This window comes from Candidatus Enterococcus huntleyi, assembly GCF_009933175.1.
GTDB classification, from domain to species: domain Bacteria; phylum Bacillota; class Bacilli; order Lactobacillales; family Enterococcaceae; genus Enterococcus_K; species Enterococcus_K huntleyi.
Genome location: NZ_MAEJ01000001.1, coordinates 288,358 through 346,028 on the forward strand (window position 1 = coordinate 288,358; position 57,671 = coordinate 346,028).

At 38.2% G+C, this 57,671-nt stretch carries 47 protein-coding genes and 2 tRNA genes (2 of these 49 only partly in view); 42 read left to right on the forward strand and 7 right to left on the reverse strand.

Features of this window, described 5'->3' with window-relative positions:
• The 15 genes from BAU15_RS01195 to BAU15_RS01265 all read left to right on the forward strand — a co-directional run.
• On the forward strand, positions 1 to 967 hold the 3' portion of the coding sequence (locus tag BAU15_RS01195) for a glycoside hydrolase family 1 protein (RefSeq protein WP_161840925.1). 455 nt of this gene lie to the left of the window's left edge; only the last 967 of its 1,422 coding nucleotides appear in the window; the start codon falls outside the window, past its left edge; the stop codon is at positions 965 to 967.
• A gap of 199 nt (positions 968 to 1,166) precedes the next feature.
• Positions 1,167 to 3,605, forward strand: coding sequence for a GH39 family glycosyl hydrolase (locus BAU15_RS01200; RefSeq protein ID WP_161840926.1), 2,439 nt, complete (start codon positions 1,167 to 1,169; stop codon positions 3,603 to 3,605).
• A 341-nt stretch (positions 3,606 to 3,946) separates the two neighbouring features.
• Positions 3,947 to 4,588, forward strand: a complete 642-nt coding sequence (locus BAU15_RS01205) for a histidine phosphatase family protein (protein WP_161840927.1) — start codon at positions 3,947 to 3,949, stop codon at positions 4,586 to 4,588.
• A gap of 55 nt (positions 4,589 to 4,643) precedes the next feature.
• Positions 4,644 to 6,035, forward strand: coding sequence for a PTS transporter subunit EIIC (locus BAU15_RS01210; protein WP_161840928.1), 1,392 nt, complete (start codon positions 4,644 to 4,646; stop codon positions 6,033 to 6,035).
• Between the two features lie 14 nt (positions 6,036 to 6,049).
• Positions 6,050 to 7,540: a glycoside hydrolase family 43 protein gene (locus tag BAU15_RS01215; protein WP_161840929.1), complete on the forward strand. Its 1,491-nt coding sequence runs from the start codon at positions 6,050 to 6,052 to the stop codon at positions 7,538 to 7,540.
• Positions 7,541 to 7,614: 74 nt separating this feature from the next.
• Complete coding sequence (locus tag BAU15_RS01220) at positions 7,615 to 10,164, forward strand: glycoside hydrolase family 2 (RefSeq protein ID WP_161840930.1); 2,550 nt, start codon at positions 7,615 to 7,617, stop codon at positions 10,162 to 10,164.
• 150 nt (positions 10,165 to 10,314) lie between these two features.
• Positions 10,315 to 11,409, forward strand: a complete 1,095-nt coding sequence (locus tag BAU15_RS01225) for a Gfo/Idh/MocA family protein (protein WP_161840931.1) — start codon at positions 10,315 to 10,317, stop codon at positions 11,407 to 11,409.
• Between the two features lie 83 nt (positions 11,410 to 11,492).
• Positions 11,493 to 12,548, forward strand: a complete 1,056-nt coding sequence (locus BAU15_RS01230) for a Gfo/Idh/MocA family protein (RefSeq protein WP_161840932.1) — start codon at positions 11,493 to 11,495, stop codon at positions 12,546 to 12,548.
• Between the two features lie 157 nt (positions 12,549 to 12,705).
• Positions 12,706 to 13,620, forward strand: a complete 915-nt coding sequence (locus BAU15_RS01235; RefSeq protein WP_161840933.1) for a sugar phosphate isomerase/epimerase family protein — start codon at positions 12,706 to 12,708, stop codon at positions 13,618 to 13,620.
• Between the two features lie 11 nt (positions 13,621 to 13,631).
• On the forward strand, positions 13,632 to 14,588 hold the full coding sequence (locus BAU15_RS01240; RefSeq protein WP_161840934.1) for an ROK family glucokinase: 957 nt from the start codon (positions 13,632 to 13,634) through the stop codon (positions 14,586 to 14,588).
• On the forward strand, positions 14,581 to 15,063 hold the full coding sequence (locus tag BAU15_RS01245) for a PTS sugar transporter subunit IIA (RefSeq protein ID WP_161840935.1): 483 nt from the start codon (positions 14,581 to 14,583) through the stop codon (positions 15,061 to 15,063). The genes BAU15_RS01240 and BAU15_RS01245 overlap by 8 nt, the downstream gene beginning before the upstream one ends.
• A gap of 15 nt (positions 15,064 to 15,078) precedes the next feature.
• Positions 15,079 to 16,089, forward strand: coding sequence for a sugar phosphate isomerase/epimerase family protein (locus BAU15_RS01250; protein WP_161840936.1), 1,011 nt, complete (start codon positions 15,079 to 15,081; stop codon positions 16,087 to 16,089).
• Between the two features lies 1 nt (position 16,090).
• Positions 16,091 to 16,480, forward strand: a complete 390-nt coding sequence (locus tag BAU15_RS01255; RefSeq protein WP_161840937.1) for a C-glycoside deglycosidase beta subunit domain-containing protein — start codon at positions 16,091 to 16,093, stop codon at positions 16,478 to 16,480.
• A 146-nt stretch (positions 16,481 to 16,626) separates the two neighbouring features.
• The gene (locus BAU15_RS01260; protein ID WP_161840938.1) at positions 16,627 to 17,499 is read left to right on the forward strand and encodes a sugar phosphate isomerase/epimerase family protein; all 873 of its coding nucleotides are present in this window, start codon (positions 16,627 to 16,629) and stop codon (positions 17,497 to 17,499) included.
• Positions 17,500 to 17,508: 9 nt separating this feature from the next.
• The gene (locus BAU15_RS01265) at positions 17,509 to 17,916 is read left to right on the forward strand and encodes a C-glycoside deglycosidase beta subunit domain-containing protein (RefSeq protein WP_161840939.1); all 408 of its coding nucleotides are present in this window, start codon (positions 17,509 to 17,511) and stop codon (positions 17,914 to 17,916) included.
• Between the two features lie 878 nt (positions 17,917 to 18,794).
• On the opposite strand, the gene BAU15_RS01270 is transcribed toward BAU15_RS01265, so the two are convergent.
• Positions 18,795 to 19,610, reverse strand: coding sequence for an AraC family transcriptional regulator (locus tag BAU15_RS01270; protein WP_161840940.1), 816 nt, complete (start codon positions 19,608 to 19,610; stop codon positions 18,795 to 18,797).
• A 116-nt stretch (positions 19,611 to 19,726) separates the two neighbouring features.
• On the opposite strand from BAU15_RS01270, the gene BAU15_RS01275 reads away from it, so the two are divergent.
• Complete coding sequence (locus BAU15_RS01275) at positions 19,727 to 21,277, forward strand: DUF5597 domain-containing protein (protein ID WP_161840941.1); 1,551 nt, start codon at positions 19,727 to 19,729, stop codon at positions 21,275 to 21,277.
• 90 nt (positions 21,278 to 21,367) lie between these two features.
• On the opposite strand, the gene BAU15_RS01280 is transcribed toward BAU15_RS01275, so the two are convergent.
• On the reverse strand, positions 21,368 to 22,024 hold the full coding sequence (locus BAU15_RS01280) for an HD domain-containing protein (RefSeq protein ID WP_161840942.1): 657 nt from the start codon (positions 22,022 to 22,024) through the stop codon (positions 21,368 to 21,370).
• Positions 22,025 to 22,068: 44 nt separating this feature from the next.
• On the reverse strand, positions 22,069 to 22,953 hold the full coding sequence (locus BAU15_RS01285) for an AraC family transcriptional regulator (protein WP_161840943.1): 885 nt from the start codon (positions 22,951 to 22,953) through the stop codon (positions 22,069 to 22,071).
• Positions 22,954 to 23,171: 218 nt separating this feature from the next.
• Between BAU15_RS01285 and BAU15_RS01290 the strand changes: the two genes are divergently transcribed.
• Both BAU15_RS01290 and BAU15_RS01295 read left to right on the forward strand, forming a co-directional pair.
• Positions 23,172 to 24,434: a dicarboxylate/amino acid:cation symporter gene (locus tag BAU15_RS01290; RefSeq protein WP_161840944.1), complete on the forward strand. Its 1,263-nt coding sequence runs from the start codon at positions 23,172 to 23,174 to the stop codon at positions 24,432 to 24,434.
• Positions 24,435 to 26,657: a beta-L-arabinofuranosidase domain-containing protein gene (locus tag BAU15_RS01295; protein ID WP_161840945.1), complete on the forward strand. Its 2,223-nt coding sequence runs from the start codon at positions 24,435 to 24,437 to the stop codon at positions 26,655 to 26,657.
• Positions 26,658 to 26,709: 52 nt separating this feature from the next.
• Here BAU15_RS01295 and BAU15_RS15550 read toward each other — a convergent pair whose 3' ends face one another.
• Entirely contained in the window at positions 26,710 to 26,862 is a 153-nt protein-coding gene (locus BAU15_RS15550; protein WP_202622685.1) for a hypothetical protein, read from the reverse strand.
• A 361-nt stretch (positions 26,863 to 27,223) separates the two neighbouring features.
• Between BAU15_RS15550 and BAU15_RS01300 the strand changes: the two genes are divergently transcribed.
• The 14 genes from BAU15_RS01300 (at position 27,224) to BAU15_RS01365 (ending at position 42,477) form a co-directional block, all read left to right on the forward strand.
• The gene (locus BAU15_RS01300) at positions 27,224 to 27,631 is read left to right on the forward strand and encodes a GNAT family N-acetyltransferase (RefSeq protein WP_161840946.1); all 408 of its coding nucleotides are present in this window, start codon (positions 27,224 to 27,226) and stop codon (positions 27,629 to 27,631) included.
• A gap of 58 nt (positions 27,632 to 27,689) precedes the next feature.
• Positions 27,690 to 28,628 carry an aminoglycoside phosphotransferase family protein gene (locus BAU15_RS01305; RefSeq protein ID WP_161840947.1) on the forward strand — a complete coding sequence of 313 codons (939 nt, stop codon included), beginning with the start codon at positions 27,690 to 27,692 and terminating at the stop codon, positions 28,626 to 28,628.
• Positions 28,629 to 28,802: 174 nt separating this feature from the next.
• Complete coding sequence (locus BAU15_RS01310) at positions 28,803 to 29,000, forward strand: hypothetical protein (protein ID WP_161840948.1); 198 nt, start codon at positions 28,803 to 28,805, stop codon at positions 28,998 to 29,000.
• 145 nt (positions 29,001 to 29,145) lie between these two features.
• Positions 29,146 to 29,679 (forward strand): helix-turn-helix domain-containing protein, encoded by a 534-nt coding sequence (locus BAU15_RS01315; protein ID WP_161840949.1) that lies wholly within the window; start codon positions 29,146 to 29,148, stop codon positions 29,677 to 29,679.
• 313 nt (positions 29,680 to 29,992) lie between these two features.
• The gene (locus BAU15_RS01320) at positions 29,993 to 30,580 is read left to right on the forward strand and encodes a thymidine kinase (protein WP_161840950.1); all 588 of its coding nucleotides are present in this window, start codon (positions 29,993 to 29,995) and stop codon (positions 30,578 to 30,580) included.
• Positions 30,581 to 30,583: 3 nt separating this feature from the next.
• On the forward strand, positions 30,584 to 31,657 hold the full coding sequence (gene prfA / locus BAU15_RS01325) for a peptide chain release factor 1 (protein WP_161840951.1): 1,074 nt from the start codon (positions 30,584 to 30,586) through the stop codon (positions 31,655 to 31,657).
• Positions 31,650 to 32,489 carry a peptide chain release factor N(5)-glutamine methyltransferase gene (prmC, locus tag BAU15_RS01330; RefSeq protein ID WP_161840952.1) on the forward strand — a complete coding sequence of 280 codons (840 nt, stop codon included), beginning with the start codon at positions 31,650 to 31,652 and terminating at the stop codon, positions 32,487 to 32,489. Before prfA ends, prmC begins: the two co-directional genes overlap by 8 nt.
• 286 nt (positions 32,490 to 32,775) lie before the next feature.
• Entirely contained in the window at positions 32,776 to 33,798 is a 1,023-nt protein-coding gene (locus tag BAU15_RS01335) for an L-threonylcarbamoyladenylate synthase (protein ID WP_161840953.1), read from the forward strand.
• An 87-nt stretch (positions 33,799 to 33,885) separates the two neighbouring features.
• Positions 33,886 to 35,124, forward strand: a complete 1,239-nt coding sequence (glyA, locus tag BAU15_RS01340; protein ID WP_161840954.1) for a serine hydroxymethyltransferase — start codon at positions 33,886 to 33,888, stop codon at positions 35,122 to 35,124.
• 136 nt (positions 35,125 to 35,260) lie between these two features.
• Positions 35,261 to 35,890, forward strand: a complete 630-nt coding sequence (gene upp, locus BAU15_RS01345) for a uracil phosphoribosyltransferase (RefSeq protein ID WP_161840955.1) — start codon at positions 35,261 to 35,263, stop codon at positions 35,888 to 35,890.
• A gap of 163 nt (positions 35,891 to 36,053) precedes the next feature.
• Entirely contained in the window at positions 36,054 to 36,563 is a 510-nt protein-coding gene (locus BAU15_RS01350) for an NUDIX hydrolase (protein WP_161840956.1), read from the forward strand.
• 468 nt (positions 36,564 to 37,031) lie between these two features.
• The gene (locus tag BAU15_RS01355) at positions 37,032 to 38,492 is read left to right on the forward strand and encodes a PTS transporter subunit EIIC (RefSeq protein ID WP_161840957.1); all 1,461 of its coding nucleotides are present in this window, start codon (positions 37,032 to 37,034) and stop codon (positions 38,490 to 38,492) included.
• Between the two features lie 28 nt (positions 38,493 to 38,520).
• A complete protein-coding gene (locus tag BAU15_RS01360; RefSeq protein WP_202622686.1) occupies positions 38,521 to 39,936 on the forward strand; it encodes a family 1 glycosylhydrolase in 1,416 nt (471 codons plus the stop codon).
• A gap of 138 nt (positions 39,937 to 40,074) precedes the next feature.
• On the forward strand, positions 40,075 to 42,477 hold the full coding sequence (locus BAU15_RS01365) for a helix-turn-helix domain-containing protein (protein ID WP_161840958.1): 2,403 nt from the start codon (positions 40,075 to 40,077) through the stop codon (positions 42,475 to 42,477).
• 256 nt (positions 42,478 to 42,733) lie between these two features.
• On the opposite strand, the gene BAU15_RS01370 is transcribed toward BAU15_RS01365, so the two are convergent.
• Positions 42,734 to 42,806, reverse strand: a tRNA-Thr gene (locus BAU15_RS01370).
• Positions 42,807 to 43,001: 195 nt separating this feature from the next.
• Between BAU15_RS01370 and BAU15_RS01375 the strand changes: the two genes are divergently transcribed.
• The 5 genes from BAU15_RS01375 to BAU15_RS01395 all read left to right on the forward strand — a co-directional run bounded on the left by BAU15_RS01375 (position 43,002) and on the right by BAU15_RS01395 (position 46,106).
• Positions 43,002 to 43,328 (forward strand): DUF6442 family protein, encoded by a 327-nt coding sequence (locus BAU15_RS01375; protein WP_161840959.1) that lies wholly within the window; start codon positions 43,002 to 43,004, stop codon positions 43,326 to 43,328.
• A gap of 4 nt (positions 43,329 to 43,332) precedes the next feature.
• The gene (locus tag BAU15_RS01380) at positions 43,333 to 43,551 is read left to right on the forward strand and encodes a helix-turn-helix transcriptional regulator (protein ID WP_161840960.1); all 219 of its coding nucleotides are present in this window, start codon (positions 43,333 to 43,335) and stop codon (positions 43,549 to 43,551) included.
• Positions 43,552 to 43,679: 128 nt separating this feature from the next.
• Positions 43,680 to 43,916, forward strand: a complete 237-nt coding sequence (locus BAU15_RS01385) for a hypothetical protein (RefSeq protein ID WP_161840961.1) — start codon at positions 43,680 to 43,682, stop codon at positions 43,914 to 43,916.
• A 416-nt stretch (positions 43,917 to 44,332) separates the two neighbouring features.
• Complete coding sequence (locus tag BAU15_RS01390; RefSeq protein ID WP_161840962.1) at positions 44,333 to 45,856, forward strand: flavocytochrome c; 1,524 nt, start codon at positions 44,333 to 44,335, stop codon at positions 45,854 to 45,856.
• 160 nt (positions 45,857 to 46,016) lie between these two features.
• A tRNA-Ser gene (locus tag BAU15_RS01395) sits at positions 46,017 to 46,106 on the forward strand.
• Positions 46,107 to 46,269: 163 nt separating this feature from the next.
• Here the strand turns inward: BAU15_RS01395 and BAU15_RS01400 are convergent.
• Positions 46,270 to 47,253: an AraC family transcriptional regulator gene (locus BAU15_RS01400; RefSeq protein ID WP_161840963.1), complete on the reverse strand. Its 984-nt coding sequence runs from the start codon at positions 47,251 to 47,253 to the stop codon at positions 46,270 to 46,272.
• A gap of 109 nt (positions 47,254 to 47,362) precedes the next feature.
• Between BAU15_RS01400 and BAU15_RS01405 the strand changes: the two genes are divergently transcribed.
• From BAU15_RS01405 to BAU15_RS01425, 5 genes are all read left to right on the forward strand, one after another.
• Positions 47,363 to 49,759 carry a glycoside hydrolase family 2 TIM barrel-domain containing protein gene (locus tag BAU15_RS01405; RefSeq protein WP_161840964.1) on the forward strand — a complete coding sequence of 799 codons (2,397 nt, stop codon included), beginning with the start codon at positions 47,363 to 47,365 and terminating at the stop codon, positions 49,757 to 49,759.
• A gap of 220 nt (positions 49,760 to 49,979) precedes the next feature.
• Positions 49,980 to 51,134, forward strand: coding sequence for an MFS transporter (locus tag BAU15_RS01410; RefSeq protein ID WP_237580102.1), 1,155 nt, complete (start codon positions 49,980 to 49,982; stop codon positions 51,132 to 51,134).
• A 198-nt stretch (positions 51,135 to 51,332) separates the two neighbouring features.
• The gene (locus tag BAU15_RS01415) at positions 51,333 to 52,880 is read left to right on the forward strand and encodes a glycoside hydrolase family 43 protein (protein ID WP_161840966.1); all 1,548 of its coding nucleotides are present in this window, start codon (positions 51,333 to 51,335) and stop codon (positions 52,878 to 52,880) included.
• 279 nt (positions 52,881 to 53,159) lie between these two features.
• The gene (locus tag BAU15_RS01420; protein WP_161840967.1) at positions 53,160 to 55,964 is read left to right on the forward strand and encodes an alpha-L-rhamnosidase; all 2,805 of its coding nucleotides are present in this window, start codon (positions 53,160 to 53,162) and stop codon (positions 55,962 to 55,964) included.
• Between the two features lie 350 nt (positions 55,965 to 56,314).
• Complete coding sequence (locus BAU15_RS01425) at positions 56,315 to 57,196, forward strand: YitT family protein (RefSeq protein ID WP_161840968.1); 882 nt, start codon at positions 56,315 to 56,317, stop codon at positions 57,194 to 57,196.
• A gap of 209 nt (positions 57,197 to 57,405) precedes the next feature.
• Here the strand turns inward: BAU15_RS01425 and BAU15_RS01430 are convergent, their stop codons facing one another.
• Positions 57,406 to 57,671, reverse strand: the 3' portion of a protein-coding gene (locus BAU15_RS01430) for a YeiH family protein (RefSeq protein WP_161840969.1). The gene runs 763 nt beyond the window's last position; the window shows 266 of its 1,029 coding nt (coding positions 764–1,029); the start codon falls outside the window, past its right edge — the gene reads right to left on this strand; the stop codon is at positions 57,406 to 57,408.

The following is a 57,671-nucleotide window of genomic DNA, read 5'->3' on the forward strand; positions in this document are numbered from 1 at the left end:
TTGTGAAACAATCTTTGAGCGTTATCAGGACAAAGTAAAGTACTGGATTACCTTTAATGAGATTAACTGTACATTGGTTAATTTTGGTATCCGCACAGCAGTCGGTCTTAATGCAAGTATTCCTTCAGAAATAAATAATGATCATACTCGATATCAAGCACTACATCATCAGTTTTTGGCAAGTGCCAAAGCGGTATTACTAGCGCGTGCTAAGTATCCGGATTTTCAGATAGGCTGTATGATTGCAAGCATGATTGGCTATCCGTTAACCAGTCATCCTAAAGATGTCTTTGCAACAGTTCAATACGAACAAATGAAAAATATGTTTTGTAGTGATGTGATGATTCGCGGAGCGTATCCGAGTTATTCCAATAGATATTTTAAAGAGCATGGGATAACTATTCAAAAAGAAGCAGGTGATGAGCAGATTCTCTTGGCTGGCTGTGTTGATTTTTACTCGTGTAGCTATTATCAGACGCTATGTATCAGTGGTCAAGAGGAGGGCGTAAATTTAGGAGAAGGCAAAGCTGCTGGTAATTTAATTTCTGGGTTTGGTGTTAAAAATCCTCACCTGAAGGAAAGCGAGTGGGGCTGGCAAATTGATAGTACTGGATTGAGGTATCTTTTGAATACAGTCTATGATCGCTACCAACTACCTATCATGATTGTCGAAAATGGCTTGGGTGCTAAAGATGAGTTAATTGATGGGAAAATTGAAGACAACTACCGCATAGCCTACTTATCTGAACATGTAGAAGCTTTATTAGAAGCTATCGAAGATGGTGTAGAGGTGATAGGCTATATGCCATGGAGTGCGATTGACTTAGTTGGTCTGTCGACAGGAAGTATGGAAAAACGTTATGGCTTTATTTATGTCGATGTTGACAATTATGGAAAGGGCACATTTAAACGCTACCCTAAAGCTTCATTTTACTGGTATCAGGAATTGATTAAGAAGTATTCATAAAATAATCAGCTCGTCTTATAGTAGAGAATGAGAGACTCTTTCACAAAGGGTGCTCATTCTCTTTTTGTCGAGAATTTCCAAAACCAATCTTTGTGAATATGCTATACTTGAGAAAATAACGGATAGATGAGCTGGCTAGTTGTATCTAACTATTTTTTGAAAACGGTTAACTTAAATAAGGTGAGGGGACAGTGATCGTATGCAGTTAATTAATCCTTGGGAAAATATTAAAATAGAGAAAATTAAAAGTGATGAACTGTATTTTTTTGACAATAATATTCACATTATCTTTGTGTTAATTGGCGATGTTTCTTTGAGCCATGATCAACAGTACTTGGTCTTGCAAAAAGATGATTTCTTGATTATTCCTAAAGCACAAAAATATCTACTGACTGTCAAAAATGCCGAAGCTTTCCACATCACGTTGACTTATGAAGTGGCCATGAATGTTAAGGAAACTGATGTCGAATATATCTTTCAAGGAAACTCAGTAGAGCAGACAAATACTAGTGATTATGAAGTTGTTAAGTTTATCAATCGATTGTTACAACTTTACGTGTTCAAATCTTTTAATCAAAATGCGTTTGTTTTTCAAAATTATTTTGGATTGCTGGGGATACTAGAAAATTATTATCGGAAAAAGCTTGTCTTGGATCGGAAAAAAAGTGCAATCAAGAAGATGGAAGAGTTAAAGTTTTATATTGATAATAACTTTGATAAAGAGATTAAGCTTTCTGAGATTGCCAATAATTTATTTTTATCTGAACAGTATTTGTCTCGCTTGTTTTCTAAAGAGATGGGGATTTCGATTAGTGACTATACGGTCCAAAAAAGATTAGAGAAGGTTCGCAATGACCTTTTGAATACAGAGAAATCAGTGATTGATATTGCTTATAGTGCGGGCTTTTCAAATATCAATTCATTCAATCGGATTTTTAAGAAGTATCAAGGGATTACACCTTCTGATTATCGAAAAGAGGTTAAGAAAGATGTTGTTGTACTGACTAATCCTGAGAAGATTGATGAATTAGAGTTAACTGAATTGCAAGAACTGTTGTCTAAGAAAAATGAAGAAGAACATGAAGTGAATGAGGTCACAGTTTTTACAGAAGAAGAGCACCCTAGTTATGATCCAGAATTATTAATTAATTTAGGCTATGCGGAGGATTTGCTTGATTTTAAATTGGCTGAGCAGATTAAGCATAGTAAAGAGCAGATTAATTTCAAATATGGTCGAATATGGGGCGTGTTAAGTCCTAATTTAGTGGGAAATTACCAAGAAGAAATAGATTTTAGTAAAACTGATTTTATTATTGATACGATTATTCAAAGTGGTCTGATTCCATTTTTAGAGATTGGGTTTAAAGGGAAAACGGTCTATAGCGACTACAATAATTTAATTGACAACCGGCCGTTCAGCGAAGAAATTATTCAGTTAGACAGCTATCTTCAAGCGATTCAGAAATTTTTGAAGCATTATATTTCGCGTTACGGCTATCAAACAGTTGCTAAGTGGCAGTTGGAATTGTGGAAGCCGCAACCGATTGTTTTAAAAACGATTGGGGCGCTTCATCTAGGAGAGATTGAGGTGAATGGGCGTCATTTGAAATTGTATGAAGATAAAAATTACTTCTACTATTTTTCTAAAGTGAGCGAAAAAGTTAAGGAAATCATCCCAGAAATGCTCGTTGGTGGTTGTGGTATTAGTGTCGACATCAAAAATGACAGTGTCAGTGGATTTATACAAGCTTGGCAACAGGCAGCTGTTCAGCCAGATTTTTTTAGTGTTGGGGTTTTCCCAATGGATGAAATTAAAAGTGATTTTGCAGAAGATAAGCGCAGTAATCCTATCTCACCCGATATCTATTTTATGTCCAGACATGTTAAGTCAATCAAGCGGGCGCTGAATCAGCAGAACATGGACATTCCTCTTTATATTACAGAATTCAATGTGACTATTTTGAATCGTGATTTGATCAATGATACAGCCTACAAAGGGAATTATGTAATCAAAAATGTCGTCGAAGTAATCCCTCATTGTCAATTAGTGGGGTATTGGCTGTATTCTGATGCGGCGGTTGTTAGTCATGATACTAAAGGGCAAGAAGTGTTTGGTGGGTCTGGGCTAGTTACGCGAAGTGGCATCCCGAAAGTTGGTTTTTATGCCCTCGCCTTTCTGAGTAAAATGGCAGGTAGAACGATCCATTATAGTGAGGAATTATTAGTGACGATGCCAGATCCATACACGATTAATATTTTGGCTATTAATTATGCCCATCTGAATTCGGCCTACTATTATAATTCGCAGGGGTCCTTTAGAAAAGAAAATATTTATGCGATATTTAATAATAAATTTCCGCGAAATGTCCGTTTGACCCTTCAGTTGCCTGAATATTTCAATGGTGTGATGGCTCGGATTAAGACGCAGGATATCGCGCCTGATCGTGGGAGTCACTTGGAAGAAATTATTAAATTAAATTCAGATACTTTTCTGAATCAAGAGGAAATCAGTTATCTTTCTAGACAATGTGCCCCTCAAATGAGAATTGAAAACGAAAAAGTTACGAATCAATTAGTGATTAATTTCGAGATTGAGACGCATGCGATTGTCTTTAAAACAATTAGTTTGCTTAAATAATTCCGTCGTAAATAATTCCGCAAACAATTTTGGCTGATTTGTTCGCTTATTTATTTAAATCGTCAAAAATAATTTCAGTCCTGTGAACTCGCCTGAATGAGTTAAAAAGTTTCAAATAGTGCAAAAGAACAGATAAGTATCACACTTATCTGCTCTTTTTTTTACATATAAATGAAATTGTCATGATTAGACTAGTGATTTTCAGCATAACTGAGAAGTTGTTTAGTAAGAAAGTTGCTATGATTTGTTTGTAATCGTTTTCTATTATTTTTTTAACAAACAGATAGCGCTGGCCAGCATGAACTATTTGTAGAACTTTTTACGCAAATGGAGGGAATTAAGTGAAACTTTTTTTAGTGAGACATGGGGAAACCTACCTAAATAAATATGGGAAAATGCAGGGCTGGGCGGATACTCCGCTGACTGAGAAGGGCCGTGAAAATGCCAAATTATGTGGTCAACATTTTGCCACAAAAGGAATTACAGCGCTAGTGACAAGCGACCTGGGTCGAACAATCGAAACGAGCCGAATTATTAATAGTTTCTTAGATTTAGCAGATGAACCACTGCTTATGCCTGAATTTCGTGAAACATTTTTTGGTTCTTTTGAAGGGGCTACAAATGAAAATGTTTGGCCAAAAATTGCTGAGCATAGTGGCTTTAGTACAGTGAAGGATTTCTATAAACAAATGGCGATTGATGAAGTGATGAATGCTTTTCATGACAGCGATCCAACGAAGGATGCTGAAGATTATCAGACGTTTATCAAACGAATCAAGAGCGGTTTAGAAAAAATTGCCAGTCAATTTGGGGATGAGGATCGAGTAGTTTTAGTTACTCATGGCAATACGATCCGTAATATCGCGTATTTAATTGATCCAACGATTAATCTTGGCGAAGAGCTAGTCAATTTAGGAATCACCACACTCGAAATAAATGGAACAGAGAAAAAAATTATTTCATACAATGTTGCTGCCGTTTAAGTCACATGATGTCACAAGTTATTTCGAATATTTAAAAAATAGGAGGAATTTTTAGATGAAATATCAAAAAATGATTGACAGTATTCTTGAATCGATTGGTGGAAAAGATAATATCGTTAGTGCAACGCATTGTTTTACACGCTTAAGATTAGAATTTAAAGATAGTTCCCTAGTGGATGATGGGAAAGTTCGTGGGATTTCTGGTGTAACAGGAATCAATAGACGCGGGAAAGAATATCAGATTATTATTGGAACCGAAGTTGGAAATGTCTATGATGAATTTATTCAAGTGACTAGCTTAGCAAGTCAGCCGACTGTTCAGGTGGACGAAGGGGACCAAAAAGAAAGTGTGTTTGACAAGATTACGGGTGTGATTATTGGAACATTCATTCCATTGATTGGTTTAATTGCTGCCTGTGGAATTTTAAAAGGATTATTGACTATTCTTACGCAATTTGACCTTATAACAACAGAATCAGGAACCTATACCGTCCTTTATTCGACTGCTAACGTAATCTATTATTTCTTCCCAGTATTTGTCGGATTTACAGCAGGGAAAAAATTTGGTGCGACGCCGTACCTTTCTGCATTAGTCGGCGCAGTTTTAGTCTATCCGATGATGGTGGAAGCAGTTGGTGCAGAGGGAGCTGCAACATTTATCGGGATTCCATTAAGCTTTATTAATTATTCTAGTACTGTTTTACCAGCAATTTTTGCTGCTTGGTTGGTAGCAGTCTTAGAAAAATTCTTCAAGAAAACTATTCCCCATGTCTTGCAAATGGTTTTTGTACCGTTTTGTGTCTTGATTATTGCGGTACCAGTCGTTGTATTAGGTGCGGGTCCTTTAATTACCTCAGTGTCTGACGGAATATCAATTGCACTTGATTGGATTTATGGCGTTAGTCCAGTCTTGACAGGAATTATCTTTGGTGGATTGTGGCAGCTAATTGTCTTGTTTGGACTTGCTTGGGGGATTACTCCGATATTAATTAATTACTTGGTTCAATATGGCTATGACCCAATCTATGGTATGTTTGCTCCAGCTTCAATGGGACAGGCGGGCGCTGTATTAGCAGTGGCTCTTAGAAGTAAGAATAAAGAAGTTAAATCTCTAGGATTTTCTACTGGTTTGACAGGGCTATTAGGTGTAACAGAGCCAGCTATGTACGGGATTAATATTCCAGCTAAAAAACCATTTATCTTCGCTTCTATTGGAAGTGCATTTGCTGGAGGAATTGCTGGGCTAATGGGTGTTAAAGTTTATGCACCAGGATTGTCTGGCGTCTTTAATGTCTTTGGTTACTTTGGTTCAGATGATGTTCAATCAAATGTTTTCTGGGGCGTTGCTTGTTTATTCATCGGATTTATTGCTTCGTTCCTATTAACTTATTTCTTCTGTAATTGGGATGATGATAAATTTGCTAATAAAATTGCCGGCAATCAATAGGAGTGAGTGATCTGATGAACGTTCAAAATCCAATAATCAGAGGAACGTATCCGGATCCTAGTATTTGTCGTAGAGGAAGAGACTATTTTTTAGTCAATTCCTCTTTTGACTATTTTCCAGGATTACCCCTCTTTCATAGTAAAAATCTAGTTGAGTGGCAACAGATTGGGAATTGCCTTACGCGAGATGAGCAGCTTGATTTGAAAGATGTCAAAAGCTCTTTAGGAATTTTTGCACCAACCATTCGCTATATCAATGAGCGCTTTTATATTATTTTTACAAATACGAATAGTGGTCAAAATCTATTAATTCAGACGGCAGATCCTTTCGGGGATTGGTCAAATCCATTACCGTTAGAATGGGGTGGAATTGATCCGTCTCTATTTGCTGACACCGATGGGAAAATCTATGTCCAAGGAACTGCCGAACGATGGGGCGAGGAGAAAGGAATTTATCAAGCCGAAATCGATTTGGCTACAGGGAAGCTACTTTCTCCGAGAACCTTAATTTCTAAAGGGACGGGACACAAATCACCTGAAGGTCCTCATCTCTATCGGAAAGATGATTGGTACTATTTGATGATGGCTGAAGGTGGGACTGAATTTGGTCACATGGAAACTATTTTTAGAAGCCGCTGTGTCAACGGTCCTTTCGAATCGTTTGAAGGCAATCCCTTTCTGACTAACCGCAGTACAGGGAGTAAATTACAATGTGTTGGGCATGCTGATTTAGTGGATAGTCCAACAGGTGATTGGTTTGCTGTGTGCTTGGCTACAAGAATTAAAGGAAGCCATAACTATTATCACTTTCTAGGACGTGAAACGAATATTGCGCCGATTGAGTGGACAGAAGAAGGCTGGCCGATTGTCAGAGGGCTGGAATTATTGCCTGATTTCCCTTTATTTGAAGGCTATACGCGAGCACCAGAAAGTCAAACAACCTACGATTTTAGTACGATGACGACATTTTCAGATGAGTGGCTACATATAAGTAACCCGCTTGCTTCAAATTACCAATTCTGTGAAGCTGGGCTACAGCTTCGAGGTGGTTGTAGTTTAAGCGAGATTGGCCAGCCAACTTTTGTTGGGCTACGCCAAGATGAGTTTACTTATTCGTTTACGGCAGAGATTGAATCCATGAAAGATACGACTGCTGAAATCGGGGTATCCGTCTATATGTCTCATGCGTATCATGTGGATTTCTTTATTCAAGGTGAGGCAATCTGGGTTAGAAAGAAGATTGGTTCTTTAGAAAGTCTCGAACAAGTGGGCACAATCAATCAGTCACTGACCTGTCTCAAAGTTAGTTGCGATGGTCAAAGGTATCAGTTTGTTCATGTATCAGATGAAAAAGAGTCTGTACTTGCAGAAATAGAAACAATCTTTCTCTCAACCGAAATTTCGGGGACATTCAACGGAGTGATTATCGGTCTGTATACATGGAATAAAACGGTTGAATCAACTAATTATATTAATAAGGTTCAGGTAAAGAAAATTTGTGAATAATCGAGAAAAAGGCACTTGGGCTATCACATATAGGATAGCTCAAGCCTTTTTACTAAGCTTGAGGAGTGAAGACGATGAAAGAAAAAAATCCATATATCTTTCCTTTTCTATGGATAAAAGGTGAAAATCAAGAGCGGGTGCTTAAGGAAATCGAAAAAATTCAGGAAGCTGGAATCGATGAGTTTGTAGTCGAATCGCGGACGCATCCGCACTTTTTAAAAGACGCTTGGTGGCAGGATTTTCGTTTTATTTTGGAAACCGCTAAACGTAAGGGAATGCGGGTCTGGTTACTAGATGATGCTCATTTTCCGACCGGGTATGCCAATGGCGCGGTGGCTAAACATCCGGAATTACAGAAGAAATATTTGAATTATAATGCGTTGGATGTCTTCAGTGAAGGTTATCTGTCCACCATAAATTTAAACCTATTAAAAAAACCGCGCAGAAAATGGTATGACACGAAGAAACCTAAATCATATGATGAGGCAATCGAAAAAAATAGAATTCTAGCAATCACGGCTTTTCCTTTAGTGGAAGGGGCGATGCTCAGCAATCAACCAATTAATTTGCTGGACTATGCGCAAGCGGAGTATCTGAACTTCCAGTTTCCTAAAGGAAATTGGCGAGTGTTTGTTGTCTACGAAACGACAGAAAATGGTGGACAAAAAGATTATATAAATATGTTGGATAAAGCTTCTGTCCGATTATTGATTGAGACGGTTTATCAGCCTCATTTTGATCATTTTCCGGAGTATTTTGGTGAAACATTTAGAGGATTCTTTTCTGATGAACCAGGCTTTGGTAATGCGACCGGATTTGCCAAAGATGAGATTATTGGTCAAAAGGATATGGCTTTACCCTGGAGTACTGCTCTTTCAGAACAGATGCAAGAGACTGGTGAGAAAGCTCAATACTTGCCATTATTATGGGCGGATACCATGGAAGGATTTGAAAAAGTTGTCAGATTAAAATACATGAATCATATTACGCAGTTGTATAGTCAAAACTTTAGTCAGCAGCTAGGCGAATGGTGTCGAAACAAACAAGTTTTGTATATTGGTCACATCATCGAAGACAATAATATGCATGCGCGACTTGGTACAGGAGCGGGTCATTATTTCCGAGCGATGCAAGGGCAGGATATGGCCGGAATTGATGTCATTAGTGGACAAGTAACAATTGGCGGAGACGAGACCTTCCGCACGAATAGCTCAAAAAATGATGGCGTCTTTTATCAATATTGTCTACCTAAACTAGCAGATTCGGCAGCCTTACTAGATGGTGAAAAAGACGGTCGCGCGTTTTGTGAATTGTATGGTGCCTATGGTTGGCAGCTAAGTATTCGTAACATGAAATGGATTTTAGATTCCTTATTAGTCCGCGGAATTAATCATTTTGTTCCTCATGCTTTTTCGATCGATGATTTTCCTGATTTAGATTCTCCCCCTCATTTTTACGCCCAAGGCAATAATCCCCAATACCCACTATTCAAAAAATTAATGCATTATGCGCACCGCATGAGCCATTTATTAAATGGCGGCAGATTAAACACTCGGATTGGTATTCTCTATCACGGTGAATTTGAGTGGTTAGGCAGCTATCAAAAAATGCAGGAAGTATCGAAAGAATTTTCTCAAAATCAAATTGATTTTCTTTATATTTCAACTGACTGGTTAGAACAAGCTAAAATCAGTCCTGAAGGCTTTGAAATTAATGGGCAGTTATTTGAGAACTTAGTGATTCCAGCAACTGATTACATTCCCGAGGCGCTTGCTACATTCATTAAAAAAGTCACACCAGAGCAAGTGATATTTGTCGATCGTTTCCCTAATGGCGTAGTGGGCAATCAAGTTGAGGCTGTTGATTTGATTCCAGCAACTTGTTGTTCGTTGGTTGATTTAACGCAACAATTAGCTACTTATCGGATGATTGCCGGGGATCAGCGGAAAATTGCTGTGCGCCACTATCAAAAAGACCAGCAGGAAATCCTGGTCTTCCATAATGAATCTCTGAACGAATCATTCAGTATTAAGCCGCAATTACCTATGGACAAAAAGGTTTATCGTTATGATGGGTTGACTGATCAGTATACAAACATCGATTTAGATGAGGCGATGACCGTAGAGCCATATGAGTTACTCGTTTTGGTTATTAGTGAAGTAGAACTGCCTAGTCATAGCAAAATAGATTCAGTCGAACCAGAGAGCGTTGCCTTTAATATGGATTGGCAAATCGCTTTGCTTGATAAAGAGACGCCGGTGGCTAAGTATATTAATAAGGACGGTCTATTTGCTCCGGTGTCAGAAAAATACCCATATTTTAGTGGGACTATTATCTATACAAATCAATTTGAAGCACGTCAAGGGCAAAAAATCAGCTTATCGATGACCCGGGTTTTTGATGGCTGCGAAGTCTATTTGAACAATCGGTGGGTGGATACTTTAATCGCTCCACCTTATGAACTTGATCTTAGTGAACAAGTGATTGATGGAACTAATTCATTAAAAATAGTCGTGTCGACCACGGCAGATCGTGGCCTGCAAGATCAACCGCTTTTATTAGGCATGTTTGAACCGATGGAACCGACAGGTATTGTAGGGGAAGTTACTTTATCACAAAAATAAAACACAAAAAAGTGTGGTTATTTCAAGTTGAGGTAACTACTCTTTTTTTATTTTGTCATAAATATGTGATTGTTATTTGCTTATTTGTGTGAGTTGAAAAGATGAAAACCCTTTAAACTAAGAATGTAAAAACAATTAGGAGGAACGAAGATGAGTAAATTAAGATTTGGTTTTATCGGCTGTGGAGGAATTGCAACAAGCAAACATTTTCCAGCATTAGCTAAGTTAGCAGATAAAGTAGAAATGGTTGCATTCTGTGACATCGTTGAAGAACGTGCGATTGATGCAGCAAAAGAATATGGCGTGGCAGATGCATTTGTAACGACAGATTATAAAAAAGTGACAGAACGTGATGATATTGATGTCATTCATGTCTTAACACCAAACATTTCCCATTCTTATATTACGGTTGATGCATTGGAAGCAGGCAAACATGTCATGTGTGAAAAACCAATGGCGATCAATTATGAAGAAGCGAAAAAAATGTTAGATGCGGCTGAACGGACTGGCAAAAAATTAACAATTGGTTACCAAAACCGTTTCCGTGCAGATTCATTAGCTACCTACGATGCATGTAGCAAAGGGGAGTTAGGCGACATTTACTTTGCGAAGGCTCATGCGATTCGTCGGAAAGGCGTTCCAACATGGGGTGTCTTCCCAGATAAAGAAAAACAAGGCGGCGGCCCGTTAATTGATATCGGTACCCACGCGTTAGATTTAACATTATGGTTCATGGATAACTACAAACCTAAAATGGTTTTAGGCTCAACTTACCAAAAATTGAAGGATAATCCAATGGGCAATATGTTTGGTCCTTGGGATCCAGATAGTTTTGAAACAGAAGATTCAGCTTTTGGTTTAATTAAAATGGAAAATGGCGCAACGATCTTTTTAGAAGCAGCTTGGGCGTTAAATATGGTTAATCCAAAAGAAGCACAAGTTACTTTATGTGGAACTGATGCAGGTGCCGAAATGTTTGGGAAAGCTTTCTTAGATCAAGGATATGTTGTCTTTAACCAAGCAGCACACAATCAATTAGAACAAACAGAACCTTCTGATGCTGGTGGAGTCTTCGGTTTTGAAGGAGCTTCTCTAGAACAAAAAGATGCAGAAGCGATTCAATGGGTGGATGCTATCTTGAATGATACAGAACCTTTAGTGAAACCAGAACAAGCAATTGTTGTAACACAAATTCTAGAAGCAATCTATAAATCAGCAGAAACGGGCTTGCCAGTGGAACTGTAAACACCAAAAAAAGGCTGGTCGCAAAGGAGTAATGATGACCAGCCTTAATTGGGTGAATCAGCTTATATGTAGGAGGAAAACAGATGTTAAAATTTGGAATTATCGGGTTTGGTTTTATGGGACAAACCCATGCAGATACCATCGAAAAACTTGATTATACAGAGCTTGTAGCTGTTTGTGATACGAATGCGATGCAATTTAAGCAAGCACCAGAGGGCGTGGCGACATTCCTTAAGGCTGAAGATTTATTAGCAACAGATATTAATACGGTGATTATTTCTGTTCCGAATCATCTTCATTTAGAGATGGTTAAAAAAGTAGCTGAAGCAGGTAAAGATATCATCTGCGAAAAACCAGCAGCTATGAACGCGGCTGAATTTGATGAAATGATGAAAATCACACAAGCAGCAAATGTTCGTTTTACAATCCATCACCAACGTCGCTGGGACAAAGATTTCAGAATTGTCAAAGAAGTCTATGACAGTCAAACGTTAGGGAACATCTTTACGATTAAAAATAGTCTGTACGGATTCAATGGAAATATGCATGACTGGCATATTTATCCTGAGTTTGGTGGCGGCATGCTGTATGACTGGGGTGTGCATTTACTAGATCAGATGCTTGTTATGATGGGCGATAGTCAATTGAAATCAGTCTATGCAACGGTGCGCAATGTAATCAATAAAAATGTGGATGATTACTTTAATATTCAATTGTATTTTGATAACGGAATTACCGGACAGGTTGAATTGGGTACGTATATGCTGAGTGAGAAGAAGGATTGGTTTGAGCGTCATTGGTTCTTAGGCGGCGACAAAGGCAGCGCCAATATTGATGGCTTTAATCCTAGTGGTTCGATTACTCGTACAACTGAATTATTGCAGAGTGTTGGTGGCAAAACAACCATGACTCCAGCTGGCCCAACTCGTTCATTTGGCCCACCACCAGCAGGTCGAATTGTTTCTGAAGCATTACCAGAAGTCGACGTTAATCATGAGATGTTTTTTGAAAATTATCATCGCTTCGTTAAAGGGGAAGAAGAATTGGCTGTTAAACCAAATCAAATTTACCAATTAATGAAGTTAGTAGATGCGATTCGTGAATCAGCTGAAACGCACCAAGTAGTGACGTTAGATTAACCCAACGAAATAGATGGAACAAAGAGCTGAGAGGGTGTCACAATAACGACTGCTGCGAAAGCTGAAAATATCAGAGTGGTGCTTCGTGCATTGTGGCCCCAATCGTTAAGTACTAATAATAAAACTTACTGTTACTGAATAATAGGAGTGTGAAATCATGAAATTAGGAATTGTCAGTGCTATTTTTGATCAAAGTAACTTTGAAGAGATGATCGATATCGTTGCAGAAAATGGCTTGGATTGTGTCGAAGTGGCTTGCTGGCCACAAGGCAAAGCAGAACGTCGTTATGCCGGAGTTTCTCATATCGATACAAAGAATTTAACCGCTGAAAAAGCCCAAGAAATCTTAGCTTATTGTAAAGAGCGCAAGGTTGAAATTTCAGCATTGGCTTACTACCCAAATCCGTTAGATGAGAATTTAGAAAAGCGCCAAGAAGCGATTGACCATTTGTACAGCTTGATTGATGCCTCAACTATGCTAGGCGTTAATCTGGTAACGACTTTCGTTGGCAGAATGCCAAGTAAAAGTGTTTCTGAGAACTTAGAAGAGATTGCTAAAGTCTGGCCACCGATTGTTAAATATGCGGAAGAAAAAGGCGTTAAGATTGGTATCGAAAATTGTCCAATGCTGTTTACTGAAGATGAATGGCCTGGCGGACAAAACTTGATGACAAGTCCAAGTAATTGGCGCAAGATTTTTGACGTCATTGATAGCGATAATTTTGGCTTGAACTATGATCCATCTCATTTCGTTTGGCAACAAATTGATTACATCAAACCGCTATATGAGTTTAAGGACAAAATTTTCCACGTTCATTATAAAGATATCAAGGTGTATCAAGATAAATTAGCTGATGTAGGCGTTATGGCGACACCGCTAGAATATATGAGTCCTAAATTACCAGGACTTGGCGATGTTGATTGGGGCAAATATGTTTCTGCCTTAACAGATATTGGTTATGAAGGCTTTACTTGTATTGAAGTTGAGGACAAGGCTTTTGAAAAAACGTATGACGATGTCAAAAAATCAGTGACATTGAGTACCAAATATTTACGAAACTATGTAATTTAAAGGAGTTCCTGATGAAAAAATATCTCTTAGGAATTGATCTTGGTGGAACCACCATTAAATTTGGTTTGATTTTACCTACTGGTGAGATTGTTCATCAGTGGAGCATTCCCACAAATACCGAACAAGCGGGTAGCAATATCACCACAGAGATGATTGCCAGTATTCAACAAGTTCTTCAACAGAAACAGATTGGGTTAGACGAAATAATCGGCGCAGGAATGGGTTGCCCAGGCACGGTTGATCGTACAGAAGGTAGTATTCGCAATGCCTTTAACTTAGGTTGGACAACGCCGCAATTGGTGAGAGCTCAGTTTCAAGAAAATCTAGGCTTAGAGCTAGTGATTGAAAATGATGCGAATGTGGCTGCTCTTGGTGAAAAATGGCAAGGCTCAGGCGAAGATGCTGCGAATCTTGTTTTTATGACTTTAGGAACAGGTGTTGGCGGTGGCGTGATTGTCAATAATCAGATTGTGGAAGGTGTCGGTGGTGCAGGTGGCGAGATTGGCCATTTCCCAGTCATCTGTTCCCACGAATTTAGCTGTACCTGCGGGAATAGCAACTGTTTAGAGACGTTAGCTAGTGCCACAGGTATCGTTAATTTAGCCAAAAAGTATCGAAAAGAAACAGAGACAAGTTTAAACCATTTTGAAGAGTTAAGTAGCGCGCAAGTATTTCAAGAGGCGCAAGCAGGAGATAAGGTAGCTTTACAAGTCGTCGATGAGATTTCAGCCTATCTCGGAACCGCTTGCAGCGTGATGGCGAATCTCTTGAACCCTTCAGTCATCGTAATTGGTGGTGGGGTGTCATCAGCAAAAGAATTTCTGCTAGACAAAATAGCGCATCATTTTGAACAAGGCGTCTTTCCAACCGTCAAGGAAACGACTCAATTGAAATTGGCGACCTTAGGCAATGATGCGGGAATTCTAGGCGCTGCATACTTGGTGAAAGAAGGGGAAAATAATGTTTGATTTTTTTAAGAAAAAACCAGTTGAAAATGATCACAATATTTATGCACCAGCAACCGGCGTATTTATGCCAATCGCAGAAGTCCCGGATGATGTGTTTTCTCAGAAGATGATGGGCGATGGTTTTGCTGTCGTACCAGATGAAGGAACAATTTTCAGCCCAGTCAGTGGCACGGTTGCCAGTATTTTCCCAACAAAGCATGCCATTGGGATTAAAACGGACGACGAACGTGATGTGATTGTGCACATGGGAATTGAAACAGTTGATTTAGGCGGTTCACCGTTTGAGTTATATGTAAAAGTAGGCAACAAAGTTAACTCAAAAACAAAATTAGCGAAGATGGATTTAGCAGAAATCGCCAAAGAGGAGCGCGACAATCATGTTATCGTCGTCTTTCCTGAGTTACCAGCGGATAAACTAGAGCTTTCTTCAAACGAACAAGTTTCTTATGGCAACAGAGTAGGCACTTTATTATAGATAGGAGCGAAAAAAATGAGTATTAAAACTGCTGTAAGTTTATACAGCTTACAAGATGAATATATGAACAAACGAATGACGCTTAAAGAAATTTTTGAGTTTTTAGACGAAATGAATGTGGAAGGGTTCGAAATTTTACCCGACCAAATGTTACACAATACTCCTCATCCGACATTAGAAACATTACAGGATTGGGATAATATCATGGCAGACACAAAAGCTAAACCAGTCTGTGCTGATGTCTTTTTAAACACAAATCTATACAATAATCGTGAGTTGACGCAAAGAGAATGCGTTGATTTATTGATCGATGAAATTAAATTAGCGCATCGTTTAGGCTTCAAATTAATTCGTTTAGTTTCAATGGTACCAAGCTTTGTCATTGAACCTTTATTACCGTATGCGGAAAAATATGATGTGACCATTGCTTTAGAAATCCATGCTGGAATGAGTTTTACTGAACCTGAAACGAAAGCTTTCATCGAAGAAATGAAACGCGTAAATTCACCTTATTGTGGATTAGTTATTGATACGGGTATTTTCTGTGATCGCATTCCTAGAGTCTTTAATGAATTCAACAAACAAGTCTTAGGTGTGACACCTGAAGTGATTGATTACTTCAATGCATTCTTTGACAAAGGCCTAGATGGGACACACGCATTTGATGAAAAACACCAAATGCAACCAGAATTAGCAGCGATGTCTAAACCAAGTGACATGCCTTACATTATGTTGGCAGATGGTTATGAAAATACACCTCTTTCTGTCTTAGATGATGTGATGCCATTTATCAAACATTTCCATTTCAAATTATGGGAAATGACAGATACGGGCGAAGAGTATTCAATCGATTACCGAAAAATTTTGACTTATCTTCATGAGAAAAACTACGATGGCTATGTAGCTACTGAGTATGAAGGAAATCGCTGGATTTTACCAGGACATCCGATGGAAGAAAAAGAGCAAGTAGCAGCGCATCACAAAATGATGAGAACAGTGATTGATGAATTGGAAGGTGGAAAATAGTATGTTTGATAATAATGTATTTATTAAAAATTCTTTTAAAAAGACAGTCGTAGACAATAAAGCGACTGGCTTTGAATTACAAACCCACATCACTTACTATCGAGCAATTCCTTTATCAATGGTTAATGATGTGCGCGTGACAGTTGATGATCAAGCAATGCCTCGTGAAAATATTTTATGTAGTGTTGACCAAGTTGACTGGTTTACTTTAGATGAAATGCCGACTGTTACCACTTACAAATGGGAATATGGCGAGCCTTTATACATTCGTGTTGCTACAGAAACAGAGTTAGCGGCGGGTGAACACGAGGTAGAACTAGCTATCGTGACTAGAACAGCCTACATTCCAGTCCCAATCGAAGGGGTTAGAAAACGAACAGTTACGGTATAAATAAAAAAGCTGAAACACGTGATCGAATAACAAGTAGATTACGAGAATTCAAAAAATGAAATAACAACAAAGGGTCTTAATGCCGGTTACAGTCCGGCGTAGGGCTCTTTTTGTTTAAAAATAAATAATAAACGGAGGATTAAAAGATGAATGAATTAAAACGTGGAGTCACAGCCTACAGCTACAACAAAGTCTTTGGTATTTCGATGGATATGGATGACATTTTCAAAAATATTAATGATACCGGAGCGACAGGAATTGAAATTTTGGCAAATTCTCATATTCCAAAATATCCTTTGGTGACAGAGGAATGGATTAATTTGTGGCATGAAAAGTTAGCGGAATATCAGCTAGAGCCAGCAGAATATGGTCACTGGGTTGATTCACGATTGTATAAAGGCCGCGAACTGTCAACGAAGGAGAGCATTGATATGCTCGAAAGAGATTTTAAGTTGGCTAATCAATTAGGTTTTAAAGTCTTGCGAACAAAGTTAGGCGTTATCGATGACACTCTGACACCAGTCAAAAATTGGCGTGAATTCATTAAAGGAGCCCTCGATTTAGCTGAACGATATGATGTCCGGATGTGTCCAGAAATTCATAGTCCGACGATTTTGAACTCTAAAATGATTGATGATTATGTCAATTTTATTGAGCAAGAAAAGACGAAACATTTTGGCTTGAATATCGATTTTAGTATTTTCCAAACAGGCGATAATTCACTTGTTGGCTTTGGGGAAAATGATTTTGTCGGACCGCCAGCAGAACATAGTAAAGTAGAAGAACTTATTCCATTACTAGACTACGTGCTTGTCTGCCATGCTAAGTTTCTCAAGATGGATCAAAACTTTAATGAAGTAGTTATTCCTTATCCAGAGATTATCGAAATGCTTATAAAACATCAGTGGTCAGGTTATTTAATCAGTGAATACGAAGGCCCTAAAGCGGATGACGTGAATCATGTTTGTGAACAAATCAAACGGCACCAATTAATGCTCAAAGAATTAATCGGAAAGTGAGGAATAGAAATGTTAGAAAAAGAATGTATTCAATCAAAAGGGTTTAAAAATACGCGTGTAGCCAATCAAATCAGTGGCTTTCAATTTGATATTCGGCTCATGTATTATCGAGGCTTATGGCTTTCTCAAATACGACCAATTACCGTCAAGGTCGATGGCGAACTGATTGCGCCAGAAATGATCAAGTGGGAGATTGAAGGAGTTATCTATACAGAAGCTGAGATGGCAGAGATTGGCGATGTTCAGTGGAATGTTTTAAGTCCAGCTACTATTCATATTACGAAAGAAAATGGCTTATCCAGTGGCTATCATACAATCGAAGTTTCTCATCGTTTTAGTTCTTCTTATATGCCACCAGCAATGGACGAAGTCTTAAGTTTCGGGGACCACATGAGAGAATTATTGTTGGTAGAGTAATATTGTGGTGCATTGCCAGTTCCTCTTACCAAGTTCCGCAGTAGAGGAATGGTATAGTAGTGCAATCTGAATGAACTGGAACAGTTCATCAACTTTATGAACGCCCTCTGTTTTACCGAAGATAAGAATATTCAAAAATTTAAAGTATGATTGAAATCTACAAGATCATGCAAACGAGACATTCGATTTGTAAGAATATATAACACATCTAAGGTATATTTGAATTCGGAAATCTGGATTATCTACTGAAAAAACTAAAAATATTGTTTCTGAGATTATTTTATAATTTTAGAGGAAACGTGTTTTTTACAGAATAATAAATATAAAAATTCCCCGGAAAGTTAAGTATACTTAATTTTTCGGGGGATATTTTCTATTAAATATCAAAATTTTTCACTGGATGATCTGCTGAAAAAAAATTAAAAACATCTTTTAAAAAATTTCTTGTGATTTTTGAGAGAAACGTGGTTTTTGTATTTTTTGAGGAAAAATAAATTGAAAGTCCGAAATTATACCTAAAAAAATTAAGTATACCAAATTTCTGGGATATTCTTCCTATCGAGCGTCAAAATTCTTCAAAAGTTGAAGAGGTCAAAAGATTAAGTATACTTAATCTTTTCTCCGTTAGAATCAAAAAAAGCAAGTATACTTACTATTTTTTGGAGATCTTTTTAGTAGATATTGAACTTCTTCAAAAGTTAAATAGGCCCAACAGTAAGTATACTTAACTTTTCATTATTTGGAGGACGCTCACTTGCTAGAGGTAGTAACTATCAACTTGATTGAAAGATTAAATAAAATAACAGGTAGAGGAATACATTAATAGGTAATATCGCTGGTTGGAGAATTGGAATTTTCTAGTGCTGGATGCTTATTTATTATTGAATTTTCCGAAAACGCTCAGGTGAGGTTCCGGTATTTTTTTTGAAAACTTTACAAAAGTAGCTGGTATCTTCAAAACCACATTCTTTAGCTATTTGGTAGACACGTTTGTCCGGATATTGAAGCAGCTCAACTCGTGCTTGGGCAATGCGGGTATTCGTCAAGAAATGGTTGATTGTTTGCTGTGTATTATTTTTGAAAACGACGCAGATATACTCTTTTGTCTTGTCGCAATAGGTGGCAATATCATCCAAGTTAATGGGGCGATGATAATTTTGCTCGATATATAGAATAATCTGATCGACAAGTGAGTGAGTTCCACCATACTCTTCACTACCAATAGGGATGATTGATTTGCTTAAATTTAAAAGGAGTTCATAACAGAGTGTCGAAATCTTAGTAACGGAACGATTTTTAGACTGATAGCAAGTGCTCATTTGTCGAATGAGTTTAGGAAAAGTTCGCGTATCAGAAAAATGATAGGCTCCTGGACTGGATTGATTTAATGACCGTAATAATTCTGAGCAAAGAGTTCCTTTAAAACCGACAAAGCTGACTACCCATGGTTCCACGGTTGCTCGATATTCATGGCGGATTCCGGGATAGATTAAAAAGCCTTCCCCTTTTTTAATGATCATCTTTTCAGAACCAATAATAACTTCGCCGATTCCTTTTTCACAGAAGAACCATTGAAAAAGGTCGAGATCATCACTACGTTGGACTTTTTCTTGTGGATGAGCGTAGCCTAAATTCAGGACATATAGTGGAAGTGTTTTAGCGATAACCTCTAATTCATTTAAGCGATGAATCATTAATTGTATCCTCCTAATTGAGATTAATATAATCATATATATATAAATATATTATGATGGAAGTGGGATGTCAATCTAACCTATACTAGTAGTATACGATGAAGGAGGAATTATCAATGAACAATCAGAAAAGTAGGCCTGAGATTCGAACTAGCCAGGGAATTCAAACACTGTATGTGAAAGGAAAGCCGTTCTTTGCCTTTGCGGGAGAAGTTCATAACTCTAGTGCCAGTGATTTAGTGTATATGGAAAATGTCGTTTGGCCTGCACTAAGAGAATTGAATATGAACTCTGTGATTGTGCCAGTCTATTGGGAGCTGATTGAAGCACAAGAAGGCATTTTTGATTTCAGTAGTGTAAAAGGGTTGATTGAACAAGCGAGAAAAGAGCAGAAACACCTTATTTTACTTTGGTTTGGTTTGTGGAAAAATGCCGAAAGTATGTACGTTCCTGCGTGGATGAAGCAAGACTCAGAGAAATATTTCCGAGTGGAAACAGCTTCAGGAGAAAAATTAAACTCCATCTCTCCTTTATGTCAAGAAGCAGTAGCAAAAGATGCCTTGGCGTTTAAAGAATTGCTCAAGGCCATTCGCGAATTTGATGAAGAAGAGTCTACCGTGATTATGGTTCAAGTGGAAAATGAAATCGGTTTATTAGGGACGGATCGGGATTATGGCAAGCAAGCAACACACGAAATTGAGCAGCTGGTTCCAGCTGATTTAGCGAATGCCTTAGAGGTCAGTGGAACTTGGCAGGAAGTATTTGCACAGCAAGCCAATGAATCATTTATGGCGTATCATTATGCGAAAGCAGTGGAACAAATTGCTTCAGCAGGAGCCAAAGAGTATCCGTTACCGTTGTATACAAATGCTTGGTTGAAGCAATATCCGTGGTACCCAGGCTCTTATCCGAGTGGTGGGCCGGTTAAAGAGGTTCATCCTATATGGAAAGCGATAGCGCCAAGTCTGTTCACCCTTGCTCCAGATATTTATGTCCCGTATGTCCCAAAAGTTTTGGATGAGTATGCCTACGAAGGAAATCCACTGATTATTCCTGAGGTTCGAAAAGATGCAGTGACGGCATCCTATTGTTTATATGCATTTACAAAACACAATGCTATTTGCTATTCACCTTTTGGTATCGAAGAATTTGGTATGCCGCCAGAAAGTATCCAAGCACCGCCGATGGAAGTGATGCGTGCGTTAAATATTGATCCAACTGCTTTTGATATTGCTGGTAGCAAAGAATATCTAGCGAAGACTTATGAAGTGATCGGCAATATGGTTCCTCTCTTAATGGAATATCGTGAGAAAGGGAAAATATATAGCTACGTTAAAAAAGACGAGACTGATTATGGGGCATTTTTCAATTTATCGGACTATGATTTGCAGGTATCTTATGCACCAAGAATGGAAAGAACGCCGGTTGCTTCAGGAGCTGTCATCGAATTAGAACCAAATAAATTCTTAGTTGTCGGCATGATGAGCCAACTGACATTCAAAGCTAAGCCAGGTGAGCGCGTGAAAGTTGAAATGCTTAAGTACGAGGAAGGCTCTTTTTCTGAGGGCGAATGGGTTCCTGGGCGTGTCTTAAATGGAGACGAGAAGATGGTCGTAGAGCTTGGTGACATGATTAGCTGTGCCCTACTTGAACTATACAAATATTGATCAGAGAAACGAACCAGAAGTAAGGAAAGTAAAGAATCTGAAAAACCCTTATCTACTAGAAAATTCTAGTTAGATAGGGATTTTTCGTTGTTATATGGCTGCCCAAACCTCGCCATTAAAGCGTACGGTCGCGCACAAGTGAAGCTTATCTGCAAATGAATCAATCGCTCGAAAGACTTTCTTGGTAAAGTAGAATTCCTCTAACTCTTGACGATTAATCGAGGGAGTACAGATAAAATCAATCGTTAAATCTTTTTGTTTTAGCGTGGTTGTGATGTCTTTGATATGGCACATTTGACGCATGCCAGAAACTTTCCGACCGGCTTTGGCGACGCGCGTGTATTTGATATCCAATTTGTCACTCAAAATTAAGACTAAGGCTAGTAAATTGTCAGTCTCAAATCCGTCACTATGTATGCGAATGGCTTCAAGCACTTCTTCTTTATGTAGCAAAATGAGCGCATTTCTTTCGAAGTATTCGGCTGCGAACTCAGCGCTTCGTTGAGCATGGCCTTCTTTTCCTTGAGCGGCACCGACATCATGTAGAATTGCGGCAATTTTGGCTTCTTCGATTAATATTTTTGAGCAATTCATGGCTGTCAGTAAAGATTCTACCATCTCAGCGACATTTGAAACGTGTTGGAAATCATGGTGTGCCCAACCTTCATCTAACTCTTCAAAGGTAGCGACTGCTTTATAGGCTGCTAGAATTTCAGGGTCTGTGGCAATTTGTGTGAATCGGTTCATGGTGACCTCCTTAGTTATCTTTAATTAATCAGACGAATAAGTCTTTATTTGTTTGCATGATCTCGAAATAGAGAAGGAGTCATCCCTAGGCTCTTTTTGAATATCTTACTAAAATAAGCAGTATCATGGTAACCAACCTCTTCTGAAATTTTTTGTATAGAAAGGCTAGTGTCTTTTAATAAACGTTTTGCTTCTTCTAGTCGAAAATAGGTATGAATTTGAGAAGGTGTCCGTTGATAATTGTCTTTCATGATTTTAATAATATACGATTTATGGTAAGCAAATATAGTAGCCAGATGGTCTAATGAAAAGTCTTGTTTGGCATTTGATGCAAGATATGCATAAATTTGTGATGCCAGATTTTCTGTGACGGACTGTGTGCTTTTGTTAGAGATGACCGACAAGATAGATAAAAATAATTGCTGAGATTCTAAAAAATCAACTTTTGCTTCTAAAAATTTCTTTTCTCGTTTAAAATTATTGATTTTTACTTCAACTAAACTATTCATCGAGTGGAGGAAAAGTTCCAATGAATGATCTTCTAAATGACCTGTTTTAGAAACAAAAAGAGAAAAGTCATCTCTTCGATAATACTTTTTACGATTCATCCTTCGCTGATTTTGTTGTTTCATGGTTGTGCCGACATTATATTCACCGAGAGTTGAAAAATGGAGCCAATTAAAGTAAGTATCCTCAGTACAAGGCTTAAAACTGCGATGAAGGTGATCGGGTGTCAGAATCAGATAATCACCTTTATTTAACGTGTATCGTTCTTCATCCTCCTGCAAAAAGAGGCTACCTTTTTCGACAATAATTAAATCAAATGTCTGATCCATTCTACGTCGTTCATGAATATCTCCTGCCCGAAAAACAGAAGACCCGGCGACTATCATATGTGGCATAGGTGGACAAATAAATTCGATATACAAACAAAACACCTCCTTAATATCATTATATAGAAAACATATAGAAATACTGACAAATCAACAAATATAAAATGTAAGCGTTAACTAAAGTATGCGCTAATACGAATATAATACAATTATTTTGTCGTTTATTCTACTCTTTTTTTCCATTTTTATAGCTAACTGCATTTTAGGTGTATACGTTAACATAAAGTCAATAAGAAAGAAAGGAAGAATACATCATGAAAAAAATTTTAAACACGTATCGCTTTTCTATTATCCTCTTGTCTGGGGTGTTGGTGGGGGCAGTACTCGGTTTCACTTTAGGACCAGATGCAGCCCAATTAAAGCCCATCGCTGACATATTTTTGAATTTGGTTTTTTGTTTAATTGTTCCGATTGTCTTTTTCTCGATTGCTAGTTCGATCGCGAATATGGAAAATGTTGGCAAGTTAAGGAAAATCCTACTTATTTTTCTAGCCGTTATTCTTATATCAGGATTAATCACTTCTCTACTTGCCTTGGGAACAGTAAAACTTTTCCCAACAACAGATGGAACACCAGTAAATGTCCCAGGAGGGAATGAACCGCTTGAAGCTAGTCTGAACTTGGTTAATATGCTTACCGTCTCAGATTTCTCAATGCTTCTCTCGAAGGATAATATGCTACCGTTGATTATTTTTTCAATTATGTTTGGGATTTCTATTAGTCTACTTGGTGAGAGAGGAACTGTCGTCAAGAAATTTGTGGGTTCTATTACAGATGTCTTTTCTAAGATGGTTGATATGGTGATGAAGCTTGCACCAGTTGGGATTGCTTGTTATTTTGCTTCAATGATTGGCCAATTAGGAGGGCAGGTCGTGGCTTCAATCGCCCGCTTGGCAGTTATTTATGTCTTGTTCTGCATTGTTTTCTTTGTTCTAACTTCAACGCTCTATTCTTATTGGGGTGGAGGTAAAGAAGGCGTCAAGGTGTTTTGGCGTAACATTGCTTTACCAATGACGACTGCGATGGGTACTTGTTCAAGTACCGCCTGTATCCCAGTCAACTTAGTAGCCGCAAAACAAATGGGGATTCCATCTGAAATTTCAGATTTAGTAATTCCCTTAGGTGGAAGTACTCATAAGAATGGCGTAGTTAGTGTTCAAATTATGAAAATCGCTTTCCTACTCGCTATCTATAATCGAAACTTCGGTTTACAAGAGATGGGCTTAGCAATTGTTGTCGCTATTATCAGCGGTGTGATTGTTGGAACTATTCCGAGTGGTGGTTTTATTGGCGAACTATTTATTTGTACCGCCTTTGGTTTTCCGACAGATGCAGTGCCGTTGATTGTTATTATGGGCACGCTAACTGATCCGTTTTGTACGATGATTAATGTGACTAGTGATCCAGCTATTTCAATGGTGATTGCTCGATTAGTGGAAGGAAAAGATTGGTTAAAAAATAGTCTGCTGAAAAAAGAAGCTGGCGAAACAAAGGAATTGGTAAAGGAGATTGATTAGTTGAATACAAATGTTGAACAACTTCAAGAGGATTTGAAAAATGACTTACAAGATATTTATTTGGGAAACTTGGGTACGGTTGATACGAATCTTATTCTTCCTAAAGAAGGGAAAAGAGGCAGCCAATTCAGCTGGCATTCAAATGAGATTCTTTTTATTAGTCACGAAGGTGAAGTTACGCAACCTACCTATGGCGTAGGAAATCGGGAAGTTATTTTGACTGTAACTGCGACAAACGGGACTCAAAAGCAAACAAAAGAATATGTCGTGACTGTCTTGGAAGAAGTGCCTACAACAGAGATCGTGGAAGTCTATGATTTAGAGAAAACCATTAATCGCGCATTGAAAGGGCAGCTACCTAGTGTTTGTGTTGTTAAATTGAATGATGGAACATTCTCAACGGAACCTGTGACTTGGGCGAATACCATCGATTGGTCGAAGGATAGACAAGTTATTCAAGGACAAGTTGGAATGAGCGATTTCACTGTCCAATGTACCGTTCTATTGGAAGAAGCCTATTTGGAACAGCCGACTAAGAAAAGATATTCATTAGCAGCAAGGTTGACAGGAGATTCGATTTTTAAAGAAGCTTCCGATAGAATGTTAGTCCATCTGGCACAGGTAGACTGTAATCAATTGCTATTTAGCTTTAGAGAAACGGCGCAACTTTCAGTTGAAGGTGCGACTCAAATGACTGGTTGGGATGCACCAGAGTGTAATTTACGAGGACATACAACAGGCCACTATTTGTCAGCATTCTCGTTAGCGTCATTTGTAACTGGGAAAGAGATTTATCAAGAGAAAGTGAATTATCTCATCTCAGAATTAGGGAAATGTCAGACGGCTTTAACAAACTTAGGAATGAATGAAGGTTTCTTGAGTGCCTATGATGAGAAGCAATTTGATTTGTTAGAGGTGTATACAAAGTATCCTGAAATTTGGGCTCCCTATTATACATTGGATAAATTATTGAATGGTTTGCTAGATGGTTATGAATTTACTAATAATCAGCAAGGGTTAGAAATAGCCAAAAAAATTGGCGATTGGACCTATAATCGCCTAAGCAAATTAACAGATAAACAACTGAAAAAAATGTGGTCAATCTACATTGCTGGAGAATTTGGTGGAATGATTTCTGCCTTGATTAGACTCTATCATTTCACGCAAGATAACCACTATTTAAATACGGCTTTGCTATTCGAAAATGATAAATTATATGTACCAATGGCTGCTAATTACGATACATTAAATGGCGTTCATGCCAATCAACATATTCCTCAGATTATAGGGGCCTTGGATATTTACGAAGAGACTGGCGAAGCAACTTATCATGAAATAGCTCAGAACTTCTGGGAAATTGTCGTACGTCATCATACTTACGCGAATGGCGGACTTGGTGAAACAGAAATGTTTAAAAAAGCTGACCAAACTGCCCAGTTTTTAACACACAAAACAGCTGAAAGCTGCGCTAGCTACAATATGCTCAAATTGAGTAAAAAATTGTACGACTTAGATCCTCAGAATTTTTACTTTGATTATTATGAAAATGCTCTACATAATCATTTATTGGCAGCGGCCAGTCATGATTGTGATGGCGGTACAACGTACTTTTTACCGTTAGCTCCAGCGGGCGAGAAACATTTTGACACGCATGAAAATACTTGCTGTCATGGTTCAGGATTAGAAACACTATTGCGATTCCAGAAAGATATCTACAGTTTTGATAGTGAGTGTTGCTATGTTAATCTCTACTATCCAAGTGAGGTCGATTGGTCTGAGAAAAAAGTGACTATTCGTCAAGAGAATGAGAATAATAAAATCAAACTCTTTGTTGATGGACAAGGGCAATTCCCGATAGAATTCCGAGTGCCTTCTTGGATGAATCTTATGGAGGTTCAAGTGGATGAACAAGTAGTCACATCGACTATTGAAGATGGCTATCTTCATGTGCAATCGGATTGGAACGATAGTTCGATAACCATCACTTATGAGAATAAAACACAAGTGAAGGAAACGAGTGACAATCCAGCAATCTTTGCGCTCTTCTATGGAAGAGAAATGTTAACCGTTTGTTCAGATCAACCTAATTATCTGTCATTTTCGAAGGGAATTCTTGCAGAAGGTATTCGGGATGAGGAAGGTTACTATCTTGGTGACCAGCAGATGAAACCTATTAATCAGATTAATCATGAAACGTATCATGGGTATTTTAAAATAGAATAACAATTAGCGCCGTAGTCAAAAGAAACTAGACTACGGCGCTAATTATTGTTTCCTAATATCCCATCACCATAAAATAAACAACATAGGCCCAGCTGAAAATCCCGTGGATAATGGCCCATAGAATACTGTGCCATTTGACATAGGAAATAATCATGGCTAGTGCGCAGCCGAAGCTAATGCCTGTTTTGATTGAATCTTTTTTCATGTTCTCACTCCTTACTCAAATTTAATGGACAAACGAATGGTTAAAAAAATGATTTCTTCATCTAATTATAATAGAAAGGATTATTTCTGAAATCGGTCATGAGACCGAATATCGCAAGACGGGAAATGCATTTAGGAGAAATAGTTAATCGGGCTTGGCGATAGGAATTGTTGAATAGAATTGACGTGGGAATCGATTTAAAATTGATTATTGAGTAAAAAGCGAGACGTAGATTGTTTGTAAGCCCTTTTCGTTATATAATTGAAGGAAATAGAAAAGTCAGCACAAAGTGAGGTTAAACCTATGGTGAAGTTGAGAATTGTCCGTTAAAACGCAGATTAATTTAACGGAGGAAGAATAAATGATTACGTATAAACTAGAACAAAACATAGACAGAGAACAGGTAATGGCTTTATATGATAGCGTGGGCTGGATTGCTTATACACAAGAACCGGAAAGACTCTCTTTAGCGATTGAACAGTCGCTGACGGTGATTTCTGCTTGGCAGGGCAATCAATTGATTGGCTTAATTCGAGCAGTTGGCGATGGCCAAACGATTTTATACATCCAAGATTTATTGGTGATGCCAGAATTTCAGAATCAGAAAATTGGCACAGCTTTAATGAACCAACTATTAGCGATGTACCCGGATGTCCGACAAAAGGTCTTGTTAACCAATGATGCACCAGATGTTCGTCATTTCTATGAAAAAGCTGGATTTGTTTCTTGTGATTCAGGGGATACTGTTGCGTTCTTTCGCGCTTATTAGTAGGCAAAATTGAAAATTGGGAAAGTGCTTGAGAAGTAATTGATGAGGAGGTGTGTAGATGGATGAGCTAGAAAAAATTCCTAATTATTCTGGGTGGCTGTCGGTCGTACCGATTGAAAAAGGTTGGTCGAGCGATAAAAAATTTCGAATTCAGACAGAAGAGGGCGAGTATCTTTTGCGACAATTTGAAAAAGACCAGCTAGAGAAAAAACGGAAAGAGTTCGAGGTGCTACAGCTAGTGGCGCAACTGGATTTGAATACGCCGGCACCGATTTGTTGTGAGGAAATTCCGAATTCGAGTAGGGCTTATCTGCTACATACCTATGTAGAAGGAAATGATTTGTCTGAGTATTTGCCGCAAGCTTCGTTGTCTGAACAATACCTGCTAGGTCAAGAGGCGGGTCAGGCTTTGACAAAAATCCATCAGGTGCCGATTCCTTCAGTATTATCAACGACTGATTCTACGACTGTTTTTAGGGAACTGTATACAAAAAAGAAACGACAACTACAAGCATATGTGGATTCAGCATTTGAATTGGCGGGACAAGACGGGATGATTACTTATGTTCAACAACAGTTGGAGCGAGTACCAAACCGTCCGGCTTGTCTTCTACATGGCGATTTTCATGTGGGGAATTTTGTTTATCAAGAGAATCAGCCACTAGGGATTATTGATTTTGATCGCTGGGATATCGGCGATGCTTATGAGGAATTCTATAAAATTCAGTTGTTCTCTAGAGAAGTTTCACCGGCGTTTGCACGTGGTCAGATGGATGGTTATTTTTCTAATCAAGTGCCGCAAGCGTTTTGGGAAGCGCAAAAGTTATATACGATGCATGCGGCTCTATATTCAATTATTTGGGCGCTTCCTTATGGAGAAAAAGATGTAACAGGAATGATAGATCGTTTCCAGCAAATGAGCGAAGATTATACTCAAGGGACACAGCTTATTCCAAAATGGTACCAAGAGCTGGATGCTCAGCTCATTGTAGATTAGAAAATTAAATAACGCATAGTTGTCGAAAATGTTGATTGATTGTATGACGGAAATTAATCTAAGCATAGAGAAACTAGCCCGATTAAATCTACTTGAATAAAGGTGAATTTGTTCTAGAGTGAAAAGTTGCAAGAGGAGAATCACAAATCAAAGAAAGTGAAGGAGTGAATCGCCATGGCTGAATATGAAAAAGATTATGTGTTGCGGCAGACAAAGTTGATGGTCAAAGGACTGGGTGCATTCTTAGATAAGGATTCTGTTGATGAGATTTTATCACTGGATCAAGAAGATAGTGATAAGGATCTTGAACGGAAGCAGCAGTCTGACGAACAAAAAATGAAGGCTAACGAAAAAAAGCAGAGTAAAGAATAATTGGATTTAGGTATTGAGAAATGGCTTGAGAACAGGGGTGCAACAAGGCTGCAACAGAGATGTGCGCAAATGCAACGAGACAGATATTGTCAAATTGGTATTGGTATCTTAATCTTATAGCAAATAACCGTATGAGGTGAAGGATATGTTTAGTGAAAAGTTGAGAGATTTACGTATGAAAAAAGGCATCTCACAGGAAGAATTATCGGAGGTCTTGGATGTTTCCAGACAGTCCATTTCGAGATATGAAAATGGCACGGCCCAACCTGATTTGGATAAATTGGTTTTGTTGGCAAAATATTTTGAAGTCTCGACTGACTATCTATTAGTGGGGAGCCCAGAAGAAGAGCAGGCTCCTTCAAGTGATGCAATGGGTACTGATAAAATAACGATTATGAGTCCAGTGAATGGCAATGTTGCTTCTTATCATAAGTTTTTTCTGATCCCTGTATTTGGTAAGAAAGAGTTTCATCCGGAAGTTATTTTGTGCGGTGTTGATGGTCGTAATTTCTGGGGAGAGAGTTCGGCTAATTTAGCTTGGTATAGGACGCGTGAAGATGCAGAAACAGAGTTGAAAGAAATAATGGACGCTATGGCACGCGGGCAATCTAATTACGAATTGAAATACTTTGTGCCAATTAAATCAAGAGGTCTCTTCGATTATGAGATAGACGAGTAAATGAACCAACAAACAGCTGAACTGATGAACAATGTGAATATTCAGCTGATTGATAGTCCATCAGACAAATGTATCAGTAGTTCAGTTGAGTAAATTAATAGAAAAATTGAACGATAGAAACAGGCTGTTTTTCACGCATAAAAGGTGAGAAATGGCTTGTTTCTTGTTGCTTATGTAAGTCTGTTTGTCCTAGTTTTAAGAGTGGGCTTTTACCGCACGATACTGTAAAATACTCAGACGAGAATTTCGTACTATAAAAATAGTCAGAAATCTAGTATAATGTCAAAGAGTAAAACGAAGGGTGACAGGTGAAATGGCGCAATTATTTTTTAAATATGGAGCAATGAATAGTGGTAAAACAATCGAGATTTTAAAGGTTGCTCATAATTATGAGGAGCAGAATAAGCCTGTTGTACTGATGACCAGTGGGTTGGATACACGAGAAGGCGTGGGCATGGTTTCTAGTCGGATTGGTTTGAAGCGAGAAGCGACACCGATTTTCCCAGAAACAAATGTTTACGAAATCATGGAACAAATGCCAGTTAAACCGTACTGCATACTCGTAGATGAGTCGCAATTTTTATTGAAAAAGCATGTGATTGAATTTGCCCGCGTGGTGGATGAGTTGAAGATTCCCGTGATGGCGTTTGGTTTGAAGAATGATTTTCGAAATGAGCTATTTGAAGGCTCGAAGTATCTGTTATTGTATGCAGATAAAATTGAAGAGTTAAAAACAATCTGTTGGTTCTGTCACAAAAAGGCGACGATGAACCTGCATTATATTGATGGAAAGCCCGTTTATGAGGGTGACCAGGTACAAATTGGCGGAAATGAAGCGTATTATCCAGTGTGTCGCCATCATTATTTCCATCCAGAAATGAATGAAGAGGGAGAAAAATAAATTATGTATGATCAGTTACAGTCAATAGAGGATCGTTATGAAGAGCTTGGGGAATTGTTGAGTGACCCGGAAGTGATTTCAGATACGAAGCGTTTCTTAGAGTTGTCTAAAGAAGAGGCGAATACGAGAGAAACCGTTGAAGTCTACCGTCGTTATAAAACGGTTGTTGAAGGAATTAGCGATACCGAAGAATTACTGGGTGAGAGCTTAGATTCTGATATGGCGGAGATGGCTAAGGAAGAATTATCTGACTTGAAGAAGGAAAAAGAAGCAATCGAAGAGCGCATCAAAATCTTGCTTTTACCGAAAGATCCGAATGATGATAAAAACATTATCATGGAAATTCGTGGCGCAGCGGGTGGCGATGAAGCGGCCTTATTTGCAGGCGACTTGTTTAATATGTATCAAAAATATGCGGAGTCTCAAGGCTGGCGCGTGGAAGTTTTGGAAGCGAATGTTACTGGAATTGGTGGGTACAAAGAGGTCATCATGATGATTACCGGTAATAATGTCTACTCAAAATTAAAATATGAGAGTGGCGCGCATCGCGTACAGCGTGTGCCTTCAACAGAGTCTCAAGGACGGATCCATACCTCAACTTCAACGGTTGTCGTGATGCCAGAAGCGGAAGAAGTTGAGATTGAGATTGCCGACAAAGATATTCGGACAGATATTTATCATGCATCAGGCGCGGGTGGACAGCACGTCAATAAAACGGCTTCGGCTGTTCGTTTGACTCACTTGCCAACTGGAATTGCGGTGGCGATGCAGGATGAACGTTCACAGATTAAGAACCGTGAAAAGGCGATGAAAATTTTACGAGCACGTGTTTATGATCAAATCTCTCAAGAAGCTCAGAGTGAGTATGATGCGAGTCGTAAGTCAGCGGTTGGTACTGGAGATCGTTCGGAACGGATTCGAACGTATAACTTCCCACAAAACCGTGTGACGGATCACCGAATCGGTTTGACTATTCAAAAGCTAGATCAAATCTTAGCTGGAAAATTAGATGAAATCGTTGATGCGTTGGTGCTGTATGATCAAACATCAAAATTAGAAGAGATGCAAAATGGCTAACAAAACCTATCGAGAAGTCCTTTTACGGGCTTCTTCTTTTTTAGAAGAACAAGGAAAAGAAGGCTACGCCATTGAGTTTCTCTTCCTTGAGAGAAAGAATTGGACGAAGACACAGTGGTTACTGAATATGAATAGCCCAATCAGCCAAGAGGAAGAGCAGCAGATTCAGACAGATGTTGATTCTCTGCTGAAGGATATTCCGCCACATTATCTTTTAGGCTATGCCGATTTTTATGATCACCGCTTTAAGGTAACAGAGGCGACGTTAATTCCGCGACCGGAGACAGAGGAATTGGTGGAGCTATGCTTAAATGAAACGAAAAATATGGGGCCTCTTTCAGTGGTGGATGTCGGTACGGGCACGGGGGCGATTGCTTTGAGTTTAAAAGCAAAGCGGCCAGATTGGCAAGTTACCGCAGTCGACATTTCACCAGAAGCTTTGGCAGTGGCGAAAGAAAATGGGGCGTTGTTGGGTCTGGACGTTGCGTTTGTTCTGGGCGATGGCTTGTCGCCGATTAACGATCCGATTGATGTGTTGATTTCAAATCCACCGTATATTAGTCCGGCAGAATGGGACTTAATGGATGAAAGTGTTCGAACGTATGAACCGAAGCTAGCGCTTTTTGCGGAAAATGAAGGTCTAGCAATTTATGAACAGTTAGCTGAAGAAGCAGTCAGTCGCTTGAAACCTGAGGGAAAAATTTTCTTAGAGATTGGATTTCAACAAGGGAATGCGGTACGTCAAATTTTCCAAGAACGATTTCCTCAGAAAAAAGTTGAAGTGCGTCAGGATTTATCAGGAAAAGATCGCATGATTTATATCCATGGATAAGTCAACACATAGTCGTACTTGGAAAAAGAATGTCAGCTAGAAAAAGAGGGCAGAAGCTCCCTTCAAAAGCGTGGCTGTGAAAAAGAAAATCTCCAATTGTGGATAACTATTTTTTTTGACAGTTAGAAAGAGTAAAAAGATGGGTGAAAGTAAGTTTTCATTGAATATAAAAAGTTATTAACAGAGTTATGCACACTTGACAAATCGTTTATCCACAATCCGTGGATAAGTAAAGGTAAAAGTGGAAAATGACTCAGTTTTAGAAAAAAGGAGCTGTGGATAAGCTGTGGATACAAAAATATATCAAGAAGTTGAACTTGTCGAGGCGGCGCATCAAATAGCTGAGGGACAGTTGGTCGCTTTTCCGACAGAAACGGTCTATGGATTGGGCGCTAATGCGCTATTAGAGGATTCTGTTCGTCAGGTATTTGAGGTCAAAGGTCGACCGAGTGACAACCCGTTAATTGTGCACGTGGCTGACTTTTCCCAAGTAGAGGAGTATGTGGATAACTTTCATCCGCTGACAAAAAAAATTGTGGCTAATTTTTGGCCTGGACCGTTGACATTGATCTTTTTTATCAAAAAAGCTAGTTTACCATTGGTGGTAACAGGTGGGTTATCCACAGCTGCGTTTCGGATGCCAGATAACAAAAAAACGCTTGAATTTATCAAATTAGCAGGTGTACCAATTGTTGGCCCAAGTGCGAATACTTCTGGAAAACCGAGCCCAACGACAGCGCAGCATGTTTACCATGATTTGAAAGGCAAAATTGCTGGAATTTTGGATGATGGTGCAACAGAGATTGGTGTGGAATCGACGGTCTTAGATATTAGTGATCCGACAAAGCCACCGATGATTTTACGTCCAGGCGCGATTACGAAAGAAGCACTTGAGGCTGTTTTGAAAACGACGGTTGAGGTGGATCGTCATTTGGTGGAAGAAAATGAAGTACCTAAATCGCCGGGGATGAAATATAAACATTATTCGCCGGATACCAAGGTCTTGATGGTTCGTCCTGATGACTGGCAAGCAGCCCTTAAAGTGAGCCGTGAAAAAGGCTTGAAGATTGGGATTTTAGCTAGTCCAAGTGTTGTGAGTAGCTGGGGAAATCAAGCAGAAGCTAGCTTTTCTTATCAGGAGAATACGATTGAAGCGGCTACTAGAGGCTTGTTCGCAGGACTTAGAGCGTTGGATGAGGGCACTGATTTAGATGTGATTTTAGCTGAGGCTTTTCCTGAAGAGGGTTTGGGGATTGCTTATATGAATCGTTTGAAAAAAGCCGCCGCTCAAAATTTTTTTGAAAAGTAGACAGTTGTTTTAAGAAATTTTCAGTAAGTATGTTACAATTTATTATGCAACTATAAAAAAATAATTATTGAGGGGTGTTATTTGTTTATGGATTACAAAGCAAAGGATACAGAGGTATGGGAAGCAATTGCGAAAGAGCATGAGCGTCAAGAAAATAACTTGGAGTTAATTGCCTCTGAAAATGTTGTTTCAGAAGGAGTCATGGCGGCTCAAGGAAGCATTTTAACGAACAAATACGCAGAGGGCTATCCGGGAAAACGTTACTATGGCGGCTGTGAATTTGTCGATGTGGTTGAAAGCTTAGCAATTGACCGTGCGAATGAAATCTTTGGCGCAAAATTTGCGAATGTGCAACCTCACTCAGGTTCTCAAGCAAATACTGCAGCTTACTTGGCATTAATTGAACCAGGAGATACTGTGTTGGGCATGGATTTGTCTGCGGGAGGACATTTAACGCATGGATCAGCAGTAAACTTTAGTGGAAAAACCTACAATTTCGTCAGCTACGGTGTCGACCCTACGACTGAAGTGATTGATTATAATGTCGTTCGCATTTTAGCGAGACAGCATAAACCTAAATTGATTGTTGCTGGCGCGAGCGCGTATGGCCGGACGATTGATTTTTCTAAATTCCGTGAAATTGCCGATGAAGTTGGCGCAAAATTAATGGTGGATATGGCTCATATTGCTGGTTTAGTAGCAGCTGGCTTACATCCAAATCCTGTACCGTATGCAGATATCACTACCACAACAACTCATAAAACATTACGTGGCCCTCGTGGCGGCATGATTTTAACCAATGATGAAGAATTGGCGAAGAAAGTTAATAGCGCCATCTTCCCTGGTATTCAAGGCGGTCCTTTAGAGCATGTGATTGCTGCGAAGGCTGTGGCTTTCAAAGAAGCGTTGGATCCAGAATTTAAAGAGTACAGTCAACAGGTGATTGATAACGCGAAAGCGATGGCGAAAGTCTTTAATCAAGCACCGGAAGCGCGTCTGATTTCAGGCGATGTTGACAATCATTTATTGTTAATCGAAGTCACTGATTTTGGCTTAAACGGGAAAGAAGCCGAAACAATTTTAGATACCGTTCATATTACGGTGAATAAAAACTCGATTCCATTTGAAAAATTGAGTCCTTTTAAAACTAGCGGCATTCGGATTGGTACACCAGCAATTACGAGTCGTGGCTTTACTGAGGAGGATGCGGTCGAGGTTGCAAAATTAGTAATTAAAGCCTTGCGCGCGAAAGATGACGAAGCGGCTCTAGCTGAAGTTCGCGAGGGTGTTAAAGAATTGACGGACAAATATCCTTTGTATCGCTAATTTGATTGAATCGTTAGTTAAATCGTTCGTTGCATAGATAACTGAATGAATTTTTAGGAGAGCGGGGCTTGTGTCCTTCTCTCTTTTGTTTTACAATAAATAGAAGCAAAAATAACCAATATTAAGGAGAATCGACATGGGCAAATTTCAAGTAATTGATCATCCATTAATTCAACACAAACTAACGATTATCAGAGAAAAGAACTGTGGAACAAAAGTTTTTCGTGAGGTCGTAAATGAAATTGCTATGCTAATGGCCTACGAAGTTTCTCGCGATATGCCGCTAGAGGACATCGTTATTGAAACACCAATGGTTGAAACAACTCAAAAAACTTTAACAGGTAAAAAAGTAGCGATTATTCCAATCTTACGTGCTGGAATTGGCATGGTTGATGGAATTTTAGAATTAATTCCAGCAGCAAAAGTTGGACACGTTGGTTTATACCGTGATGAAGAAACGTTAGAACCACATGAATACTTCTTAAAATTGCCAGAAGATATTGCGAGCCGTCAATTATTCGTTGTTGACCCAATGCTAGCAACTGGTGGATCAGCGATCATGGCGATTGATTCATTGAAAAAACGTGGCGCGTCAAACATTAAATTTGTGTGTTTAGTCTCTGCACCAGAAGGCGTTAAAGCATTACAAGATGCTCATCCAGATATCGATATCTATACAGCAGCTTTAGATGAAAAATTAAATGAAGATGGCTACATCGTACCAGGTCTAGGCGATGCAGGCGACCGTTTATTCGGAACAAAATAAGCAGTACTAGAAAAAAACTTGTGGAGAGAAATTTTCACAAGTTTTTTTAGCTTGTGCCAGAAGCGGCTTCTGGAACACCGTTTATTCGGGAAAAAGGGAGGATGGAATTTTGCCACGACTTCTTTTTTTGCAAAGTTAATGATAGAGGAGGAGAGTCATAGAGATGGAACAATGGGATATTTACACTGAAAACAGGGAAAAGACTGGCAGGCTTCATACAAGGGGCGAAAAAATGGCGGTGGGTGATTATCATCTGGTGGTGACTGCCTTAATCTTTAACTCAAAAGGCGAATTACTTATTCAGAAAAGGCGAGAAGATAAGATTGGCTGGCCTGGGTTTTGGGATTTCTCTGCGGCAGGTTCTGCTTTAGCAGGCGAAAGTTCTAGGCAAGCGATGATAAGAGAAATCAAAGAAGAGTTAGGGATTGACGTGACCACAGCGGAAAGCCAACTACGATTTACTTGGTATTTTCCAGATGGATTTGATGATTTTTGGATTATCTATCATGATGTTGCTTTAGAAGAATTGACGCTACAAAAAGAAGAGGTTCAGGAAGCACGCTGGGTGAACGAAGAAGAATTTCAGAGCCTAGTAAAAGCAGGCGAGATGATTCCTTATTTCTTCAATGAGACATTATTTTCTTGGATACATAAAGGGCATTTACATGAATAGCTTGTAGATGAGTCGACTGCGTAATTATTGGTTTTGTGAGATTGGACAAAGTGGAATATAAATAGAATGATGGAAGCTGTTCGACTATTTTGGCTCTTTGAGCGTAGTTGGAGAGCTTTTTTATTTCACTTAAAGGGAATATAACTATTGTAAATGTGAAGAAGATATTTACAATGGACTTCTAGAGTTGCTCTCTTTTCCAAAACCATTCGGAATTCTTACTGCTAAAAGAGACCTTCGCAACTAGTAGATTAATAGTAGCAAGACCTTGGTAAGATTATCGTGCTCTACGAAGGTTATCTAATCAAAATAGCAAAAATGAACAATCTTTATTATACTAATTCATATAAAAAATAGGAAGTAGACAAATTAGTACGATTAAAATATCAAAAGTAAGCAATTCTTTTTATAGAATAAGACGTAAACTATAAATGTAATCGATTACTAAAAAATCATAGGAGATATATTATGGAATATAAAAATTTAGCTGATAATATTGTCAAAAATGTTGGTGGACCTGAAAATGTCGTTTCGTTGATGCATTGTGCTACTCGTCTACGGTTTGTTCTAAAAGATGAAGAAAAAGCAAACAAAGAAGAATTATTGAAGAACAGCGAAGTTATTTCTGTCCTTCGTGCAACAGGGCAATATCAAGTAGTAATTGGTAATCACGTTGCTGATGTCTATAAGACAATAACTCAAAATTATCCAGTAGTGAACGCTGACTCAGAAGATGAAAATTCAGCTGAAGAATCAAATGAGAATAATGGTTCATCGAAAAAAGACAAAAAAAATCCGATTAGTTCATTAATGGCAGTAATCATCAGTATTATGGTGCCGTTAATTGGTGTGATGGCTGCGACTGGGATTGTAAAGGGTATTTTGGCATTATCTACATCTCTAGGCTGGATTTCACAAGAAAGTGGAACTTATCAAATCTTATACGTCGTTGCTGATATTATTTTTTATTTTATGCCTGTTTTTGTTGGCTATTCTGCTGCAAAACGATTTAAAGTTAATGAAATCATCGGGATGGCGATTGGTGCGTCTTTATTTTACCCGACTTTAGCCACGATGATGGGAAATGATCCGATTGGCACTGTGTTCACAGACACAATTATTTCAATGCCTATTCACACATCATTTATTGGCATACCTGTGTTGTTAGAAAGTTATTCTTCAACAATTATTCCGGCAATTTTGGCTGTTTACTTTGCTTCGAAGGTTGAAGCTTTAGCGAAAAAATATATTTCAGAAGCAATTGCTGGATTTGCAGTACCGTTAGTAACTTTGATTATTTGTATCCCTGTCACGCTTATAATAATTGGACCATTTGCTATGGTGCTAAGTAAACTAATCGGCGCTGGAATTATGGCTGCTTACAATTTAAGTCCTACATTGATTAGTGCTGTATTAGGTGGGCTATGGATTCCAATCGTAACATTTGGTTTGCACGGTGCGATTGTTCCTATTGCTTTGACTAATTTCTTTACTAATGGTTATGATGTTATTTTTCCAATGATTACCGGCCATTCTTTCGCGATTGCAGGTGCTATTATCGCAATTGGCTTACGTTTGAAAAATAAAAAGCAAAAAGGTTTGGCCTTGTCAGCAGGATTCAATTCTGGGATTTTAGGTGTGATTGAACCAGCTCTTTATGGATTTTTATTAAAAGAAAAGAAAATTTTAATTATGGTTTGTTTGATATCTGGAATCGGTGGCGGTGTCATTGGCTTTTTCCGGGCACTACTCTTGCAATTAACACCTGGTGGGATTTTCGCTTTGCCAGGCTACATTGATACGAATGAAACTGGGACACAAGTTGGCTTTATCGTAATTACTTTGGTTTCAATTCTGTCATTTGTGATTCCTTTCATATTGACTTTGATGATGTATCGCTCTGATAAAGCAGATTCAATTGATGAGTAAAAAATAAACGAACAGAAAGAGGAAATAAATGAATAAAGATTTTTTATGGGGTGCAGCAATGTGCGCTTCACAAGCAGAAGGCGGCTATCTTGAAGGTGGTAAAGGGCTGACTGCAAATGATATTTTCCCAGCCTTGAACGAAGGTAGATGGGAAGCCCTTTACAATGTTCCAGAATCGCTACAAAAGAAATATAATTATTATCCGAGTCACCAAGCAATTGATTTTTATCACCGATATGTGGAGGATATTAAATTATTGGCTGAATTAGGTATTAAAGTATTCCGTACTTCTATTAACTGGGCTAGAATTTTCCCTAACGGAGATGAACTTGAGCCCAACGAAGAAGGACTTCAATTCTATGAAGATGTTTTTAATGAATGTGGAAAATATGGTATCACACCAGTCGTCACACTCAATCATTTTGATACACCTCTAGGACTGTATAAATATGGTGGCTGGAAAAACAAAAAAGTCATTACCTTTTTTGAGCGTTATTGTGAGACTGTCTTTAAACGATTCAAAACGCAAGTGAAATATTGGATTACCTTTAATGAAATTAATATGATACTCGGCATTCCCATTGTTGGTGGTCTTATTGATCCGCTCAAAGAGGAAAACATTTTGGAAGCTAAATACCAAGGCGCACACAATCAGTTGGTAGCTTCGGCAATCGCTACTAAAATTGGCCATGAAATTAATCCAGAATTTATGGTTGGAAGTATGATTGGCGCAGGGAAAAACTATCCGTATTCGCCTAACCCAGCAGATGTATGGGCTGCTTACCAAGCTGATCAAGAGGAATACTCACTGATTGATGTACAAGTCAAAGGGAAATATTCTGCTTATATGCGTAGATATTTTGAGAAAAATGACATTGATATTTTGGCCACAGAAGAAGAAATGGCGTTGCTTAAAACATATACTGCAGACTTCCTGGCCTTAAGTTATTATTCAACCAGACTGACTGCTGCAAATAATGAAGATAAAGAAGCAACAGGTGGGAATATAGCAGATACCTTGAAAAATTCTTACTTAGAAGCAAATGACTTTGGTTGGCAAATTGATCCTCTAGGGTTCAGAATTACTTTAAATGAGTTATACGATCGTTATGAAGTTCCTCTATTTATTGTCGAGAATGGCTTAGCAGCGATGGATGTTGCCGATGAAAATTATTTTGTTGAAGACGATTATCGGATAAATTATTTTGCTAAACATATTCAGGCGATGAAAGAAGCCATGGATGACGGTGTTGATATTATTGGGTATGCGACTTGGGGAACGATTGATATCGTGAGTGCTAGCTCTGGTATCATGAGTAAACGGTATGGATTAGTGTATGTCGATCTTGATGATGAAGGAAATGGCACACGCAATCGCTATAAAAAGAAATCGTTTGATTGGTATAAAAAAGTCGTTACGTCAAATGGAGAAGAGTTGATGTAATCAGTTATATTATAGATTGAAATAACCTAATTGAATAGCGGTATCATAGAGAACAAAGAGATAGAATGTAGTATCTATTTCTTTGTTCTCTTGGTATAATTTCACTTAAAAATAGAAGGTGAGGGACGTGAAATGCAGATGAATAGTCCGTGGGATAATATCACCATTAAAAAAATTGACGATGATTATAATAATGTAAATAGTTATGATGGGAATGTTCACTTAATTTATATCCTAAAAGGATCAGTAGTCATTGGGAATGAATACGAAACCATCGAGTTACATGCTCCTGGGTTCATGATCCTACCCAAACTTGGTTCATATAAAGTTGTGCTGTCAGGTGCGGTGGTCTACGACATTGGTCTGAGTTATTCATTTAACAAAAAAAATAGTGAAGTAAACTATAGTTACGAGTTTATTGGAAATTCGCATATAAAAGGTGGTCAATTTAATGACTCCCTTTATTTTAACTTAGATAAGTTACTCTCTCTTTATTACCTTGAAAAGGACACGACTTCTCCTGCGATTGTATTCGAAACGTATTTTAGTATTCTTACCATATTAGAAAATAAATATTATCGTGAAGTTAAGGTAAGGAGAGGTAGCCGAAACGTAGCAAGTAGAGTGGAGGAAGTAAAACAATATATCGATAGTAATTATGAGAAAGAAATTAAATTGAAGGATTTAGCTAAACGTTTTTTTGTCTCTGAACAGTATCTTTCTCGAACATTTTCTGAGCTAGTAGGTGTACCGTTAAGTGAGTATTTAGTGGATCTTCGCCTGAGTAAAGTCAAACAAGAATTGATTCAAACCGATAAATCCATCACTAGTATAGTTTATGACGCTGGTTTTTCAAATGTAAATTCTTTTAATCGAATTTTTAAGAATAGGTTTGGTACAAGCCCAACTTATTTTAGGAAAATGAATCAAAATAAAGAGGAGCCTTCCTCCACTTCAGAACCGACTAATTTAGATGAACAACTTCTACCGTTATTGAATCATACAGAAAAGGTTAGTACAGAGGAAACGATTCGCTTAAACTGTCAAAACAGTAGTGACTTTCAAGTAGCTGATGGAATTATTAATATGGGTGCTGCCGCTAACTTATTAGACGCCAGATACCGTAGACAGTTGGAGACATGCAAAGATATCTCCGTTCTGAAATATTTGCGCATCAGCGATATTATGTCGAAAAATCTAGTCACTAGAACGAATGGGCAGCTTATATTCACGGTCTTAGACCAAGTGATTCATTTTATATTGGAAGAAGGCTACCAACCTTTCATTGTTTTAAATCCACCACAGTTGGACGAGAAAAGTAGTCTAGGTCAGACCCATTATTCCCTCTCAGCTTGGATCAAAGATATAGTACAAATTTGTGAACACTATTTAAGTCTCTATGGTTCATCGGTAATCAAAAAATGGAAGTTTGAGCTCGTTCAGCCTCATTTCAGATATTTATATGCGAGAGGGGAAATTACCAGCCTGTTTAAAGGTGAGAATGAACAACTAGACATTTCACGCATGGCAGAATATATCGTCTATTGCGAGCGAGTAATAAAAGCAATCCGTCAGAAAGACCGAAACTTATCTATTGGTATCGGCGGCTTGCCGCTTAAGGAATTTATCGAATCAGCGGATGAAACCACATTGGGATCCATGCAATCAATGGACTTTGCTTTCATTTGTTTCACCTCACTTCCCTATTTATCACGAGAAAGTACAAGTAATGGTAGAGCAGCAATAGTCAAGCAGAGCAAAGAAGATTACCTTTATAAGTTAACGAATCGGGTGCAAATTTTATTAAAAGAAAATAATCTAGAAAAATCTATCTATCTTACTGAATTTAATATTACTTCCTTTACGAATGATCGGATCAATGATACGTCATTTAAGGGAACCTATATATTTAAAAACCATCTAGATTTATCTAGTCAGTATAACGGCATCGGCTATTGGTACTTTTCTGACTTAATCGATATGTCTTCAAATGAGACCGTCAAAGAATTTATTGGTGCACCAGGCCTGATGACTAAGAATGGACTCCCGAAAATTGGACTTTACGCCTACGTATTTCTCGATAGTGTTGAAGAGAAACTGATTTTTAAGAATCAGACATTTCTTGTTACCAAAAATTCCACCACTGATTCGATTACGATTGTCGCCTGTGGCTATACACCGGTTGATTCCTCATATTTTAATTGGTATGAGTCAGATGATGCAACAAATGATGCACATATCTTTTCTAACTATTATGCGACTAAAACTGTTATTCAATTAGAAAACTTACCGATTAATTCTAGAGAATATCAGCTTACTACAAGAAAAATCGGGTATTTCGAAGGAAATGCCTTAGATGAGGTGATGAAAGTAACAACCTCAGAGCAGTTAACGCCATCTGTTTTAGATTATCTTCATAAGAGAAGTGAGCCAAGGCTGTATATGAAATCAATACCTGTCACTGACAATGCAATCGAGCTAAGCATAAAAGTCGAGCCACAACAATTAGTATTATTTGAATTGACGCGCATCTATAAATAAATTCATAGAAAAAAGACCCAAAAATATTCAGCTCAGCTGTGAGTTCTTGGGATATTTTATCTTTGGTCTGAATTAGTGAGGTATTATGATTTTATGAATAAAATCATAAAGTAAAATACAAAATTGTTATTTAATTATCGCCGGATTTGAAAAATAAAATTCTCTGCCCACGTTTCTGCCCACGCGAGGCAAAATCCAAAAAAAGACGCCGCCCTAAATGGTCTGAAAAGACTGTTAGGACGGCGTTTTTGACGTATGCCAACTGCAGGAATCGAACCTGTGACCTACGCGTTACGAGTGCGTTGCTCTACCTACTGAGCTAAGTTGGCGAAATACATTATGAATTATAGTAAAAAAAAATAATTTTGTAAAGGAATAACACGTGAGTAGTTAATGACAAGTTTTATTTGCAAAATGTATTGACAATAAAACTTGGTATGATACACTTGTTTTGCCAAGTAAACTTGTTAAAATGTTGAAACAGATTTGATTCTTATAATTATATACTGCAAGGAGGAAGAAGAATGAATAAAGAAGAATTATTGAGAAAAGCAAGAGATTCCAAAAAAGGTGCAAGAGAAGGTGTTGAGCACCAACAAGTGTTGAATGGTAGTAGGTACGGTGGGATTGTATTTGTAGTTGTGGCAGTTCTTCTTATGGTATATACCTTGTTTAAATGGAGGCTTACGGAGCTTTATATGATCTTGGCTATTGTCTGGTTATATTTCCCAGCAACTGTCTATGGTATGACAAAGATAGAGCATAAAAAGAATAAACAAACGGGAACCATTATTGTTTGTTTTATCATTGGTTTAGCGCTATTGGGCATGTATTTTATAAAGAGCTGGTGAGTGTATGAAAGAAGAATTAGTTTTAAGAAATAATTTGAAGCAAGCTAGAAAAGAAAAACAAATGTCACAGACGCAGTTGGCCGAGCTTGTGGGTGTTTCAAGAAATACGATAAGTTCGATTGAAACAGGGCAATTTAATCCAACCGCTAAGTTAGCGTTAATTCTTTGTATCGCTTTAGAAAGAAAATTTGAAGAATTGTTCTATTTTCAGGAGAGTGAGTGAATTCAGAACTGAAGCATAGAGCTAAGAAAGTACGACTTATAATTGAAAATACTTAACTTCCGTTTTCATTTCATGATTTTTTTCATAAAATGTGCTATAATTAGAGATGAAAGGTAGGTTTTTTATTTATGGCTACATTTGGAAAATTTGATTCTACTGTCGTCCCCTCTGAATTTGGAAAAGATTTTATGGTTAACACGCACGTTACTTTTACGGTCCATGGTAAAACGCAGACAGGAACAATTACTAAACAGCTTAAGAACTCTGCCGTAGTTGAGATTGATCAAACGCGTGAAAATGATCAATTAATGACACAAAGTAATGGTGTCGTAATTATTAATTACAAGCATATGAAAGAAATTTAATTTAGGCCATCTCACTTAATAGAGATGGCTTTTTTGATGCGCAAAAATTGGCATAGGAATCAGGACGATGGTGCGAGGGCAAGAATGGTAGACTGAGAGTGATCGGCTGAACGAAATAATGAGGGGGTCAATAATGACTCAATGAGAGAATGATTAGTATTTCACAAATATGTTGCTTTCAATAACAAACTTCTTTATAATCTAAACGAGAGAAATAGATAGAGTTTTTTATATCATCAGGACATAAACTGCTCTTCAATCGCTGATATCATTCAGTTTGTTTGTAGGTAGGTTTTTTATCTATCAGGTGGAGAATTATATTTGTGCATGGTTGGTGGAAAAGTTATTTGGATGTTTGTGAAAATATTTACTTGATATTTCTCAAAAGCTACATAGTTATTTTAGGGGGAAAAAGAATGAAAAGAAATAAGTTAAAAACAGTGTTCGTTGGTTTAACAATGACATTACTAATGAGCGCATGTGCAAGTGATGGCGCATCTACTAAGGAATCTAGCACAGCTAAGAGCACAGAGAGTTCAGTTGAAGCAACTTCTGCTGCATCAGCACAAGAATACACAGATCCATCAGAATTGAAAGATGAGTATGATGTTGTTATCGTTGGAGCTGGTGGTGCGGGTATGGCGGCAGCACTTTCTGCTAAAGATGCTGGCATGAATCCAGTGATTCTTGAAAAAATGCCTATCGCTGGTGGTAATACGTTGAAATCTTCAGGTGGGATGAATGCTTCTGAAACGAAATTCCAAAAGGAACAAGGAATTGAAGACAGCAATCAATTATTCTTTGATGATACATTAAAAGGCGGAAAAGGTACGAATGATCAAGATCTTTTACATTATTTGGTAGACAATTCATCTGACGCGATTGACTGGTTAGATTCTATGGGAATTACTTTAGATAACATCAGCTTTAGTGGTGGGGCAAGCGTGAAAAGAATTCACAGACCACATGATGGCGCGGCTGTTGGAACGTATTTAGTTGATGGTTTGGTTAGAAATGTTCACGAAAAAGAAATTCCTTTATTTGTGAATGTTGATGTGAAAAAAATCAATGAAAAAGACGGTCAGGTTACTGGCGTGACTGCTGAAATTGATGGCAAAGAAAAAACTATTTCTGGTAAAGCAGTTGTTGTTACAACTGGTGGATACGGATCAAACAAAGAAATGATTGAAGAATATCGCCCTGATTTGAAAGGTTACGTAAGTACCAATTCTGAAGGTAGTACAGGCGATGGTATCAAGATGATCGAATCTCTTGGTGGCGCAGTGGTGGATATGGATCAAATCCAAGTGCATCCAACTGTTGTTCAAAAAACAGGTATGCTAATTAGTGAAACTGTTCGTGGTGAAGGATCAATTCTTGTGAATCAACAAGGTGAACGTTTCTACAACGAACTTGAAACTCGCGACAACGTTTCAGCAGCGATTACAGCATTGCCAGAACATTATGCTTACTTAGTATTCGATTCTGCATTAGCTGAGCGTGCAAAACAAGTTGATTTCTACAAAGAACAAGGTGTTGTTATTGAAGGCGAAACGATTGAAGAGTTAGCTGGTAAAATTGATGTCGATGCGAAAACGTTAGAAAGCACGTTGACTACTTGGAATAAAGCAGTTAAAGATCAATCAGACACAGCGTTCAAACGTGAAACAGCAATGGATTACGATTTAACAAAAGGTCCTTTCTACGCGATTCAAATTGCGCCAGGAATTCACCACACAATGGGTGGCGTGAAAATTAACACAGATACACAAGTAGAAAAAGAAGATGGCTCGACAATTAAAGGTCTATATGCTGCTGGGGAAGTGACTGGTGGTATTCACGGACAAAACCGTATTGGCGGAAATGCTGTAGCAGATATTATTATCTTCGGTCGTCAAGCAGGCGCGCAATCAGCGAAATTTGCTAGCGAAGTTAAATAATTTAGTAGATATTTTGTAAAATGAACCAACTAAAATGAAGGAGTACGGCATCGAAAAGATGTCGAGCTCCTTCATTTTTTTCATAGATAGAAGAGTCTCGCAGGCTCGATGGTAAGTAATAGACAAATTTTTCGAAATATGAGAAAATTTGACTGTTGTTGGGAGGTTACTCAAGTCCGGCTGAAGAGGACAGACTCGAAATCTGTTAGGCGGGTTAAACCGTGCAAGGGTTCGAATCCCTTACCTTCCGTAAAGTATTTTAAGAAAGGTTTTTGTGAAGAGTGGAAATCCTTTGTTTATGGGGATTTTGCTCTTTTTTGTATGCGCTAGGTTTTGTAGTTTTTTGGGATGAACCTTGGTCAAAAGGGAATTAGAAGATGAGATAAGTAGTGTAAAAGCAGCGATCAGAAAAGCTAAAAGCTTTCCTGATCGCTGTTTTTGTGTTGCTTACGATATTGATTAGGGGATTGACCTGTTTGTTTCTTAAAAAATTGATAGAAGTAGAGATCATTCCCAAAGCCTAATTCTTGAGCAATTTTTTGAATGGTCAAATTGGTTGTGCTTAATAATTGTGTCGCTTTTTCCGTTCGTATGAGTTTTGCATATTGAGAAATAGTTTTATTGGTTTGCTTTTTTAGTAATCGATTTAAGTATTCCGCGTTATAATGTAAATTTTTTTCGATTTCATTACGTGAAATATTACCATAATGGTGTTCTATCTGATGGATGATACGGTTGACTAAGTAAGCTTCTTTGGAATCATTTAAATCGACTGATTTTAAAGAAAATCTGTTTGAATTTTGAAGAGATTCAATGATTCTTAAGACTAAGCCTTTCTGAAAATAAGAAGCGCCCATCTTACGGGTAGCAATTTCTTGTTGCAAAGCGTCTAACATAATTTGTAGGGGTTTGTTAGGAGTAGGTAAAATTTTAGTCACTTGCAGGTAACGTTGTTGCCATTCGTTCTCGTGGCGTAAACTGTGCTGTAGAAAACCATAAGCTTGTCCCATGCAAGCTGTTTCATTAAAAAGTTCTTGAAGAAATTTAGGTGATAGATTGATAAAAACTACAAATGTATCTTCTTCTAGGGTTTCATAATGACGCATTTTTGGGCTTAAGAAGCAACCATCGCCAGCATAGAAGGTGAAGGATTTATCCTCTAAATTATTCGTGAGTTGTCCCTTTAACACATACATGAGTTCGAAATCATGATTTTCGTGAATCGTCCGATATTCAGGTGCTTCGAATGTCGTCAAGTTGTTATCTTTAACCATCGTATAGAGTATCCGGTCTTGTATCCGTCGTTTATAGAAGAGCGAAATAGGTGTATGCGTTACGATTTGAGGATGGCTGCCTGGTGAAGTCTGTTCAATCTTGGTGAAATGCTCATTTGTCATAAAATCATCTCCTAAGTTGGAAAATCATAGTTTTGGGCAAGTAATTGTCGATTATTCAGATTATAACATGTTCAATTTGAGATTAATATAAAGGAAAAGGAGTGAGGAAATGAGAAAAACTAAATTACTAAATCATCAATGGGATTTTTATTACGGGGCACTATCAACACCACCTTTGACCGCAAAAAAAGCTCATGCTTTAGGTGGTCTGACGAATCCCTTGCCTGATGAAAAGGGAGAGAGAGTTATTACAAGTGCTGGAGGAGACCACTTTCTGAAGTTAATTGCTCGAGGGAATCGTGAGCAAGGCTTAGAAAATTTAGCAGGAACTGACTTAGAAACTACGCTGACCTCTGATTGGGGAAAAGTAGATTTACCTCATGATTGGAAGATTGGTTTGCCCTATGTAAATGAACCAGCTAATTTGATGAGTGGATCAAAACCAGATGGAGTTGGTTTCTACCGTAAGCTTTTTTCATTAGATGAGGAAGCTTATAAAGAACAACGTGTGATTTTGCACTTTGATGGTGTGATGCGCATGGCAGATGTGTGGTTGAATGGCGCTTATTTAGGAAGAAATAATAGCGGTTACACATCGTTTTCTTTTGATATTTCTGAGTGTGCACGTTACGGCTCAGAGGGTGATAATGCCTTATTAGTCAAGGTTGATACTACGACTGGACCAGAAGGTTGGTGGTATGAAGGAGCGGGGATTTACAAAAATGTGTGGCTTGAGCTTATTCCTGAAATCGCTTTAGACCGCGATAGTCTTTATGTGGCGACAACAGATTTGACACCGGAAAAAGCTGAATTAAACGTGTCGTTTGCGATAAATAATGAGAGCGCAAGAGAAATAACAATTCAACCTAGAATTCAATTGGGAGAGCAATCTTTAACAATGTCTGAAATGATTCTTAAAGCGGGACAAACAAAAAACATTACACATGATGTATCGATTGTTAATCCAGTTTGTTGGTCCCCAGAGAATCCTAAGCTGTACCAGGTTACGGTTGATATTGGCACAGATAACCTTACTCAGACATTTGGAATTCGTACATTTGGTTATGATCAAAAAGGGTTCTATCTAAATGGCGCGCCTTATGAATTACGAGGAGTGTGTGAACACCAAGATTTTGCTGGTGTTGGCGTAGCCTTGAATCAGGATATTGTGGAGTACAAATTGACCATTTTAAAAGAGATGGGTGTTAATGCAATCCGCAGTGCCCACCATTTTGCTTCAGAAGAATTATTAATGGCTTGTGATCGGTTAGGTATTTTAATGATGAATGAAAACCGTTTGCTAGAAAGTACGCCATGGCGTTTAGACGATTTGAAAAAAATGGTGAAGAAAGCTCGTCATCATGCCAGTCTCGCTTTTTGGTCAGTTGCTAATGAAGAAGTGATAGGCAACACAGCTTTAGGGAGTCGGATTGCTAAAAAGTTGGTACAGACTATTAAACGATTAGATCAAGAACATTTGGTCATCTCGGCTGAATTGCTTAATCCCGAAGGTATTGTGGATCCTGAATATTTAGATCACTATGATGTTTTAGGGGTGAACTATCCTGAAGCGGGAGTAATGGGACCAGGGGCAGCCTTAATTAAGCAACAATATCCTGATCTACCAATGATTAGTACGGAAAATGCTTCTTATTTTTCTACCCGAGGTGTCTATCGCGATGACGAAAATCAATGTCATTGTAATAATCTTGGCTCACTATATTCAATGGTTTTACCTGGAAAGCGTCAACCCGATGATCCAGGGGCTGGTGGCACGGCGAAACCAGAAGAAGTGATGACATACTTAGAAGAGCATTCCTATATGGGTGGTGTCTTTCTATGGACAGGTTTTGATTATTTTGGTGAACCATCTCCATTTGCATGGCCAGCTATTAGTTCTCAATTTGGTATTGTTGATACGTGTGGATTTGAAAAAGATTATTATTATTATTATCGAGCATTTTGGACAGAAACTCCTTTTGTACACATGATGCCTCATTGGAATCGTGAAGGATTAGAGATTGATGATAAAGGCGAAGTGGCCGTTCGGGTCTTTAGTAACGTAGATAGCGTGGAGCTTTTTGTTAATCAACAGAGTTTCGGACGACAAACAGTAACTGGGCATAAAACGGATTGGCGTGTGCCTTATTCAGAGGGTGAAGTGCGTGTTGTCGGTTATCTAGGTGATCAGCAGGTAGCTTCAACAAGTCATCAAACTAGTGGAAAAACAGCCGCAGTAGAGGTTGTTGAGCGCTATCGAGGACAAACACATTGTTTATTTGAAGTACGAGCGCTAGATAAGGATCACACGTATGTTCCAACAGCTAATGAATGGATTTCATTGAAGAGTAATGGTGGCGATATTATTGGTTTGGGAAATGGCAATCCTTCAGATCATCACCAAAATGATCTTACAAAAATTCGTTTATTTAATGGTAAGGCTTTAGCCATAGTGAAGACACAACATGATGAGTTTAAATTAATGGCAAGTCTGGTATCAGAATAAAACAGATGATTTTGTTCAAATCATAGGTATTACTAGTCAAAATCACCTATGATTTGAGCATAAAAAAAAGAATTTTGAATAGGGCTGAATAGTTTTTCAGCCAAGAATAAAAGGGCAAAATGAAAACGCGCTCAAGATTGACATTACTACTAATATGAAATTGTGAAAGGAAGAAATATTTATGAAAAAGAAATTATCACTTGCAGTTGGTATTTTAAGTATGAACTTGCTACTTATGTCGTCTTCAGTTGTAGGGGCAGCAATTGCAGCAATTGCTGAATCATTTCCTGATGAGGCGATTACGAAGGTCCAGATGTTGAGCACGATTCCTCAATTGGGACAATTAGTAGCAACTCTATTATTTACTTGGCTGACTTATATATTAACACGTAAAAATGTTGGATTGTTAGCCGTGGGATTTGTTATGGTCAGCGGTTTACTACCCGTTTTTTTCAACAGTAGTCTAAATATCATTCTAGCTTGTATGGTTGCCCTGGGTTTTGGGATTGGTTTGATTAGTAATGTTGGTCCGGTGCTATTACAAGAACATTTTGATGGTGAAGAGCGTGCCTCTGTCATGGGGTGGGCTGTCGGTGTTAACAATATTGGGATGATGGCATTTACTGGAATTGGCGGCGTCCTAGGTGGTGTGGACTGGCGGAATCTATTTTGGATATATGGTATTGCAGTTATTATTTTTATATTAGTATTTTTCTTAGTACCACAAGATGTTCGTAGCCAAGGTTTAGAGAAAAAGACACAACAAAGTTTTATGCAGTCTGTTAAAGGATTAAGTGGCTATGTTTATATTATTATAGGGATTACATTTATTATGTCATTAGGTTTAATGACTTTTATGGCCAATCAATCTCTTTTATTAGCCGGAAAAGGATACGGCACGGCGTACACTGCTATGGTATCAGCTATTGGGAATGTTGGCGGTATTTTGACAGCATTTAGTCTTAAGTACATTCGTAAAATGACTAAAACAGATACCATTGCTTGGGGATTCGTGGCTTTCGCACTTTCTTATGTATGTATTGCATTCTTTGATAATATTTCACTACACATTTTAGGTAATATGTTTTCTGGTGTCGGTATTGTCATGGTAAACGCGACAATTCCTTATGAACTATCGATTTTAGCAGACCATAAGCAATTTCCTGTGGTGATTGCGATGAATACACTGATGAGTTCAGTTGCCGGAGTCTTATCACCGATTATTTTGGCAGCAATAGGCGTCACTGCAGGCCAACAATCATTTATCGCTGGTATGATAATTTGTTCTGTTACAGCCGTAGTATTGCTTATTACACGCTTAGGTTCTCGAGTAGAGAAAATTCACCAAACAAAGGTCATAGCTGAGAAAGCCTAAAGTTTACATGGGGAAGTTCTTTGCTGAAATGTTGAGTTAATGAATAAAAGTAAAAACTGAGGACACAAATTTTTGAATCTAAAGAGATGAAACAAGTAAAGGTAGATACTAACGTATTTCCTGACACGATGTGTTTAAATTTTGAACAAATAAATATAGTTTGAATAGATAATAATCATTTAACGGAAGGGTGAGAGGATGATAAATCATTACCAAAATCCAATATTGCGAGGAATGTATCCTGATCCAAGTATTGTGCGAGTAGAAAATACTTACTATATGGTGAATAGTACGTTTGAATATTACCCAGGAATAGCTTTATCAAAAAGTACAGATTTGTTGAATTGGTCACCATTGCCAAGTATTGTGACTGAAACAACCCAGGCTGATTTGCGTCAGGCTAAATCAAATGAAGGAATTTTTGCTGTCTGTATTCGTTACCACCAAGGTGTATTTTATGTAATCACAACAAATTTTGCCGAATTTAAAAATTTTATTATTTGTGGATCGTTGTCGGAAGATGGCTCTAGTATTATTTGGCAGGAACAACGTATTGAAGTAGATATTATGGGAATTGATCCTGATTTATATTTTGAAAATAATCGTAGTTACGTGACATTTACTGGCTATATTGATGATCAAGGTACCAAAGCAATCCAACAGGTGGAGATTGAATTAGACACTGGGCAGATACTTCGTGGTCCAGAGGTTATTAGTTTTGGTACGGGTGGAAGAGATGTTGAAGGTCCTCATATTATTAAACGACCAAATGGATATTACTTATTGGCAGCCGAAGGGGGGACAGGCGTGGGTCATATGATTACGATGTTCCACAGTGAGTCTCTTTGGGGTCCTTTTATGAATGAGGAGAATGTGAATCCTTTATTTACGAACCGGGATCGTGCATCAGAACCGTTACAGAATATTGGTCATGCTGATTTATTTCAAGATCCAATCGGTAATTGGTGGTTAACGTGTTTAGGTACTAGACCAGCTACTGTAGGCTTCACTCAAATTACTAATCTAGGTCGAGAAACGTTACTATATCCTGTTATTTGGGAGGATAAGTGGCCAAAAATATATCAAGGTACCCCGACTGTAGAGGTCGATTTAGCTGACTATCCTCAGCATGTGGCTAGTTTAACTAATGAGCAAAAGTTAGTCACATTTACAGATGAATTTATCAGTGATAGTTTACATCCTGAATGGTTAAGTTTACGTTCTTCTTTAGCAGACCGACTTCACCTTTCTCCTAATCAGTTAATATTAGAGGGATGTGGTAATGCCTTCGAGGACTTAGGGACACCTTCTTTTTTAGGAGTTCGTCAAACAGAGCATGCTCAATCCTTTAAAGTTCAAGTAGATGGGAGTAAAACGCAACTCAATGATGGAATGGTGGGCGTAGCTAGTTTAATTAACAGTGATCATTACGCCGCAATTCTCGTTGAAGTGAATGATAAGACAGGAAGTTATCGTGTTTTTCGTAAACAAAAAGTTGGAGATATCGAAATTAATGATGTTATAGGTGAACTATCGCAATTACCTGATTCTTTTGAAATTATTAGCCAGCCAGATACTAAAACATTTGCCGTTCGAGCTAATGGTGAGACCCACGCTTTTAACACGCAGGCGATTCATTTTTCTAATGAAGCAATTGCTGCTTTAAATACGGGTGATATCCAAGGTATTTATGTGCTAGGTGATGCATACTTGTCTGTCAGTAAGGTAGAACGAACGAATCTGTAACATTTTTAATATTTTTTGGGAATTGGGATAGTTCTACTTAGGATAAAGTAGGCAATTTTCCCTGTGGCTGATGTCGAACACCTGTAATCAGACAACTGCTAGACTGGATGAATTTAATGGCTGTTAACATAGCTTGATTTAAGTAAATGCTTATACTGGGAGTGTTTCTGTGAGTGAAGCGTCATCAAGTAAATTTACAAGTCAGGGTAATTTCGAAGGCTCTATCCCGGTCATTTTATTTTGAGACGATGCTACAAAGTAAATTATTGGAGGACGAGTATGAAAATTATGGAAATTTATGTTAATCATATGGTTCAGCCTGTGGGCTATCAATTAGATGATTTGCGCATAGAATTTAAAGTCAGTGCAGAAGAATTTGTGCAGATGACTAAACAATTAACAATTTGGACGACTGATAAAAATCAACCAGTGTATCAGACAAAACCAGCAGCTTATGAAACGAATTATTTTGATGTTGATTTAACATTAGCACCTAGGACGCGTTACTTTTTTGAAATCAGCCTCTCGAATGATGAGCAATGTATTATCGGAGAAAGTTTTTTTGAAACGGGGAAACTGACAGAAACCTTTGCTGCGGATTGGATTGCTAATCAAAATAAAAAATTGCCGAACACGTTATTTAAAAAGACGTTTTCAGTTGCTAAAGCACCTATTTCTGCGCGTTTATATATGACTGGTTTAGGGGTATACGAAGCGTATTTAGATGACAATAAGATTGGCGATGAATATTTAGCTCCTGGTGTGACAGCCTATGATCAATGGGTTCAAGTTCAAACATACGACGTTAGTCAGGGACTAGAAGAGGGAAATCACACTTTAACAGTCTCAACTGGGGATGGTTGGTATAAAAGTCCTTATGGATTTGATGGCGGTAAAGCGAATATATATGGCGACCAACACATGATTATTGGTGAATTGTATCTAAATTATGCTGATGGTAGTCAAGAAATTATTAAAACAGATGCTAGTTGGCAAACGACGAGTGGGCAAATAACTCACTCGGGTATCTATTATGGTGAGGACATAGATGCGACTATAGAAATCACTGATTGGCAACCAGTTGTGACGATTGATCACAATAAAAATCTCTTACAGGATCGGCTGAGTCTACCACTAAAAGTTAAGGAAACTATAGTTCCTAAAGCTCTATTAAAGACACCTTTAGGAGAAGATGTGTTGAATTTTGGTCAAAATCAAGCAGGTTGGTTAACATTTTATAGTCGCGAACCTAAGGGGACTAAAATAACATTTGAAATGAGCGAAGTGTTGCAAGAGGACAATTTCTATCGCGATAATTTGCGCGAAGCTCGCGCCGCTTTTGTTTATATCTCAGATGGTGAAGAAAAGTGGGTACGACCACATTTTACGTATTATGGCTATCGTTATGTTCGCATTACAGGATCTAGTCAACCAATTCAGCTAACGGATTATAAAGCACAAGTCATCTATTCAGATATGAAAGATACGGGAAATATAATCACCGACAATTCTAAAGTGAATCGTCTATTTGAAAATGTACGTTGGAGTCAGAAAAGTAACTTTTTTGATGTTCCAACAGACTGTCCTCAACGGGATGAACGTTTAGGTTGGACAGGTGATGCGACTGTATTTTCAAACACTGCTGCCTTTAATATGGATGTTTTTCAGTTTTTCAAAAAATACATGAAAGATGTTGCAATCGAGCAAGCGCGTTTTGATGGGATGGTCCCAATGTATGCACCTGCAATGGGAACGACTGATGGAGGAGCCGCTGTTTGGGGTGATGCAGCAACAGTCATTCCTTGGAATATGTATGAAACATATGGCGATTCAGCGATTTTACGACAAAATTATGTGAGCATGAAGGCGTGGGTAGATTGGATTACTCAACATTCAAAAACAGAAAATCTTTGGACCGGAATGTTTCAATTTGGTGATTGGATTGCTCTTGATGGAGAAAATCCAGCACTACCGACAGGGAAAACAGATGAAGATTTTATTGCTTCAGTATATTATTATTATTCAAGTTTGATCGTTGCACAAACTGCTGAAATTTTAGGGTATGAACAAGATGTAATCTTCTATAAAAATCAAGCTGAATCAATTCTGAGTGCGATTCGTTCGGAATATATCACAGCTAAAGGGCGGTTATCAATTGATACACAAACAGCTTATGCCTTAGCTCTTTATTTTGAGTTAGTGCCAGCTGAACAATTGTCTCGCGTATCGAAGGATTTGGTCAGTCGTTTGAGCAAAGATAACGATCACTTACAAACAGGATTTGTGGGAACACCTTTCATTTGTCAAGTGTTGTCTAAATATGGCGAACATAAGTTAGCAACAAAAATTTTCTTACATGAAGATTTTCCAAGCTGGTTATATGCAGTCAATATGGGAGCGACAACTGTTTGGGAACGATGGAACTCGATTGAACCATCAGGAACAATGAACCCAGATGGGATGAATTCGTTAAATCATTATAGTATTGGTGCGATTATGGAGTGGGGCTACAAGTATGTCTTAGGTATTAAAGAACATACTCCCGGATTTAAAACATTGACTTATGCACCTAACTTTGATTATCGATTAAAACATGTTAGTGGTTATTTTAAGACACCTTATGGCAAGTTTGTGGCAGAGTATCAGATTGAAGCTGATGAAAAGCATACAATCCACACAACTATCACGGTTCCGTTTGGCGTTTCAGTTCAAGTCGATTTGCCGCGATCTTCAGGCATACCTGTGCAAGTGAATGGAAATGAACAAAAAGGTGGGCAATTTGTTTTAACGTGTGGAACGTATCATATTTCTTATATACCAACAGAAAATTATGTGGAATATTATCATGCTGAAACACCTGTTGCAGACATTATGGCGGATCCACTGATGATGGAAAAAATAGATGAGATTGATGATGTACTGAACTTTTTTAGAAAAGATCCAGCTGCAGTGGCAGGAGGTTTAGGTAGTATGTCACTGACTAAATTAAATACGTTATTACCTTTTATTCATATCAGTGTGTCTAACCTAGAAAAAATTAATCAAGCTTTAGTGGAAACACCTATTATAAGTGAACGCCATTGAGGAGAGACGTTTCCGGTAGTAATGGAAGAAACGATGAAAAGAACTAACCTGAAGGATTTAATGCAAGGATAAAAAATTAAAGGCGCAAGAAAGCTTTTTATAAGTTTTCTGGTGTCTTTAATTTGTCTGAAATCATTGAGAATAAACATTGTTATTAACTTGAACACTACACTATGTCTTTTCTATAAACGCACCTCGGAGGGCGTATTAGCTATCTAAATAATTTTCTGGAAGTAGCGCACAATTTATGAGCAAATAATAAGAAAAAAAGGAATTTCTTTTGGAAGCTCTAGCCCTTCTAACTAGAGTATGTTACGTTATATTAGGACTTTTGAATGAAGGGTGAAATGATGAAAAAATTTGATGTACGTGTATTTTTTAAAGACTATGTGTATGTGACGATTGGTTCGCTAATTTTGGCGGTAACGATGAATACGTTCTTATTGCCGAACCATTTAGTTGCTGGTGGAGCTAGCGGAATTAGTGTTGTTTTAAACCATGCGTTTGGTTGGAATGCGGCGTTAACTTTATATGCGATAAATATTCCTTTGCTCCTTTTATGCTTTTTATTGCTAGGGAAAGCGACGGGAATTAAGACGATTTATGGGAGTTTGGTGTTTCCTTTTTTCGTGGGTTTGACAGAAGGATTGCCTGCTGCAACTCATAATGTATTGCTCGGAGCGGTTTTTGGCGGCGTACTCGCAGGAATCGGGATTGGCTTAGAATTTCGAGGTAGTGCATCGACAGGTGGAACGGCGATTATTGCCCAGGTGGTTAATAAATATTTCCGTGTTCCGTTGGGCGCTTCGGTTTGGGTAGTCGATGGCTTAGTTATTTTATCTGCTTTTATTGCCTTTGATATCGACGTTGTGTTGTTCTCACTTATTTGTCTATTTGTGATTGGTCGAGTGATCGATTTGGTTCAAGCTGGGCCTGTTCGCTCAAGAAATGTCTTTATCATTTCAAATGAGTACCTTGTGATGAAAGACTTGTTGACGCAAACGTTGGATAAAGGTGTGACCATGGTGCCAATCGAAAGTGGCTATCGTGGACACGCGGGGATGATGTTGATGACGGTCATTCACGAGAAGGATTTTACAAATGTTAAAGAAGCGCTTCAAGAAATTGATGGTGAGGCCTTCATTATTTCGATGCCAGCTAATGAAGTTTTAGGTCGTGGTTTTGATTTGAAACGTGTGATGGAATCGATTGAGACTAGTGAAATTAACTAGGATTTGAGAGAGTCATAAACAAAAAATAGCCTGACGCAAAGGGCTATGTGCCAATAGTATAGAATCTAATAAATGTAAGCTGAAGCCAAATAGGTTTCAGCTTTTTTGCTGTTTACAAAAAAATCCGCCCCAAAGTCGATCTTTGAGACGAATAATCAGTTTAGCCTTCACGGTATTTGAGTAGTTACTAGTGAATGAGTTGCTTACTCTCACAACCGAATAAGGAAAATTAAAAGGATAGCTGTGACGGTTTGCAGACTGCCGACAGAAAGTCCATAGAGTAAGAAGCGTGGGCCTTCTTTCATGAATTTTGCAAAGTCTAAGCGTAAACCAATCGCAGCTAATGCCGTAATTTCAAACCAAGTGCTGATAAAATGAGCGGTCTGGTCAACAAATGATGGCAGCGTGATTAGGCTATTGATGATACAAAATACTAAAAAGCCGAGAACATACCAAGGAAGTGGTAGTTTCTTCT

Bases quoted from the DNA above. Each gene is read 5' to 3' on its own strand.
- BAU15_RS01400 (WP_161840963.1), bottom strand. From the start codon at position 47,253: ATGACAAATGAGCATTTCACCAAGATTGAACAGACTTCACCAGGCAGC.
- BAU15_RS01230 (WP_161840932.1), top strand. From the start codon at position 11,493: ATGTTAAAATTTGGAATTATCGGGTTTGGTTTTATGGGACAAACCCAT.
- BAU15_RS01265 (WP_161840939.1), top strand. From the start codon at position 17,509: ATGTTAGAAAAAGAATGTATTCAATCAAAAGGGTTTAAAAATACGCGT.
- BAU15_RS01385 (WP_161840961.1), top strand. From the start codon at position 43,680: ATGGCTACATTTGGAAAATTTGATTCTACTGTCGTCCCCTCTGAATTT.
- upp (WP_161840955.1), top strand. From the start codon at position 35,261: ATGGGCAAATTTCAAGTAATTGATCATCCATTAATTCAACACAAACTA.
- BAU15_RS01280 (WP_161840942.1), bottom strand. From the start codon at position 22,024: ATGAACCGATTCACACAAATTGCCACAGACCCTGAAATTCTAGCAGCC.
- BAU15_RS01365 (WP_161840958.1), top strand. From the start codon at position 40,075: ATGAATAGTCCGTGGGATAATATCACCATTAAAAAAATTGACGATGAT.
- BAU15_RS15550 (WP_202622685.1), bottom strand. From the start codon at position 26,862: ATGAAAAAAGATTCAATCAAAACAGGCATTAGCTTCGGCTGCGCACTA.
- BAU15_RS01235 (WP_161840933.1), top strand. From the start codon at position 12,706: ATGAAATTAGGAATTGTCAGTGCTATTTTTGATCAAAGTAACTTTGAA.
- BAU15_RS01250 (WP_161840936.1), top strand. From the start codon at position 15,079: ATGAGTATTAAAACTGCTGTAAGTTTATACAGCTTACAAGATGAATAT.
- BAU15_RS01355 (WP_161840957.1), top strand. From the start codon at position 37,032: ATGGAATATAAAAATTTAGCTGATAATATTGTCAAAAATGTTGGTGGA.
- BAU15_RS01225 (WP_161840931.1), top strand. From the start codon at position 10,315: ATGAGTAAATTAAGATTTGGTTTTATCGGCTGTGGAGGAATTGCAACA.
- BAU15_RS01275 (WP_161840941.1), top strand. From the start codon at position 19,727: ATGAACAATCAGAAAAGTAGGCCTGAGATTCGAACTAGCCAGGGAATT.
- BAU15_RS01300 (WP_161840946.1), top strand. From the start codon at position 27,224: ATGATTACGTATAAACTAGAACAAAACATAGACAGAGAACAGGTAATG.
- BAU15_RS01420 (WP_161840967.1), top strand. From the start codon at position 53,160: ATGAAAATTATGGAAATTTATGTTAATCATATGGTTCAGCCTGTGGGC.
- BAU15_RS01290 (WP_161840944.1), top strand. From the start codon at position 23,172: ATGAAAAAAATTTTAAACACGTATCGCTTTTCTATTATCCTCTTGTCT.
- BAU15_RS01200 (WP_161840926.1), top strand. From the start codon at position 1,167: ATGCAGTTAATTAATCCTTGGGAAAATATTAAAATAGAGAAAATTAAA.
- BAU15_RS01310 (WP_161840948.1), top strand. From the start codon at position 28,803: ATGGCTGAATATGAAAAAGATTATGTGTTGCGGCAGACAAAGTTGATG.
- BAU15_RS01405 (WP_161840964.1), top strand. From the start codon at position 47,363: ATGAGAAAAACTAAATTACTAAATCATCAATGGGATTTTTATTACGGG.
- BAU15_RS01305 (WP_161840947.1), top strand. From the start codon at position 27,690: ATGGATGAGCTAGAAAAAATTCCTAATTATTCTGGGTGGCTGTCGGTC.
- BAU15_RS01315 (WP_161840949.1), top strand. From the start codon at position 29,146: ATGTTTAGTGAAAAGTTGAGAGATTTACGTATGAAAAAAGGCATCTCA.
- BAU15_RS01390 (WP_161840962.1), top strand. From the start codon at position 44,333: ATGAAAAGAAATAAGTTAAAAACAGTGTTCGTTGGTTTAACAATGACA.
- BAU15_RS01255 (WP_161840937.1), top strand. From the start codon at position 16,091: ATGTTTGATAATAATGTATTTATTAAAAATTCTTTTAAAAAGACAGTC.
- BAU15_RS01410 (WP_237580102.1), top strand. From the start codon at position 49,980: ATGAACTTGCTACTTATGTCGTCTTCAGTTGTAGGGGCAGCAATTGCA.
- BAU15_RS01260 (WP_161840938.1), top strand. From the start codon at position 16,627: ATGAATGAATTAAAACGTGGAGTCACAGCCTACAGCTACAACAAAGTC.
- glyA (WP_161840954.1), top strand. From the start codon at position 33,886: ATGGATTACAAAGCAAAGGATACAGAGGTATGGGAAGCAATTGCGAAA.
- BAU15_RS01320 (WP_161840950.1), top strand. From the start codon at position 29,993: ATGGCGCAATTATTTTTTAAATATGGAGCAATGAATAGTGGTAAAACA.
- BAU15_RS01240 (WP_161840934.1), top strand. From the start codon at position 13,632: ATGAAAAAATATCTCTTAGGAATTGATCTTGGTGGAACCACCATTAAA.
- BAU15_RS01425 (WP_161840968.1), top strand. From the start codon at position 56,315: ATGAAAAAATTTGATGTACGTGTATTTTTTAAAGACTATGTGTATGTG.
- BAU15_RS01270 (WP_161840940.1), bottom strand. From the start codon at position 19,610: ATGATTCATCGCTTAAATGAATTAGAGGTTATCGCTAAAACACTTCCA.
- BAU15_RS01210 (WP_161840928.1), top strand. From the start codon at position 4,644: ATGAAATATCAAAAAATGATTGACAGTATTCTTGAATCGATTGGTGGA.
- BAU15_RS01350 (WP_161840956.1), top strand. From the start codon at position 36,054: ATGGAACAATGGGATATTTACACTGAAAACAGGGAAAAGACTGGCAGG.
- BAU15_RS01380 (WP_161840960.1), top strand. From the start codon at position 43,333: ATGAAAGAAGAATTAGTTTTAAGAAATAATTTGAAGCAAGCTAGAAAA.
- BAU15_RS01215 (WP_161840929.1), top strand. From the start codon at position 6,050: ATGAACGTTCAAAATCCAATAATCAGAGGAACGTATCCGGATCCTAGT.
- prfA (WP_161840951.1), top strand. From the start codon at position 30,584: ATGTATGATCAGTTACAGTCAATAGAGGATCGTTATGAAGAGCTTGGG.
- BAU15_RS01245 (WP_161840935.1), top strand. From the start codon at position 14,581: ATGTTTGATTTTTTTAAGAAAAAACCAGTTGAAAATGATCACAATATT.
- BAU15_RS01375 (WP_161840959.1), top strand. From the start codon at position 43,002: ATGAATAAAGAAGAATTATTGAGAAAAGCAAGAGATTCCAAAAAAGGT.
- BAU15_RS01415 (WP_161840966.1), top strand. From the start codon at position 51,333: ATGATAAATCATTACCAAAATCCAATATTGCGAGGAATGTATCCTGAT.
- prmC (WP_161840952.1), top strand. From the start codon at position 31,650: ATGGCTAACAAAACCTATCGAGAAGTCCTTTTACGGGCTTCTTCTTTT.
- BAU15_RS01220 (WP_161840930.1), top strand. From the start codon at position 7,615: ATGAAAGAAAAAAATCCATATATCTTTCCTTTTCTATGGATAAAAGGT.
- BAU15_RS01360 (WP_202622686.1), top strand. From the start codon at position 38,521: ATGAATAAAGATTTTTTATGGGGTGCAGCAATGTGCGCTTCACAAGCA.